This window comes from Campylobacter concisus (assembly GCF_002914195.1).
Taxonomy (GTDB): Bacteria; Campylobacterota; Campylobacteria; order Campylobacterales; family Campylobacteraceae; genus Campylobacter_A; species Campylobacter_A concisus_M.
Genome location: NZ_PPAU01000090.1, coordinates 230,687 through 288,357, shown reverse-complemented (window position 1 = coordinate 288,357; position 57,671 = coordinate 230,687). Strand labels below are relative to the sequence as shown.

General features: G+C 36.6%; 54 protein-coding genes, 5 tRNA genes and 2 pseudogenes (2 of these 61 running past the window's edge). 11 read left to right on the top strand and 50 right to left on the bottom strand.

Annotation, left to right across the window (positions count from 1 at the left end):
• The 15 genes from rpoC to CYP28_RS03590 all read right to left on the bottom strand — a co-directional run.
• Nucleotides 1-3,952: the 5' portion of a DNA-directed RNA polymerase subunit beta' gene (gene rpoC, locus CYP28_RS03660; RefSeq protein WP_021091033.1), read on the bottom strand. 563 nt of this gene lie to the left of the window's left edge; the window shows 3,952 of its 4,515 coding nt (coding positions 1-3,952); the start codon lies at nucleotides 3,950-3,952; its stop codon lies beyond the left edge, outside the window.
• Nucleotides 3,939-8,084: a DNA-directed RNA polymerase subunit beta gene (rpoB, locus tag CYP28_RS03655; protein ID WP_103593120.1), complete on the bottom strand. Its 4,146-nt coding sequence runs from the start codon at nucleotides 8,082-8,084 to the stop codon at nucleotides 3,939-3,941. The genes rpoC and rpoB overlap by 14 nt, the downstream gene beginning before the upstream one ends.
• A gap of 118 nt (nucleotides 8,085-8,202) precedes the next feature.
• A complete protein-coding gene (rplL, locus tag CYP28_RS03650) occupies nucleotides 8,203-8,583 on the bottom strand; it encodes a 50S ribosomal protein L7/L12 (RefSeq protein WP_103593119.1) in 381 nt (126 codons plus the stop codon).
• Between the two features lie 31 nt (nucleotides 8,584-8,614).
• Nucleotides 8,615-9,100, bottom strand: a complete 486-nt coding sequence (gene rplJ / locus CYP28_RS03645; RefSeq protein ID WP_103580600.1) for a 50S ribosomal protein L10 — start codon at nucleotides 9,098-9,100, stop codon at nucleotides 8,615-8,617.
• 105 nt (nucleotides 9,101-9,205) lie between these two features.
• Nucleotides 9,206-9,907: a 50S ribosomal protein L1 gene (gene rplA, locus CYP28_RS03640; RefSeq protein ID WP_103593118.1), complete on the bottom strand. Its 702-nt coding sequence runs from the start codon at nucleotides 9,905-9,907 to the stop codon at nucleotides 9,206-9,208.
• 59 nt (nucleotides 9,908-9,966) lie between these two features.
• Nucleotides 9,967-10,392, bottom strand: coding sequence for a 50S ribosomal protein L11 (rplK, locus tag CYP28_RS03635; RefSeq protein WP_103593117.1), 426 nt, complete (start codon nucleotides 10,390-10,392; stop codon nucleotides 9,967-9,969).
• A gap of 10 nt (nucleotides 10,393-10,402) precedes the next feature.
• Nucleotides 10,403-10,933 (bottom strand): transcription termination/antitermination protein NusG, encoded by a 531-nt coding sequence (nusG, locus tag CYP28_RS03630; protein WP_021090793.1) that lies wholly within the window; start codon nucleotides 10,931-10,933, stop codon nucleotides 10,403-10,405.
• Nucleotides 10,934-10,948: 15 nt separating this feature from the next.
• Nucleotides 10,949-11,128 (bottom strand): preprotein translocase subunit SecE, encoded by a 180-nt coding sequence (gene secE / locus CYP28_RS03625; protein ID WP_035167317.1) that lies wholly within the window; start codon nucleotides 11,126-11,128, stop codon nucleotides 10,949-10,951.
• A 17-nt stretch (nucleotides 11,129-11,145) separates the two neighbouring features.
• Nucleotides 11,146-11,221: transfer RNA gene (locus CYP28_RS03620), tRNA-Trp, on the bottom strand.
• A 13-nt stretch (nucleotides 11,222-11,234) separates the two neighbouring features.
• The gene (rpmG, locus tag CYP28_RS03615; protein WP_035167196.1) at nucleotides 11,235-11,393 is read right to left on the bottom strand and encodes a 50S ribosomal protein L33; all 159 of its coding nucleotides are present in this window, start codon (nucleotides 11,391-11,393) and stop codon (nucleotides 11,235-11,237) included.
• Nucleotides 11,394-11,450: 57 nt separating this feature from the next.
• Entirely contained in the window at nucleotides 11,451-12,650 is a 1,200-nt protein-coding gene (gene tuf, locus CYP28_RS03610) for an elongation factor Tu (protein WP_021090663.1), read from the bottom strand.
• A gap of 73 nt (nucleotides 12,651-12,723) precedes the next feature.
• Nucleotides 12,724-12,798, bottom strand: a tRNA-Thr gene (locus CYP28_RS03605).
• Nucleotides 12,799-12,924: 126 nt separating this feature from the next.
• A tRNA-Gly gene (locus CYP28_RS03600) sits at nucleotides 12,925-13,001 on the bottom strand.
• A gap of 7 nt (nucleotides 13,002-13,008) precedes the next feature.
• A tRNA-Tyr gene (locus tag CYP28_RS03595) sits at nucleotides 13,009-13,093 on the bottom strand.
• A 53-nt stretch (nucleotides 13,094-13,146) separates the two neighbouring features.
• Nucleotides 13,147-13,222: transfer RNA gene (locus tag CYP28_RS03590), tRNA-Thr, on the bottom strand.
• Nucleotides 13,223-13,458: 236 nt separating this feature from the next.
• Here CYP28_RS03590 and CYP28_RS03585 point away from each other — a divergent pair.
• Nucleotides 13,459-13,707, top strand: a complete 249-nt coding sequence (locus CYP28_RS03585) for a hypothetical protein (RefSeq protein ID WP_021090800.1) — start codon at nucleotides 13,459-13,461, stop codon at nucleotides 13,705-13,707.
• Nucleotides 13,708-13,914: 207 nt separating this feature from the next.
• On the opposite strand, the gene CYP28_RS03580 is transcribed toward CYP28_RS03585, so the two are convergent.
• From CYP28_RS03580 to hemB, 11 genes are all read right to left on the bottom strand, one after another.
• Nucleotides 13,915-14,553, bottom strand: a complete 639-nt coding sequence (locus tag CYP28_RS03580; RefSeq protein ID WP_103593116.1) for a response regulator transcription factor — start codon at nucleotides 14,551-14,553, stop codon at nucleotides 13,915-13,917.
• An 18-nt stretch (nucleotides 14,554-14,571) separates the two neighbouring features.
• Nucleotides 14,572-15,063 (bottom strand): DUF5416 family protein, encoded by a 492-nt coding sequence (locus tag CYP28_RS03575; RefSeq protein WP_103593115.1) that lies wholly within the window; start codon nucleotides 15,061-15,063, stop codon nucleotides 14,572-14,574.
• Nucleotides 15,063-16,529 carry an HlyD family type I secretion periplasmic adaptor subunit gene (locus CYP28_RS03570; protein WP_103593114.1) on the bottom strand — a complete coding sequence of 489 codons (1,467 nt, stop codon included), beginning with the start codon at nucleotides 16,527-16,529 and terminating at the stop codon, nucleotides 15,063-15,065. The genes CYP28_RS03575 and CYP28_RS03570 overlap by 1 nt, the downstream gene beginning before the upstream one ends.
• Before the next feature lie 2 nt (nucleotides 16,530-16,531).
• Nucleotides 16,532-18,670 (bottom strand): type I secretion system permease/ATPase, encoded by a 2,139-nt coding sequence (locus tag CYP28_RS03565; RefSeq protein WP_103593113.1) that lies wholly within the window; start codon nucleotides 18,668-18,670, stop codon nucleotides 16,532-16,534.
• Nucleotides 18,671-18,673: 3 nt separating this feature from the next.
• Entirely contained in the window at nucleotides 18,674-20,623 is a 1,950-nt protein-coding gene (locus CYP28_RS03560) for a bifunctional diguanylate cyclase/phosphodiesterase (protein ID WP_103593112.1), read from the bottom strand.
• Nucleotides 20,620-21,276 (bottom strand): transglutaminase-like cysteine peptidase, encoded by a 657-nt coding sequence (locus CYP28_RS03555; RefSeq protein WP_054196396.1) that lies wholly within the window; start codon nucleotides 21,274-21,276, stop codon nucleotides 20,620-20,622. Before CYP28_RS03555 ends, CYP28_RS03560 begins: the two co-directional genes overlap by 4 nt.
• 20 nt (nucleotides 21,277-21,296) lie before the next feature.
• Nucleotides 21,297-22,970, bottom strand: coding sequence for a TolC family outer membrane protein (locus CYP28_RS03550; protein WP_103593111.1), 1,674 nt, complete (start codon nucleotides 22,968-22,970; stop codon nucleotides 21,297-21,299).
• Nucleotides 22,971-23,085: 115 nt separating this feature from the next.
• Nucleotides 23,086-24,447, bottom strand: a complete 1,362-nt coding sequence (gene hemN / locus CYP28_RS03545) for an oxygen-independent coproporphyrinogen III oxidase (protein WP_103593110.1) — start codon at nucleotides 24,445-24,447, stop codon at nucleotides 23,086-23,088.
• The gene (locus CYP28_RS03540; RefSeq protein ID WP_103593109.1) at nucleotides 24,440-24,925 is read right to left on the bottom strand and encodes a DUF2603 domain-containing protein; all 486 of its coding nucleotides are present in this window, start codon (nucleotides 24,923-24,925) and stop codon (nucleotides 24,440-24,442) included. Before CYP28_RS03540 ends, hemN begins: the two co-directional genes overlap by 8 nt.
• Nucleotides 24,922-25,839, bottom strand: coding sequence for an ornithine carbamoyltransferase (gene argF, locus CYP28_RS03535; RefSeq protein WP_103593108.1), 918 nt, complete (start codon nucleotides 25,837-25,839; stop codon nucleotides 24,922-24,924). Before argF ends, CYP28_RS03540 begins: the two co-directional genes overlap by 4 nt.
• Nucleotide 25,840: 1 nt before the next feature.
• Nucleotides 25,841-26,812: a porphobilinogen synthase gene (hemB, locus tag CYP28_RS03530; RefSeq protein WP_103593107.1), complete on the bottom strand. Its 972-nt coding sequence runs from the start codon at nucleotides 26,810-26,812 to the stop codon at nucleotides 25,841-25,843.
• Nucleotides 26,813-26,880: 68 nt separating this feature from the next.
• Here hemB and ribA point away from each other — a divergent pair, with 68 nt between their 5' ends.
• Genes ribA through htpX form a run of 5 tightly spaced genes read left to right on the top strand, consistent with a single transcriptional unit; the run spans nucleotide 26,881 to nucleotide 29,440 of the window.
• Nucleotides 26,881-27,444: a GTP cyclohydrolase II gene (gene ribA, locus CYP28_RS03525; protein WP_012001491.1), complete on the top strand. Its 564-nt coding sequence runs from the start codon at nucleotides 26,881-26,883 to the stop codon at nucleotides 27,442-27,444.
• Complete coding sequence (rsmG, locus tag CYP28_RS03520) at nucleotides 27,444-28,010, top strand: 16S rRNA (guanine(527)-N(7))-methyltransferase RsmG (RefSeq protein WP_103593106.1); 567 nt, start codon at nucleotides 27,444-27,446, stop codon at nucleotides 28,008-28,010. The genes ribA and rsmG overlap by 1 nt, the downstream gene beginning before the upstream one ends.
• Nucleotides 28,007-28,201 carry a hypothetical protein gene (locus CYP28_RS03515; RefSeq protein ID WP_084108385.1) on the top strand — a complete coding sequence of 65 codons (195 nt, stop codon included), beginning with the start codon at nucleotides 28,007-28,009 and terminating at the stop codon, nucleotides 28,199-28,201. Before rsmG ends, CYP28_RS03515 begins: the two co-directional genes overlap by 4 nt.
• Nucleotides 28,198-28,584 (top strand): hypothetical protein, encoded by a 387-nt coding sequence (locus tag CYP28_RS03510; protein WP_103593105.1) that lies wholly within the window; start codon nucleotides 28,198-28,200, stop codon nucleotides 28,582-28,584. The genes CYP28_RS03515 and CYP28_RS03510 overlap by 4 nt, the downstream gene beginning before the upstream one ends.
• On the top strand, nucleotides 28,571-29,440 hold the full coding sequence (gene htpX, locus CYP28_RS03505; protein WP_103593104.1) for a zinc metalloprotease HtpX: 870 nt from the start codon (nucleotides 28,571-28,573) through the stop codon (nucleotides 29,438-29,440). Before CYP28_RS03510 ends, htpX begins: the two co-directional genes overlap by 14 nt.
• A 236-nt stretch (nucleotides 29,441-29,676) precedes the next feature.
• Here the strand turns inward: htpX and CYP28_RS03500 are convergent, their stop codons facing one another.
• From CYP28_RS03500 to CYP28_RS03480, 5 genes are read right to left on the bottom strand one after another with little or no spacing between them, the layout of a single operon-like run.
• The gene (locus CYP28_RS03500; protein WP_103593103.1) at nucleotides 29,677-30,078 is read right to left on the bottom strand and encodes a flagellar protein FlaH; all 402 of its coding nucleotides are present in this window, start codon (nucleotides 30,076-30,078) and stop codon (nucleotides 29,677-29,679) included.
• Nucleotides 30,069-30,500 (bottom strand): peptide deformylase, encoded by a 432-nt coding sequence (locus CYP28_RS03495; protein WP_103593102.1) that lies wholly within the window; start codon nucleotides 30,498-30,500, stop codon nucleotides 30,069-30,071. The genes CYP28_RS03500 and CYP28_RS03495 overlap by 10 nt, the downstream gene beginning before the upstream one ends.
• A 9-nt stretch (nucleotides 30,501-30,509) precedes the next feature.
• A complete protein-coding gene (locus tag CYP28_RS03490) occupies nucleotides 30,510-31,523 on the bottom strand; it encodes an alanine racemase (RefSeq protein ID WP_103593101.1) in 1,014 nt (337 codons plus the stop codon).
• Nucleotides 31,516-31,755: a CmeU family protein gene (cmeU, locus tag CYP28_RS03485; RefSeq protein ID WP_087576821.1), complete on the bottom strand. Its 240-nt coding sequence runs from the start codon at nucleotides 31,753-31,755 to the stop codon at nucleotides 31,516-31,518. The genes CYP28_RS03490 and cmeU overlap by 8 nt, the downstream gene beginning before the upstream one ends.
• A 2-nt stretch (nucleotides 31,756-31,757) precedes the next feature.
• On the bottom strand, nucleotides 31,758-32,723 hold the full coding sequence (locus tag CYP28_RS03480; RefSeq protein WP_103593100.1) for a L,D-transpeptidase family protein: 966 nt from the start codon (nucleotides 32,721-32,723) through the stop codon (nucleotides 31,758-31,760).
• Nucleotides 32,724-32,860: 137 nt separating this feature from the next.
• Here CYP28_RS03480 and CYP28_RS03475 point away from each other — a divergent pair, with 137 nt between their 5' ends.
• The 3 genes from CYP28_RS03475 (at nucleotide 32,861) to CYP28_RS03465 (ending at nucleotide 34,302) form a co-directional block, all read left to right on the top strand.
• Entirely contained in the window at nucleotides 32,861-33,283 is a 423-nt protein-coding gene (locus CYP28_RS03475; protein WP_103593099.1) for a copper chaperone PCu(A)C, read from the top strand.
• 71 nt (nucleotides 33,284-33,354) lie between these two features.
• Nucleotides 33,355-33,750 (top strand): hypothetical protein, encoded by a 396-nt coding sequence (locus CYP28_RS03470; RefSeq protein WP_021090968.1) that lies wholly within the window; start codon nucleotides 33,355-33,357, stop codon nucleotides 33,748-33,750.
• Between the two features lie 9 nt (nucleotides 33,751-33,759).
• Nucleotides 33,760-34,302 carry an SCO family protein gene (locus tag CYP28_RS03465; protein ID WP_054196383.1) on the top strand — a complete coding sequence of 181 codons (543 nt, stop codon included), beginning with the start codon at nucleotides 33,760-33,762 and terminating at the stop codon, nucleotides 34,300-34,302.
• 297 nt (nucleotides 34,303-34,599) lie between these two features.
• Here the strand turns inward: CYP28_RS03465 and CYP28_RS03460 are convergent, their stop codons facing one another.
• From CYP28_RS03460 to CYP28_RS03405, 14 genes and pseudogenes are all read right to left on the bottom strand, one after another.
• Nucleotides 34,600-34,941, bottom strand: coding sequence for a chaperone NapD (locus CYP28_RS03460; RefSeq protein WP_103593098.1), 342 nt, complete (start codon nucleotides 34,939-34,941; stop codon nucleotides 34,600-34,602).
• Nucleotides 34,938-35,873, bottom strand: coding sequence for a WD40 repeat domain-containing protein (locus CYP28_RS03455; protein WP_103593097.1), 936 nt, complete (start codon nucleotides 35,871-35,873; stop codon nucleotides 34,938-34,940). The genes CYP28_RS03460 and CYP28_RS03455 overlap by 4 nt, the downstream gene beginning before the upstream one ends.
• Nucleotides 35,870-36,337, bottom strand: coding sequence for a 4Fe-4S ferredoxin (locus CYP28_RS03450; RefSeq protein ID WP_103593096.1), 468 nt, complete (start codon nucleotides 36,335-36,337; stop codon nucleotides 35,870-35,872). The genes CYP28_RS03455 and CYP28_RS03450 overlap by 4 nt, the downstream gene beginning before the upstream one ends.
• The gene (locus CYP28_RS03445) at nucleotides 36,337-36,864 is read right to left on the bottom strand and encodes a nitrate reductase cytochrome c-type subunit (RefSeq protein ID WP_103593095.1); all 528 of its coding nucleotides are present in this window, start codon (nucleotides 36,862-36,864) and stop codon (nucleotides 36,337-36,339) included. Before CYP28_RS03445 ends, CYP28_RS03450 begins: the two co-directional genes overlap by 1 nt.
• A complete protein-coding gene (gene napH, locus CYP28_RS03440) occupies nucleotides 36,861-37,652 on the bottom strand; it encodes a quinol dehydrogenase ferredoxin subunit NapH (RefSeq protein WP_103593094.1) in 792 nt (263 codons plus the stop codon). The genes CYP28_RS03445 and napH overlap by 4 nt, the downstream gene beginning before the upstream one ends.
• Nucleotides 37,649-38,407 carry a ferredoxin-type protein NapG gene (napG, locus tag CYP28_RS03435; protein ID WP_087586007.1) on the bottom strand — a complete coding sequence of 253 codons (759 nt, stop codon included), beginning with the start codon at nucleotides 38,405-38,407 and terminating at the stop codon, nucleotides 37,649-37,651. Before napG ends, napH begins: the two co-directional genes overlap by 4 nt.
• A 9-nt stretch (nucleotides 38,408-38,416) precedes the next feature.
• A complete protein-coding gene (napA, locus tag CYP28_RS03430) occupies nucleotides 38,417-41,197 on the bottom strand; it encodes a nitrate reductase catalytic subunit NapA (protein WP_103593093.1) in 2,781 nt (926 codons plus the stop codon).
• Nucleotides 41,198-41,737: 540 nt separating this feature from the next.
• Entirely contained in the window at nucleotides 41,738-42,262 is a 525-nt protein-coding gene (locus CYP28_RS10885; RefSeq protein ID WP_159070040.1) for a methyl-accepting chemotaxis protein, read from the bottom strand.
• Between the two features lie 657 nt (nucleotides 42,263-42,919).
• A pseudogene (locus CYP28_RS10880) lies at nucleotides 42,920-43,660 on the bottom strand (cache domain-containing protein); the annotation flags it as partial.
• A gap of 226 nt (nucleotides 43,661-43,886) precedes the next feature.
• On the bottom strand, nucleotides 43,887-44,327 hold the full coding sequence (locus CYP28_RS10875) for a methyl-accepting chemotaxis protein (protein ID WP_374188056.1): 441 nt from the start codon (nucleotides 44,325-44,327) through the stop codon (nucleotides 43,887-43,889).
• A 795-nt stretch (nucleotides 44,328-45,122) separates the two neighbouring features.
• Nucleotides 45,123-45,827, bottom strand: a pseudogene (locus tag CYP28_RS10870) (cache domain-containing protein); the annotation flags it as partial.
• A gap of 235 nt (nucleotides 45,828-46,062) precedes the next feature.
• Entirely contained in the window at nucleotides 46,063-46,485 is a 423-nt protein-coding gene (locus tag CYP28_RS03415) for an EamA family transporter (protein ID WP_103593090.1), read from the bottom strand.
• A 45-nt stretch (nucleotides 46,486-46,530) separates the two neighbouring features.
• A complete protein-coding gene (locus CYP28_RS03410) occupies nucleotides 46,531-47,454 on the bottom strand; it encodes a Dyp-type peroxidase (protein WP_103593089.1) in 924 nt (307 codons plus the stop codon).
• A 20-nt stretch (nucleotides 47,455-47,474) separates the two neighbouring features.
• The gene (locus CYP28_RS03405; protein ID WP_103593088.1) at nucleotides 47,475-48,170 is read right to left on the bottom strand and encodes a DUF4230 domain-containing protein; all 696 of its coding nucleotides are present in this window, start codon (nucleotides 48,168-48,170) and stop codon (nucleotides 47,475-47,477) included.
• Between the two features lie 280 nt (nucleotides 48,171-48,450).
• Here CYP28_RS03405 and CYP28_RS10305 point away from each other — a divergent pair, with 280 nt between their 5' ends.
• Together CYP28_RS10305 and CYP28_RS03400 are read left to right on the top strand one after the other, a co-directional pair.
• Nucleotides 48,451-48,606, top strand: a complete 156-nt coding sequence (locus CYP28_RS10305; protein WP_180997963.1) for a hypothetical protein — start codon at nucleotides 48,451-48,453, stop codon at nucleotides 48,604-48,606.
• Between the two features lie 9 nt (nucleotides 48,607-48,615).
• The gene (locus CYP28_RS03400; protein ID WP_343219158.1) at nucleotides 48,616-51,642 is read left to right on the top strand and encodes a S8 family serine peptidase; all 3,027 of its coding nucleotides are present in this window, start codon (nucleotides 48,616-48,618) and stop codon (nucleotides 51,640-51,642) included.
• 43 nt (nucleotides 51,643-51,685) lie between these two features.
• Here the strand turns inward: CYP28_RS03400 and ilvA are convergent, their stop codons facing one another.
• The 5 genes in view from ilvA to CYP28_RS03375 are tightly spaced (at most 21 nt apart) and all read right to left on the bottom strand, a layout consistent with a single transcriptional unit that may run on beyond the window.
• Nucleotides 51,686-52,897 carry a threonine ammonia-lyase gene (gene ilvA / locus CYP28_RS03395; protein ID WP_103593086.1) on the bottom strand — a complete coding sequence of 404 codons (1,212 nt, stop codon included), beginning with the start codon at nucleotides 52,895-52,897 and terminating at the stop codon, nucleotides 51,686-51,688.
• Between the two features lie 21 nt (nucleotides 52,898-52,918).
• Nucleotides 52,919-54,022 carry a tRNA (uridine(54)-C5)-methyltransferase TrmA gene (gene trmA, locus CYP28_RS03390; protein WP_103593085.1) on the bottom strand — a complete coding sequence of 368 codons (1,104 nt, stop codon included), beginning with the start codon at nucleotides 54,020-54,022 and terminating at the stop codon, nucleotides 52,919-52,921.
• Between the two features lie 2 nt (nucleotides 54,023-54,024).
• Nucleotides 54,025-55,719 (bottom strand): Na+/H+ antiporter NhaC family protein, encoded by a 1,695-nt coding sequence (locus CYP28_RS03385; RefSeq protein ID WP_103593084.1) that lies wholly within the window; start codon nucleotides 55,717-55,719, stop codon nucleotides 54,025-54,027.
• A gap of 9 nt (nucleotides 55,720-55,728) precedes the next feature.
• Nucleotides 55,729-56,475, bottom strand: a complete 747-nt coding sequence (locus CYP28_RS03380) for an SDR family NAD(P)-dependent oxidoreductase (protein WP_103593083.1) — start codon at nucleotides 56,473-56,475, stop codon at nucleotides 55,729-55,731.
• Nucleotides 56,476-56,483: 8 nt separating this feature from the next.
• Nucleotides 56,484-57,671: the 3' portion of an ankyrin repeat domain-containing protein gene (locus tag CYP28_RS03375; protein WP_103593082.1), read on the bottom strand. 24 nt of this gene lie beyond the right edge of the window; 1,188 of the gene's 1,212 nt are visible here — the last part of the coding sequence; its start codon lies off the right edge, out of view; it ends in the stop codon at nucleotides 56,484-56,486.

The following is a 57,671-nucleotide window of genomic DNA, read 5'->3' as shown; positions in this document are numbered from 1 at the left end:
ACTCAGCAGTTGTGCCATCTTCAGCTTGGATGATTATGCGCTCTTTTGAGCGAAGTGGCTTGTCAAATCTAACCACACCATCAATCTCTGCAACGATAGCTGTATTTTTAGGGCGTCTTGCTTCAAATAGCTCACTAACTCTTGGAAGACCGCCGGTAATATCTTTTGACTTAGCAACAGCTTTTGGAGTCTTGGCCAAAATATCAGCTTGAGCTACTTCATCGCCACTTGAGACAAAGATCGCAGTTTTTGGATCAAGCGGATACTTAATTAAATTTCCTTTTTTAGTAGCGATAATAATCGCAGGTTTTACACCGCTTGGCAAATACTCATTGATAACAAGACGTCTTTGTCCAGTCGCTTCATCTGCTTGCTCAGTCGCACTATATCCTGGCTCAATATCCTCAAAACTAACCACACCGGCTTCTTCAGCAATAGTTGGAGTTGAGTATGGATCCCACTCAGCAATAATCAACTTGTCATCTTTTTCAGGCAATGAGACTACTGTCGCTCTCTCAACTGCATCATTATCAGAAACTTGAATGATAGAATTTCTTGGGATATAATGGCGAACCGCCTCACGTCCATCTTTATCAGAAACAACTACAAAGAAACCTTTTTCAGTTACTTTGTGACCTTTTTTGATATCTTTAACCCTATCAAGATAATCACCTTTTAATATGAAAAATTTAACCACACCATTTGCGTCGGCTAAAATTTTACGAGTTACAGGATCTCCGTCTGAAATTTTAAGTTCACTAGCGTATGGGATACGATTTGGGATATTCCAACCCTCTTTTATGATCTCAACGATACTTTCATTCTCTTTTACCTTATCGCCACTTACATAAGGTATATACATCTTTCCTTCGATCTTTCCGCTAACACCAGCTAATTCATTTGGTTTAGCAAGATCATTTCTTCTAATTGTATATTTAACCTCTTCTTTTTTACCTTTTATCACGATATTTACATCTTCGTGGGCATATTCGATCTCTATTTTACCGTCAATCGTTGATTTAATCTTTGGCTCAACAAGCAGCACAGCTGCACTTCTTCTATTTGCAACGATCTTCTTATCACCGTTATCATAAGTATTAAGGTTGTAATATCTAATAAAACCTTCTTTTTGAGCGATTACCTGACGATCTTGTTGCTCAGTAGAAGCCGTACCACCTATGTGGAATGTTCTTAGTGTTAGCTGTGTACCTGGCTCACCGATAGATTGAGCTGAAATGATACCAACTGCTTCGCCTGGTTTTACAAGTTTACCTTCACCCAAATTTAAGCCGTAGCATTTTGCACAAACGCCTTTAGGTGCTTTACACGTAATAGGTGTTCTAATACTCACTGATTTTATACCAGCCTCAGTTATAGCTCTAGCTTTTTCTTCATCAAGTAGTGTGCCTTCGCTAAATAAAATTTCATTAGTTATAGGATCGATCACATCATCTGCTAAAACACGACCCAAGACTCTTTCTTCAAGGCTTTCTATTAGCTCGCCGCTCTCAGTAATATCTGTGATTTCAACACCCTCGTGCGTACCGCAGTCGTGCATTGTTACTTTAACGTTTTGAGCAACGTCGATTAGTTTTCTTGTTAAATAACCAGCGTTTGCTGTTTTTAGCGCTGTATCTGCAAGACCTTTTCTAGCTCCGTGAGTAGAGTTGAAGTACTCCATTATATTTAGACCTTCACGAAAGTTTGAAATGATTGGTGTTTCAATGATCGAACCATCAGGTTTTGCCATAAGACCACGCATACCAGCTAGCTGGCGAATTTGTGCTGCACTACCTCTCGCACCTGAGTCTGCCATCATATAAATTGAGTTAAATCCACCTTTATCGTTTTGGATAAGTTTCATCATCTCGCTTGCAACGCTGTTGTTTGTATCTGTCCAGATATCAATGATCTTGTTGTATCTCTCACTATCTGTTAAAAGACCAGCGCCGTATTGTTTTTGAATTTCGCGAACTTTTTTCTTAGCTTCGTCAATATATTTTTGCTTGCTATCTGGCACGATGATATCAGCAATAGAGATAGAAATTCCCGCTTTTGTCGCATATCTAAAGCCTAAATTTTTAAGCTTATCAAGGAAGTCAGCCGTTACTTCAAGACCACCATTTCTATAAACATAATCAACCAAATTTGCAATATCTTTTTTCTTCATAATCTTATTCCACATATTTTCAGGAACAAAATCAGGAAGTATCGCTCTTAGGATCAAGCGACCAGCCGTTGTGAAGATGATCTTGTTATCAACCATTGTCTTAATTTTAGCGTGAAGACCAAGAGTATTAGCCTCTTCAGCGATCATTACTTCATCAACGCTTGAGAAAATTTTATTTGCGCCTTTTTCATCGTTTCTCTCTAGGCTTAAATAATAAATTCCTAAAACCATATCTTGTGAAGGGACTGTGATAGCCTTACCACTTGCAGGAAGCAAGATATTCATTGAGCTAAGCATCAAAATTTTGCATTCAGCGATAGCTTCCTGCGATAGTGGCACGTGAACAGCCATTTGGTCACCGTCAAAGTCTGCGTTGAACGCCGCACAAACTAGTGGGTGAAGTTGGATAGCCTTGCCCTCGACAAGCACTGGATGAAATGCCTGGATAGAAAGCTTGTGAAGTGTCGGAGCACGGTTTAGCATAACTGGATAGTCTTTAACGACCTCTTCTAGGCACTCCCAAACCTCATTTGTCTTATCTTCTATCATCTTTTTCGCTTGCTTAACAGTTGTTGCATAGCCTTTTTCTTCAAGGCGAGCAAGCAAATGTGGTTTAAATAGCTCTAGAGCCATCTTCTTTGGAAGACCGCACTGATCCATCTTCAGCTTTGGACCAACGACAATAACAGAACGTCCAGAGAAGTCAACACGCTTACCTAGCAAATTCTGGCGGAAACGGCCTTGCTTACCTTTGATGATCTCGCTTAGTGATTTTAGTGGGCGCTTATTTGCGCCTTTTACTGCATTTGCTCTGCGACCATTGTCAAATAGCGCATCAACAGCCTCTTGAAGCATTCTCTTTTCGTTTCTGATAATGATCTCAGGTGCATCAAGCTCAAGTAGACGTTTTAGACGGCTATTTCTGTTTATTACACGGCGATATAGGTCATTTACGTCTGAAACAGCAAATTTACCACCATCAAGGCTGACTAGCGGTCTAAGATCAGGTGGAAGAACTGGTAAATTTGTTATCATCATCCACTCTGGGCGGTTGCCTGAATTTAAAAAGCTCTCGATAACTTTTAGGCGTTTTACGATAGTCTTTTTCTTAGCCTCAGAATTTGTAGACTCCATCTCTTCTTTTAGCTGATTTAAAATTTCCATCAAATCAAGCTCAGCTAGCATATCATAGATGACCTCGCCACCCATTCTAGCTGTAAAACCAGTCTCTTCATATCTTGAAGCTAGGCTTTGATATTGTTCTTCATTTAAAACGTCGTATTTCTCAACTTTTTTAGAATTTTCATTGTCGTAATAAGCCTCGCCAGCATTATCAACAATGTATGCCTCATAGTAAAGTACGCGCTCAAGATCCTTCATCTTAATACCAAGAAGTGCACCAATACGGCTTGGCAAGAAATTTACATACCAAATGTGAGCCACTGGAGTTACAAGCTCAATGTGACCCATGCGAGAGCGGCGAACCTTAGATGTTGTTACTTCAACGCCGCACTTTTCGCACTTTATACCTTTATAACGCATCTTTTTATATTTGCCACAAAGGCACTCGTAGTCACGGATCGGTCCAAAAATTTTCGCACAAAACAAGCCATCACGCTCAGGTTTTAGTGTGCGGTAGTTGATAGTTTCTGGCTTTTTAACCTCGCCATAACTCCAAGATTTTATCTTCTCAGGACTTGCTAAACGAAGTTGAAAAGCTTCAAAATCACGAGGTCTATGCTCTTCTTTTATCTCAACTGGTTTTAAATTAGTTAGTTTCATTTGTCTCATCCTCATCATATACTTCCACGTCAAGAGCTAGTGATTTTAGCTCGTTTGTTAGAACAAAGAACGTCTCAGGGATACCAGTCTCAGGAACGTTTTCACCTCTTGTTAAAGCTTTGTAAGCAGAAAGTCTTCCCTCAACATCGTCTGATTTTACAGTTAGCATCTCTCTTAGTGTATGAGCAGCACCATAAGCCTCAAGTGCCCAAACCTCCATCTCTCCAAACCTTTGACCACCAAATAGTGCCTTACCACCGACAGGTTGTTGTGTAACAAGGCTGTATGGTCCGGTACTTCTTGCGTGAACTTTCTCATCAACCAAGTGATGAAGTTTTAGCATATACATACAACCAACATTAACGCGTTCTCTTATCTTTGAGCCTGTGCGTCCGTCATATAGCTCAGTTTTACCATCGCTATCTATCTTTGCCATCTCAAATAATTTTGCAAATTCGTCAGCCTTAACGCCTTCAAAAATCGGAGTCGCAAATCTTACGCCATTACTCCAATCTTTTGCGTACTCAAGAAGCTTCTCGTCACTCATCTTGCTAAGAGCTTTTTTAGCGTCCATTAGCTTAGCAACGCTTGCTATCTCTATCATCTTAGCTCTTAGCTCTTTTATCCACTCGCCTTTTTTGGTCTCAAAAATTTCATTGATCTGCTCACCTAAGCGATAGCCAACAAGACCAAGGTGGCTCTCTAAAATTTGACCGATGTTCATACGGCTTGGAACACCAAGTGGGTTTAGCACGATATCAACGATCTGACCACTTGGAAGATAAGGCATATCGACTTCTCTTACTATATTTGAAACGATACCTTTGTTTCCGTGACGTCCAGCCATCTTATCGCCAACTTTTAGTTTGCGTTTTGTAGCTATATAAACTTTTACAAGTTTTACAACACCGCTTGGTAAAATATCGTCTTTTTCTAAAATTTCTATCTTAGCGTCGTGCTCTTCTTTAAGCTTTTTCTTCTCATTTTGGAAGTAATTTTTTAGCTCATCGTATTTCTTTTGAATATCTTTTGAAAAGCTTTTAACGATAGCATTTAGAGTAAACCTATTTATATTTTCAAGATCAGCCTTATTGATCTTTGAGCCTTTTTTATACTCTTTTTTATTTACCTCTTGATCGCTTGCTAGTGGATTTTTAGAAAGAAGTGCTGTAACTTTTAGCATCTCTTCGCGATCCAACATAAGTAGTCTATCGTGATGTTCTTTTTCTAAAAGAGTCTTCTCTTCTTCGTAAGCTTTATTTGTTCTGCTATCTTTTTCATAACCTTTTTTGGTGAAAATTTTAACATCAACAACCACGCCTTCCATCGAAGCTGAAGCGTAAAGCGATTTATTTACCACGTGGCCAGCCTTTTCACCAAAGATCGCACGTAATAGTCTCTCTTCTGGAGTTGGCTTAACCTCGCCTTTTGGAGATACTTTACCAACAAGGATCATACCAGGCTTGATCTCTGTACCAATTTTGACAATACCACTCTCATCAAGGTGCATAAGCTCCTCTTCTTTGACGTTTGGTATATCTTTTGTTATCTCCTCAACTCCGTCTTTTAACTCACGAGCCTCGATCTCTTTTTCATAGATATGGACACTTGTAAAAGCATCTTCACGTATCATTTTTTCACTAATGACGATCGCGTCTTCGTAGTTGTAGCCATTCCAAGGCATAAATGCAATTAGTGCGTTTTTACCAATGGCTAGCTCGCCTTTTTCCATACTTGGACCGTCAGCAATTATTTGACCAGCAACGATCTCATCACCTTTTTTAACTATCGGATGTTGAGAAAAAGTCGTATTTTGGTTTGTTCTTAAATTTTTCTCCAAAGAGTAATGATCGATATATGGACCAGCTTCGTCTTCGCCTAAAATGAATATATTTTTATTATCAACCTTTTCAACCACACCACTACGTCTTGCTTTTACGCTTTCCCATGCATCTCTTGCGATAACGCTTTCCATACCTGTTCCAACAATAGGAGCAGTTGAGCGAAGTAGTGGCACTGCCTGACGTTGCATGTTTGAACCCATGAGAGCACGGTTAGCATCATCATGCTCTAGGAATGGAATAAGTGAAGCCGCAACACCAGCTATCATACCAGAACAAAGGTCGATCAAAGTAACATCTTCTCTACGGGCAAGCATCATCTCGCCATCTTTTCTAACCTCAATCAAGTCCTCAACGATGTGTCCATTTTCATCAAGTTTAGTTGATGCTGGAGCTATAACATTGCCCTCTTCTTGAGTTGCGGTTAAATAAACTATCTCATCAGTCACTTTGCCATCTATAACTTTTTTGTAAGGAGCTTCAACAAAGCCAAGATCATTTACTTTTGCATAGGTTGAAAGTGTATTGATAAGACCAATATTTTGACCTTCTGGAGTCTCAACTGGACAAATTCTACCGTAGTGAGTTGGGTGAACGTCGCGCACCTCAAAGCCAGCACGTTCTTTTACCAAACCACCTTCGCCAAGTGCAGATAGACGGCGCTTGTGAGTAACTTCGCTAAGTGGGTTTGTCTGATCCATAAACTGGCTTAGCTGACCACCTGTAAAAAATTCCATAATTGTGGCTGTGATCATTTTTGGGTTAATAAGGTCGTATGGCATAATCTCTTCAGTATTATTGCTTAAGCTTGTAAATTTGTCGCGGATTGCCTTTTGCATCTTTACAAAACCGAGGTGAAGTTCGCTAGCGAGTAGCTCACCAATTGACCTTATACGGCGATTACCAAGGTGATCTCTGTCATCAATGTGACCTTGTCCATTTTTAACTTTTATAAGATATTTTGCAGTTTTTATGATATCTTCGCTTGTTAGTAAAGTAACGTATTCTGGCACATCAAGAGAGAGCTTATGGTTCATTTTCATACGACCAACTTTTGTTAAATCATATCTCTCAGGATTAAATAGCATATCATTTACAAAACTCTTTGCAGCCTCTTTTACAACTGGCTCTCCCGGTCTCATAACCTTATAAATTCTAATAGCTGCAAGATCATTTTCATCATCCACGCCCTCAGTTTGTTTTAAAACCTTAAGCATATCGTTGTCAGCTATAAAAGAATTTATAATTGCATCATCAACACCAGCAGCAGAGTTATTTATAATCTCGATACTTTCATGTTCAGCTAAAATTTTTGCAAGTTTATTCTCGTCAAGAGCAGATAGTGTATCATATAAAATTTCTCCACTCTCTGTATTTATTACAGGGTTTGCCAAGTATCTACCAATAAGTGCTTCAACTGGGTATTCAACAAATTTTACGCCATCTTCAATCAACTTATCAGCTTTTTTCTTAGTTAGACGTTTGCCTGCTTGGTGAAGAATTTCTCCATCTTCGTTTTTTATATCATATTCAACTCTTCCCAAATAATCTTCAGGATTAAAAAGAGTTAAAAATTTGTTATTTTTAATAATTAAATTTTGTATCGGATAAAACAACTTAATAATATCTTGTTTTTTATATCCAAGCGCCCTAAATAATATAGTTACTGGCACTTTTCTGCGTTTATTTATCCTAACATATAAAATATCTTTTGTGTCATATTCAAAGTGTAGCCAAGAGCCACGGTCTGGTATTATTTGAGCTGTATAAATTAATTTATTTGCAACGGTCGCACTCTCTTCTTGTTTAAAAATAACACCTGGACTTCTGTGGAGTTGATTTACAACAACGCGCTCAACACCATTTATAATAAATGAAATTCTATCAGTCATTAGTGGAATTTCACGTATAAAAATTTCTTGTTCTTTTATATCTTTAACACCGACTTTATCACCTGTCTTATCATCTTTCTCATGAACGATAAGACGTATTTTCATCTTTAAATTTACAGAGTATGTAAGACCTCTTTCTATACACTCTCTAATTGTATATTTTGGTTTTCCAATTTCTGAGCCAACATATTCTAAAGTCAAACGATTTTGCGGATCATGTATTGGAAAGATTGATTTAAAAACTTTTTCTATACCGCTTTCTGCTTGATTGTTATTTAAATTTAAAAAATTATCAAAGCTCTTTTTTTGTAGTTGTAGTAGGTTCGGAACGTCTATCTCCTTAACGACATTAGAGAAGTCAACCCTAAGACGATTTCCTGAGTATAAGCTATTTAACATTGCATCTACCTCGTGGTAATTTTGAAAGAAAAGTATAGCCTTTTAAAAAGGCATCTAAAATTTAAAAAAGAGAGGGGCTTTGCCCTCTCTTGAAATATTAAGCTCAAATAATAAAAAATTATTTAAGTTCAACCTTAGCACCAGCTTCTTCAAGCTCTTTTTTAGCTGCCTCAGCCTCATCTTTGCTAACGCCTTCTTTAAGAACAGATGGTGTTCCCTCAACTGCGTCTTTAGCTTCTTTAAGACCAAGACCAGTAAGCGCTCTAACAACTTTAATAACGTTGATTTTCTTATCACCAGAATCAACCAAAACAATGTTAAATTCTGTTTTTTCCTCTGCTACAGCTGCTGCACCACCTGCTGCAACAGCACCACCAGCTACCATTACAGGAGCTGCGCTAACACCAAATTTCTCTTCGAACTCTTTTACAAGTTCACTAAGTTCAAGTACAGAAAGATTAGATATAAACTCTAATACATCTTCTTTAGTAATTGCCATTTTTAATCCTTATTATTTTTTTTAATTTAAATTAAGCTGATTGTTCTTTTTTCTCTTTAAGCGCATTCAAACCAATTGTGAAATTTTGAATTGGCGCATTCCAAACTTGTAAAAGCATCGCAATAAGCTCATCACGGCTAGGCATTTTAGATAGAGCTTTAACTTTATCAACGCTAGCAACTTCGCCATCAATATAAGCTGTTTTTATTTTGAAAAGATCAGCATTAGACTCTTCAAATTTTGCGGCTACTTTAGTTACTGCTAATTGATCTTCGCTCCAAAGATAGATATTTGTATCTTTGAGTTCCATTCCGACTTTATCAGAATTCTTAAGAGCAATATTTGCAAGAGTATTTTTAATAACCTGAACTTTTACATTTTGTTCTTTAGCAGAATTTCTTAAAACTTCAAGTTTCTTTACTGAAAGGCCACGATAGTCACAAACTACAATAGCTTCAGCAGTTTTAAATTCACTCTCTAATTTTGCAACAACCTTAGTTTTTTCGTTACGTGTCACTTTTTCTCCTTTCCGACCGGTAATTTCAAGCAGAGCGGGTCGAATCAATTAAGCCCAATGGCCTCGGCTATCTCCAATCTAAGATATAAATTTTAATTTTTAGTTTTATTTTAAGTCCATAACTTCTTGAGTATCAAGAGCTATAGATGGGCTCATTGTCAAAGACAACGAAGCATTTTTAACATATCTACCCTTTGCAGTTGCAGGCTTATGTTTATTGATCGCTTTAATAAATGTTGAAATATTTTCATTTAATTGCTCTTTAGTAAAATTAACTTTACCAAGCCCTGCATGTATATTTCCTTGTTTATCAACACGGAAATTTACTTGACCACTTTTTGCATTATTAACAGCTTGTGCAACATCCATTGTAACTGTACCAGTTTTTGGATTTGGCATTAATCCTTTTGGTCCTAAAATTCTACCGACCTTACCTACAAGGCCCATTAAATTTGGAGTAGCTATAAGAACATCAAAATTCATTATACCTTTTTGTATATCTTCAACTAAATCATCTGCACCAACAATATCAGCACCAGCTGCTTTAGCCTCATCAGCTTTAGCATCTTTAGCAATAACAGCAACTCTTACAGTTTTACCTGTACCGGCCGGCAAAACGACTGAACCACGAACCATTTGATCAGCATGTCTTGGATCAACATTTAATTTTAATGCAATCTCAACTGTTTCATTAAATTTAGCAGAAGCTAGAGTTTTGACTGTATCAATAGCCTCGCTAAGGTTATAAATTTTATTTTGCTCTACTTTTTTGAGCAATTCTTGAAATCTCTTACTAGTTTTTCCCATAAATTTCTCCGCATATATATTGCTTCCGTCTTTTGCTAATCAACCTGACGGTAAAGGTTTTAGTCTATTACTTCGACACCCATTGATCGAGCTGAACCAGCAATAATCTTGACTGCTTGCTCTTTATCATTTGTATTCAAATCAACAAGTTTTTTCTCAACTATTTCTAAAACTTGAGCTTTTGTTAGTTTGCCTACTTTATTTTTTAAAGGATTATCAGTTCCCTTTGTTATACCTGCAGCCTTTTTAATAAGATCTGTAGCAGGAGGCTGTTTTGTGATAAATGTAAAACTCTTATCAGCATAAACAGTTATAACAACTGGAATATTAAACCCAACCATGTCTTTTGTTCTTTCATTAAAGGCTTTACAAAATTCCATAATATTAACACCTTTTTGTCCAAGAGCTGGACCAACTGGTGGACTAGGATTTGCTTTTGTTGCAGCAATTTGTAATTTTATTTCACCTATAACTTTTTTAGCCATTTCTTGCTCCTTAAATTATCTTCTCAACTTGTGAATACAAAATATCAACAGGGGTACTTCTACCAAAAATAGAAACATTAAGTCTAAGTTTGCCATGTATCATGTCATATTCTTCAACAATACCTGTAAAGTTAGCAAAAGGACCTTCTGTTATACGAACACTCTCACCATCCTCAAAGAATATCTTAGGTTTTGGTGCAGCCCTTTTTTGAACTTTTTCCAAAATAGTATTTATATCTTTTTCAGATAATGGCGTAGGTTTTTTGGCCTCACCAATAAAACGTCCAACTTTTGGTAAAGATTGAATCCTGTGCCAAAGAGCCGTATCAAGATCTAAGCACGCAAAAGCATAACCTGGGTAAAGAGTTCTTTCGTTGATTTTTTGCTTACCATTTTTTATTTCTATTACGTCTTCTGTAGGAACTATAATTTCTTTTAGTTGATCTTCTATTCCATGATCTTTTACTAAATTTTCAATTCCTCTTTTTACTGCCATTTCGCTTCCAGCGTAAGTCTGTATAGCATACCATTTATGTGACATTACTTTTTCCTTATATCATATAACTTTAGATAAAACAAAGGACATAATAACATCAACAAGAGCTAAAAAAAGTGATACAACAGCAACTACGATAAAAACTGCAAAAAAAGCATTTCTAATTTGTTCTTTTGTAGGATAGATAACCTTCATTATTTCCAATTTAGAAAGCCTAATATAATTTATAATTTTTTCCATAATCTTAACCTTAGTCGTGGCAGGGCAAGAGGGATTCGAACCCCCAACCATTGGATTTGGAATCCAGCGCTCTACCGTTGGAGCTATTGCCCTAATAGCTTCTTAATTAACTTTTTAATTTAACTTCTTTGTGAATAGTATGTTTTTTTAATCTCGGGCAATACTTTTTAAGCTCAACTTTGTCTGTAGTAGTTTTACTATTTTTTGTTGTTGTATAATTTATATCACCACTTTCGGAGCATTTTAAACCAATTTTAATTCTCATATAAGTCCTTATCAAGATATCAAAGGGAATATCCTCCCTTTGACAAATTTTTATAAATTAACCAAGTATTTTTGAAACAACACCTGAACCAACGGTTCTACCACCTTCACGGATAGCAAAACGAGTACCTTCCTCAAGTGCTACTGGAGCAATCAATTCAACAGAAATTCTTACATTATCACCTGGCATAACCATCTCTGTTCCTTCTGGAAGCGTAATTGAACCAGTAACATCAGTTGTTCTTACGTAGAATTGTGGTCTATAGTTATTAAAGAAAGGAGTATGGCGACCACCTTCTTCTTTTGTCAAGATGTAGACTTCGCCTTCAAATTTTGTATGAGGGGTAATTGATTTAGGCTTGCAAAGAACCATACCACGCTCAACATCCTCTTTCTTAGTACCACGAAGAAGAACGCCGACATTATCACCAGCTTCGCCTTGATCCATCTCTTTTCTAAACATTTCAACACCAGTAACTGTTGTTGTTTGAGTTGGCTTAATACCAACAATTTCAATTGTGTCACCAACCTTTATAACACCTTTTTCAATTCTACCAGTTACAACTGTACCACGACCTGAAATCGAAAAAACATCTTCGATTGGCATAAGAAGGTCTTTATCTGTTGCACGAACTGGAGTTGGAATATAGCTATCAACTGCATCCATTAATTCCATAATTTTTGCTGACCATTCGCCATCTTGACCAGCTTTTGCCTCTTCAAGAGCTTTAAGTGCTGAACCAGAAACAATAGGTGTATCATCGCCTGGAAAATTATACTCATTAAGTAATTCGCGGATTTCCATTTCAACTAGTTCAAGAAGCTCAGCATCATCAACCATATCAGCTTTGTTCATAAAAACAACAATGTATGGAACACCAACTTGGCGTGATAACAAAATATGCTCTCTAGTTTGTGGCATTGGGCCATCAGCTGCAGAAACAACCAGAATAGCTCCATCCATTTGTGCAGCACCTGTAATCATATTTTTTACATAGTCGGCGTGACCAGGGCAGTCAACGTGAGCATAGTGGCGTTTCTCTGTCTCGTACTCAATATGTGAAGTAGCAATTGTAATACCACGCTCTTTTTCTTCTGGAGCATTATCAATATTATCATAATCTTTTAGCTCAGCAAGTCCTTTGCGTGAAAGAACAGCAGATATTGCAGCTGTTAATGTAGTTTTACCATGATCTACGTGACCAATAGTACCTATGTTTACGTGCGGCTTGTTACGTGAAAATTTTTCTTTAGCCATCTTTTCCTCCGTATGTGATATATGTCTTTTTCTTACCAAATTTGTATAATCATAATAAAATCATATTAACCAGTGGAGCTCATAGCGGGACTTGAACCCGCGACCTCTTCCTTACCAAGGAAGTGCTCTACCTCTGAGCCATATGAGCGAAAAACGCTTGGCAGAGATGATTCCAATTAAATAATACAAACAACTAAAAATTTTGAAAATAAAGCAAGGAATAACTGTGTTTAGTAAAATCTAGATACAGCTCCCAGTTTATTTTCCCAAATTTTGGAGCGGGAAACGGGGCTCGAACCCGCGACCCTCAGCTTGGAAGGCTGATGCTCTAGCCAACTGAGCTACTCCCGCATAACAATGGTGGTGAGACGTGGATTCGAACCACGGAAGACATAGTCAGCAGATTTACAGTCTGCCCTCGTTGGCCGCTTGAGTATCTCACCTTAAACATTAATAAACTATTTTGGTATTTTCTGGTCAAACACTGTTACAAAAATGGAGCTGGTGAACGGACTTGAACCGCCGACCCACTGCTTACAAGGCAGTAGCTCTACCAACTGAGCTACACCAGCACCTGTTTTGTGAAGTGGCAATTATATATCAAAACAAGGTAAAAGTCAAGGAAAATTTAAAAATTTTTCATAAAAATTAAAATCATAAAATACAGCCATTTAAGAATACAAATTTTTATTAGATTTAAATCCATAATACATCATTAAGCATTTATGAAAAATGTATAATTTTTATAGTTTTATTTTTTTTAAAAGCTAAAATTTCTATAATTACAAAAAATATATAAGGATTTAATATGCAATTTTTACCTTGGGCGATAATTTTATTACTAATTTACGTAATTTATTTTCTAATGATACGTTATGAAAAAAGAATATCAACTCTTAGCAAATTAATTGAACAAAATAGTGATGGTATTAAGGAAAATAGGGATTTGATTGGACAAAATAGATCGCTTATTGAAAAAAATAAACACGATATCGAAAAAAATACAAAAGACATCATAACAAATGTTGAAAAAGTAGATATCGATTTGGAAGACTAAAGTTTCTGATTTCTTATCTCGACTATTAACAAATTTGCTAGAATTTTTTATTTAAGATTTTAGCAAATCATTTTTTATTTCAAATTTTATATTTATTGTATTCTTCAGCTAGTAAAAGTTATGTATGTATTTCTTATGGGCGCATGTATAAAAATTTATATTTTTTGAAGAAGGGTTTTAAATTTCTCACAAAAACAAGTCAATATTTTATGCGTCAAGCTGCTTCATTAAAAGCACAAGCCCTATTCTATCCTTTACATTTAGCTTACTATAAATCGAGCTTGTATGTGCTTTGACTGTTCTTAGTGTAATACCTGTTTTTTCTGAAATTTCATTATTTGTTAGACCCTGATAGATTAAATCTGCAATTTCTCTTTCCCTTGAACTAAGCTCAGAGAGGTCAGTCCTTTTATCTGCCTTTTCACTTTCACTATTAATATATGAACCGGTTAGCTCACTAATCATTGCCTGAACGAATTCTTGGTAAAGCCATATATTTCCATTAAAAATAGTTTCAAAAGCATCTTCAAAGTGAGTCTTTCTCATGTGGGAATTTGCATAGCCCTTGATTCCAAGTGTAAGCAGATGCTTGCCTTCGTTTATCGTTGGTCTATTTGAGAGTATGAGTATTTTTATATTTGGTGACTTTTCAATTATATTTTTTATAACATCATCAATATTATCTTTAAAAACATCAATATCAATGCCTATAATATCAACATCATCATTTATATGAGAAAAAAACTCTTTTCTATTATGTATAAATTTCACATCGCTATTGCCAGTAAAATAGCTTCTCCAAATATTGTTTAATGCACTATTTTGTGTAAATAAAATAACTTGCATTACTTTTCCTTGGATTATTTATATGATTCTTTCATAAATTTTTTTACTATTTATAAAGAATTCTATATGACGACTTTCGCCATTTTTGTGTATCTTGTAATCTATTGATGAGAAAAATTTAGTAACCACTGAGGATTTTTCTTCTAAAAAAATAGTCATTTCAAAAAAATCTTGTGATATAGCATATTTATAAGGGGTATTTAAATTTAAAATTCCAGGATCAAAGTCAAATTTATCCAAACTCTGGTCATAGCCTTTTATTAAAATTTTAATGCTTCTTACTATATCATCTTGAATTTTTATATTTTCAAATAGTTTTTTATGTCTACTAGCAACATCTACTAATTGTAGAAAATCTATTTCACAATCACTAAATTTAAATCGTTCAATTTCATCATTAACTATATCGCAGCAATGATCATCTTTTATGAGATAGAAATTTTGTAAATTTTGAAATTTTTCAATCTCATATTCACCAAATTTCTTATCATAAAAAGCGATCTTGCCCATTACCTCTCCGTTAAGGCATTTTGTTTTGCCTTTAAAATAGGCTTTAATAAATAATCAAGTATTGTCTTTTTGCCGGTAATGATATCAGCTGAGACTATCATACCAACTTTTATTCTAAGCGGTTTTTCTTCACTACCAAGATAATTTTTCTCAGTTTCTATCCTGACTAAATAATAGCTCTCGCCAGTTTTTTCATTAGTCTCTGTATCAGCACTAATCTGCGTTACTTTGCCTTTTAAACCACCGTAAATACTAAAATCATAGGCCGTAAATTTAACCATCGTATCAAGCCCAGGTCTCAGAAACGCAACATCAGCTGGTTTTACTTTTACTTCAGCAACCAATTTATCCTCAAGAGGAACGATCTCAGCAATATTTTCACCAGGCTTGATAACTCCTGATACTGTATGAACCATCATCTTGCTGACAATACCATTTACTGGAGATCTTACATATGTTCTTTCTACTCTATCGCTTAGACTGATTTGTGATTCATTTATCCTTGCGATCTCTGCTGAAACTTCATTTAGCTCTTTTTTTGCATTGTTTTTAAAAGCAAGTTTTGCTTCTTCGATCTTATTTTTCGCTTCTTTTATAGTTGATTCAACTCTTGGTACAGCAAGAACGGCGGCATCGAGCTCACCTCTTAGATCGTTTACACGTCTTTGAAGCTGGATGTATTCAACCTCGCTAACAAGACCTTTTTTAAAGATTGGCTCCATAATAGCCTTTTCTTTTAGAACAAGGTTGTAGCTATTTTGAGTTTGAGAAATTTTATTTTTTAGTTCGACTAACTCACTCTGGCGTTGATGAATTTGCTCTGTTAAAATTCCTATCTGTTCATTTAAGTGATCGATATTTGAACTATGCAAACTTAGCTCATATCTTATGGCTTTACTATTGTTCGCATCTCTAACTTCATCGTAGTCAAAATCCTTATCATTTGCCTCAGCATCAAGTCTCATAAATTTTGCTTGAAGTTCATCAAGTCTTAGTTTTGACTCGCCATAACTACTCGTAAAATTTTTATTATCTAGCCTTATTAGAATTTGATCTTTCTTAACTTCATCACCCTCTTTTACAAAAATTTGATCGACTATACCGCCTTCGAGATTTTGTATCGCTTGGTTTTTTCCAGATGGGATGATTTTACCACTGCCTCTTGTGATCTCATCTATTTGTGCCCAGGAAGCCCAAACAAGAAGCCAAAACATAGTTATAGCAACCGTATAGAGTATCTTTTTAGATGTAGATGGAGCTTTAGCCAAAACAGCCTCAGAAAGACTTGACATAAATTTCAAATCATAAGCATCATAATTTTTTGTTTGAAGATTCGACTTTATATCATCTACACTATTTAAAATTTTATTACTAGCTTCCTCTTGTTCTTTTATGTTATTTTCAGAAATTAATCTTTTTTCAGTTTTTAAATTTTCATTTTGTTTATTCTTGATATCTTCTTGCATGATCACTTCCCACTAAGTCTTGCTAAAACTTCATCTCTTGGTCCGTCCAATAAAATTTTGCCATTGTCCATAACTATAAGTCTATCAACAAGATCTAGCATCGACGTCCTATGTGTAACAAGCAGCATCGTTTTATTTGCTGTATTTGTCTTTAAATTTATTTTTAACTTATTTTCAACCGTATTATCAAGAGAATTTGTTGGCTCATCAAGCAAAATAATAGGACTATCCAATAAAAATGCCCTAGCCACAGCTATGCTTTGACGCTGCCCACCACTTATGCCATCGCCTCTTTCAAAGACTGGCATGTCAAATCCAAGCGGATGAGCATTTACATATTCATCAACTCCACTTACTTTAGCTGCTTTTATAATCTGAATATCATCAACATATGGTGCTTTTTGAACAATATTTTCTCTAACCGTTCCTTTAAAAAGCACAACATCTTGTGGAACGTAGCCAATATTTCGCCTAAGATCGGCTGGATCAATTTGATTAATATCAATACCATCTATTAGCACTGAGCCTTCGGTTGGTGAGTAAAGTCCTAAAATGAGCTTTTGTAAAGTAGTTTTTCCAGAGCCATTTTTGCCTATAATGCCAACTTTTTCACCTGGCTGAATAACAAAATTTATCCTATCAAGCGAACCTTTTGTGGTATCTGGATATGTAAAGCTTACATTTTTAAACTCAATCTTTCCATCAAAAGAATTTCTTCTAACAAATTTTTTACCTTCTGGCCTTTCAACAGGCATTTGCATAATCTTACTAAGACTTTGATATGCTGTTTTTGTCTGCTCAAAATTTGCAGCCAGCGAAGCTACCTGCCCCATAGGAGCGATAGCACGAGAGCTAAGCATAACCGCAGCGATAAGACCACCCATTGTAAGATGTGTATCTTGTATCATATAGACGCCAAGAACGATGATGGCAATAGTATTTAATTGCACTAAAAAAGATGTAACAGTCGTTATCGAAGTTGTGATAATTTTTGATTTAATGCTTCTATTTGCTATCTCACCAGTTGCCTCTTCCCAGTTCCATTGTATATGTCCGCTAGCGCCAAGAGTCTTGATAGTCTCAAGACTGCTAAGGCTCTCTATTAAAATTCCATTTTTTATAGCCGAAGCCTCAAATGTACTTTTAATAGCATTTTGAAGTGGATCTTTTATAAAAAATGTATAGCATAAAATAGCTATCATAATAACAATTGGCACAAGTACGATATAGCTTCCTATAAAATAAGTAACTATCAAGAAAATGATCGCAAATGGAAGATCGACAATAGCTGCCAATGAGGCTGATGAGAAGAAATTTCTAACCGTATCAAACTCTTTTAGATTACTAGCGAATGAACCAACAGATTTTGGTTTATTGCTAAATTTCATATCCATAACACGCTCAAATAAAATAGAGCTCATTATGATGTCACTCTTTTTGCCAGCAATCTCAAGAAAATATGATCTTACAAATTTTAAAAAAAGATCTATGCCATAAACTACACTTACGCCAAGTGCTAAGACCCAAAGTGTCTCAACTGCATTATTTGGCACGACACGGTCATATACGTTCATCGTAAAAAGCGGACTAGCAAGAACAAATAAATTTATAATAAAACTTGCAAGAACAACATCAAAATAAATCTTTTTTGAACGTTTTAGAGTTCCCCAAAACCAATGATCATTGCCCGCATCAATTAGCTTTGTTGAGCTAGTATCCTCTGGAACAAACTCGCGCTTTAGATAGTATGCATAGCCTAAATATTCTTCTTTTAATTTACTTATTTCTATCGTGCTAGTACCAGTTGAAAGTTCTGGTGTTATGATATTTGCTGTCTTTTTATCTTTACTAAAAGATTGCAAGATGCAAGCTTTTTTGCCTCTAAGCATTAAAATGCAAGGTAAAACTAAAGGAGAGATTTGTTCAAGATCTTTTCTTACAAGGGTAGAAGCAAAACCAGCACGAGAAGCAGCACGAGAAAATAAAGACCTTGAGCTTTTAAGTGAAAAAAGCTCAATTTCATCGCCATCTTTTACTGGCAAGCCAATAGTTAAAGCATCGGCACTGTATGGATTATTATGAAGCTTGGTAAAAATAACCAAACATTGAAGCAGCTCATCTTTTATCTTATCATTATGCATCTATCATCCAATGTTCTTAATTTCATCTATATAAATTCCTTGCATATTTTTAATGCCAAGATCGATTAACTTTTTCTTCTGCTCTTCGCCTTCAACGCCGATTGCAATCAAAATGATGTCTTTTGAACTTAAAACAACATCAAGTGATTGTTTTGTGTTTACTCCTGACTTATCACTTAAGAAGTCAATCAAGACATTTGACTGAATTTTTACATAATCAGGGTTAAATTCTTTTAGTTTCTCAATACCTTTTGCGTTAAGCTCGAAGTGGTCAAAACCAAATCCAAAGCCAAGTTCTTTTAATTTTTTAGTAAGCTTAACTATACTTTCTATGCTAATATCGTCTTTATTTGGAATTTCTATATAGTTTTTATATTTCGAAATCTGACTTATCTTTTTAAGTGTAGCTTCAAGTTTTGAAAAATTTTCATCTGAATTTAATATCTCTTTTCCCAAATTTATGGCCAAGTTGCCACTTGGTAAGATATTCTCCGGTAAAATTCTGGCTACCCTATTTAAGATATGAAGATCAAGCATCGCACCTAAATTTAGCTCATTTACCATCGGCATGAAATATGAGGCCATACGCCATACACCATCTTTATCAACAAGCCTCAAATAAAGCTCATACTGCTCAAAATTTGAATTAAGATCAATCACTTTTTGAGCTGCGAATTTAAATTCATCCTCTTTTATTGAGTCAAAAATAAGCTCTTTATACTTCTCTTTACCAATCACTAAAGTATTTTGATTTTCATTAAATACCTTATATGTAAAGCTACCAGCAAGTCTTGAGCTAGCCAATGTAACATCAGCTGAAGTAAGAAGTGTCTTAATATCAGAATTTGGTGAATACTCTACTATCGCAGCATTTACTGGATACTCGCTATCATTTAGTGCAAAATTTGCATAAAGCTTTTTAAACTCGTTCATAATTTCATCACATAGAGCCAAAAAATTTGATGAATTTCTACCATACGAAAGTACAATGAAATCATTATCGTTAAGCCTTGCAATAATCGCATTTTTATCATTATGAATTGATTTTTCTTGTAAAATTTGAGCTATTTTCATTACAATGCTTTGCCATTTTTCAAAGCCAAGCGTACTTTTTAAATTTATTAGATCTTTAAAACTAACAAGTAAAGCAACACCACTTGAATATTCTTCACTAGCTAGATACTCACTAAATTTAGTTTGAAAAAATCTTCTGTTATTAGCACCACTCATTGTATCTTTATATAAAAGTTCTTGATACTTACTAAGTGTGGCCGCCTCTCTCTCAAAAATGTCTTTTACCTTGCTAACCATAGAGTTCATAGCTAGAACCATTTTTTTAAGATCGGCTGTAAATGGAATTCTTTTTTGAATGATAAATTTATTATCAAGTATGGCTTCAGCCTGATCTTGGACCTTCATAAGCGGTCTAAAAATAGCTTTTAAAGCGAAATATGCCACCACAAGAGTGACAATTATCATTAGAAGAAGAAAATTAAAAATATTTTTTGAGTTGGTATAAAGCTCATTATAGGCTAGCGCTGTGCTACCTTGAACATAAAGCGTACCAAATTTTGCCCAGCCAGTCATAATCTCGCTATCTGCTATTGGCGCTTCGAACTTGGCTATTTTGTAAAACCATTCAGGAATATCTTTAACAACAGTTTGTTGAGAATTTTCAATAAGAACCTTGCCATCAACATCTTCAAGCTTGATAAGCTTGTATCTACCGCTGTCAAACATAGAATTTATCATTGTTTGAGCCAAGGACATGTCATCTGGATCGATAATAGGCTTTAAAGCAAGTCCAAGCGAATTTGCTGTATGTCTTGCGTTTTCACCAAGCTGGTCATTAATATATCCATTTAGGCTCTTAAAATTTAAGTAGCCAACAGCCATAAAAATCATGATACCAAAAGTTATCACGGCGATCATAATTTGTTTAAATAGCGTCATAAATCCTCTTTTCCTATCCTATCTATTAGTTCCATCCACTTAGGATTTTGTTTTTTATTTCCACCTGGTATTGCTTGACCAAGACCTTCTTGTTTTGCCAAGTATAGCGAATCACCGTTAAAACTATAAACTGGAACAAGGTCTGTTCTTTGAGTTGCGATTTTTATTTTACCATTTATGTTATCTAAAATTAATGGAATAGATTTTGGTGTATCATAGTATGCTAAAACCATATGAGCTTGATTGTATCTTAAGGCTTTAACATATGTAAAGTATAATTTTTGAGTTGGAATTCCTAGCTGCTTTAGTGTAAAATATTTTGCGATAACGTAGTCTTCGCAGTCGCCAGCACCTTTTCCTATAAATTCCATTCTAGTAGCCCAATAATCCTTTTTGTGCCAAAGCTGCATATCATCAACCCATCTAAAAGAGTTAAAAAAGTCATTTACTTTTATTAATTTCTCTTGTTCAGTTGCATCCTGCAATGAAGTCATTAAAGAATTTAGAGCAGAAGCCCTTCTTCTTGCATCTTCTCCATAAATTTTAGCTACCTTTGCTATAGTTGTTGATTTTATAAAATCTCCAATAGCACTTGCTAATAATAAAAAAAGGACGCTTACAATAAGCGTCCAAAAATTTGTCTTGACCCTCATGGTCATTACTTTTTACATTTTTATCTTAAATCGTTTTGAATGCTGCAAGCACCTTGAATGTATCTCTTTGCAAAACCTGGTTCAAAGCTATCTGAGATCATTCCCATATTATCTAACAGTCTGTATCTTGCATAAGATAGTGCTGTCTCAGTTGTAGCGATCTCTTTTAATGCAGAGTTGTATTCATTTTCAGCATCAAGTAAGTTTATAAGATCACGACGACCAATTCTAAATTCATCCTGATAAGCATCAAGCGTAGCTTTAGCATATTCAACGTGTTGATTTAGATATCCTATTTTTTCTTGATTAAGAACATAATTTTGCCATGAAAATTCCAAAGACTCTTTAAGCTCTCTTACAAGATTATCTAAAGTTTGTTGCTCTTGTTGAACAGCAAGTTGGCTTTTTTCTTTATCTAGTTTATCATTACCTTTATTGTAAAGGTTATAGTTTAGTCTTAAAAGTGCGTCAAATGTTTGTTCTTCATAATTGTCATATAAAACATTTGAATGATCATACGCACCAGATACAACAAGATCTAATTTTGGTAAGAAAGGCGCATTTTTCTCTTTTACAACTGATTCTGCCATAGCAATATTTGATTTTTGAACCAAAAGTGACGGATTGCAAAGAATAGCTTTGTTATAAACAGCCTCTTTTGTGCTAGGCAAAGGAAGGCTAAACTCAGGCATTACTAAATTTTTAGCTGCAACTTTTTTTCCATATAATTTCTCAAATGTAGAAAGTGCATCTTCATAGTTATTTTTAGCGGCTGTATAGTTTGATTGAGCTAGAGTATAGCGCGATCCAGCTTGTCTCTCTTCGGAAGCTACGCCATAACCTGATCTTGCTCTATCTTTAATTTGGCTATAAATTTCCTCATGACTCTTTACGTTTTCTTCTTCAATGTCTAAAATTCTTTTAGTTTGAAGAACTTGTAAGTAAGCATTTGTAGCATTTAATGTAAGTCTATCTGCAGCTTGTGCTACTGAATAAGCAGCTGAATCAAGCCTTGCACTTTGAGAATTTATTCTATTTTTATCAGCACCACCATTGTATAGATTTTCAACCAAAGTTAGAGATGTACCAGAAATTCTTCCATCTCCTCTTCTTGTAGAAACTCCATCATCAAGGCGTTTTTTCTCATATCCCACTCTAGCAGCAGCGTCAAGTGTTGGATAATAGGCATTTTTTGCTATTTTTAGATCTTTACCAACTTGTAGATAGTTAAATTCTGTAGCTTTTAAACTTGGGTTTTCATTTAAAATAGTCTTTATAACTTGATCTAAAGTCAAAACTCCATCATCAACTTGTGCTACTGGTTTTACTTCAGTTGATATAGCTTGTTCTATATTAGATTTTTTTGTTGTTTGAGCATCAGCTACAGGTGCTTTTGCTCTCATTAAAGCATCTTTATATCCTGACTCATTTTGAACTTTAGTCAATAATTCATTAGCTTCATTTTCAGAAACTGGAACTGTGTCAACATATAAAAATTTTCGTCCACCAACCTCATAGATACCTGTAGTTAGTCTGCTATCAGAAATTTTGCTATTGACTTTATTAACAGCACTATCAATTCTAGCCTGATTATCATCTTGTGCAAATGAAGCCAGGAAAATCCTATAAGAGACATCTTGAGCAGACAGCAATGTTGCTGCAGCCAAAGCACTAATTGCTAACATCTTTTTCATAACTAAGATCCTTTTACCTTATTTTATTATTAAGTCTATACTTAAATTTTGATACGAATTATACACCAAGAAATATTAAATGCATTTTAAATATCTTATGACAAAAAAATAATTTTTATATAGTTTTAGAAAAACGCCTTAAATTCTCGGGAATTTTCTTTAGATATTCATCAAAACACATTGCAATATTTCGTATTATCAATGTTCCAGTTTCATTTACGCTGATCTTATCTGCTGTAACATTGACAAATTCATTTAAATTTTTAAGCTCCGCAAGCTCTTCCTTAAAGTGTTCAAAGAAATTTATATTAAATTCATCCTCAACTGCCTTGATATTAAGTCCAAAATTACTCATTAGATTCATAATCACATTCTTTCTAAGCAGGTCTTCATCACTTAGATAAATTCCCTTTGCATATGGCAGCTTTCCGCTATCAATTGCTTTTTCGTACTCATCCATATCTTTATGATTTTGTGCGTAGTGTCTTTTGCATTCGCCTATGCTGGTCACTCCAATACCAATCAAGTCAGCGCCACCTTTTGTTGTGTAACCCTGAAAATTTCTATGCAAAGTACCATTTGCCAAAGCACCAAAAAGTTCATCATTTGGCTTTGCAAAATGATCCATTCCGATCATTTTATAGCCATTTTTAGTTAAAAACTCAGCTGTAAATTTCAAAATCTCAAGCTTTACTTCAGGATCTGGCAATGTTGTCTCATCAAATTTACGCATTGATTTTTTTATCCATGGCACATGAGCATAGTTAAAGACTGCAAGCCTGTCAGGATCAAGTGTGAGGGCTAGCTCAAGTGTCTTTTTAAAACTATCTAGACTTTGATACGGTAGGCCATAGATCAGGTCCATATTGATTGATTTTATACCCTTTTGCCTAGCCATTTTTACAGCATTTTGAGTGATCTCATAGGGCTGAATTCTATGAATTTCTTTTTGCACTTTCTCATCAAAGTCCTGCACACCGTAGCTTATGCGGTTAAAGCCATGAGATATGAGCACATCAAGTTGCTCATTTGTCAAAAATCTAGGGTCTATCTCGCAGCTGATCTCAGCCTCTTTTGAGAAATTTTTAAATTTAGCTTTGATAAGTTTGATGATCTCATCAAGTTGTTCGGCATTATAAAATGTTGGTGTGCCGCCACCAAAGTGCATCTGTAAGACCTCAGCGCTAGTATCCAGGTGGCGAGCTAAAATTTCAAGCTCTTTTTCTATATATCTTATATATTTCTCTTTGCGATCCTCTTTGCTCGTGTAAATGACATTACAGCCACAAAAATAACAAGCACTTCTGCAAAATGGCAAGTGTAAATAAAGCGAAAGCGGTCGATTCAAATCACGATTTTCAAGCTCTTTTATATAAGCTTCATAGCTAAATTTATCACTAAACTCTGGTGCTGTCGGATAGCTAGTATATCTTGGCCCTGGCCTTGAATACTTCACATAAGCACTAAAATCAATCATCTGCCCTACTCCTTGCCATTTGAATCACCTCTTTTATGTCTACAAATAAATTTGGGTGCTCTTTTTTGATATTTTTTACCAGTTTGTCAAGATCAATATTAAATTGTCTACTTTTTTTATTGCTTGCGATCTTTTTTATCTCATCCATAGCAACTACCCAAACATCACTAAAATCAACCGGAATGTTTTGCCAGATCGTCTTTTCGAGCCTTAGATCAAAATTTTCTTTTTGCGACTCTTTTAAGGCCTCAATCAAAGCAGAAAGCGATTTTACAGAGATTACTGTGTGTAAATTTTGATTTTCGTCAATGCCAAACCACGGCTCTTTTGAGTCCCAAGAGCCACTTTTTAAATTTAAAATATGCTCATTTGGATTTTTGGTTGAAACTATCTCAAAGATCGTTTTTTCAGGGCTACTCAGCCCAAGGTTACTACCGATCTCATCTATCTCATCATATATATTTTTCTCTTTGCTCATCTTCTTCTCTCATCCAGCCAGACCATCACGCCTTTTTGGGCATGAAGTCTATTTTCCGCCTCGCTAAAAATTTCATCTGCGTGTCTCTCAAAGACTGCCTCGCTCACCTCGTAGCCTCTATAAGCTGGCAAGCAGTGCAAAAATATCGCATCTTTTTTAGCTAAACTCATCAAATTTTCATCCACGCAGTATCCAGCAAAGTCTTTTAGCCTCTTTTCTTTCTCGGCCTCTTGCCCCATCGATACCCAAGTGTCCGTAGTCACTACATCGGCACCATTTACCGCTTCTTTTATATCATTTGTGATAAAAATTTTAGCACCTGAAATTTTTGCGTTTTCATTAGCTATTTTTAAAATTTCAGCATCCACTTCGTAGCCTTTTGGCGTAGCAACTCTTAGCTCAAGGCCAAGTTTGCTTGCTAGTATGAGCCACGAGTGAGTCATGTTGTTGCCGTCCCCTACGTACGCGACCTTCTCGCCTGCGCTAAATTCAAGCATAGTTAGATAGTCTGCCATTAGCTGCACTGGGTGAAATTTATCACTTAGTCCGTTTATCACTGGCACGCTTGAAAATTTAACAAATTCTTCTAGCGTCTCATGCTTATCGACCCTTAGCATAGCCATGTCGCACATCCTGCTTATAACTCTAGCGGTGTCACGTATAGGCTCGCCGCGGCCTATTTGTATATCATTTTTACTTAAAAATAGCGCATATCCGCCAAGCTCATGCATGCCCACATCAAAGCTCACTCTAGTTCTAGTTGAGCTTTTTTCAAATATCATCGCAAGCTTTTGGTCTTTGAGATATGGCTTAAATTCTCTAGCCTTCGCCTCTTTTTTGATCTTGCGGGCTAAATTTATCATCTGCTCGATTTCATCTTTGCTAAAGTCATTTAGCGTCAAAAAGTGCCTCATCTTAGCCCCTTAAAATTTCAGCCGCTTCTTTTGCGTGATAGGTGATGATCAAATTTGCCCCTGCTCTTTTAAAGCCGATCAAAGTCTCCATCATAACGCGCTCGTAGTCGATGATGCCAGCTTTTGCGCCAGCTTTTAGCAGTGCGTACTCGCCACTTACGTTATAGACGCAAAGTGGCAGAAGTGTCAAATTTCTAAGCTCTCTAACGACGTCAAGATAGGCAAGCGCTGGCTTTACCATTAAGATATCAGCGCCTTGCGCCTCGTCCTGCAAGCTCTCGTTGATCGCCTCCAAGCGGTTTGCGCTATCCATTTGGTAGCTCTTTCTATCGCCAAAGCTTGGTGCGCTTTGCGCCACGTCACGAAATGGTCCGTAGTAGGCTGAGGCAAATTTAGTCGAGTATGCCATCACTGGTAAATTCTCAAAGCCATTGCTATCAAGCGTCTCTCTTAGCGTTGCGATGATGCCATCCATCATACCGCTTGGTGCGATCATATCGGCGCCATTTTGAGCGTGTATCAAGGCTTGTTTGGCTGAAATTTCAAGTGTTGCGTCGTTGTCTATCGTGTTATGTACGTGATCGATTATACCGCAGTGGCCGTGGTCTGTGTATTCACAAAAGCAAAGATCAGTGACGACTACTAAATTTGGGAATTTATCTTTTATGGCTCTAAGCGCAGTTGCGATAATGCCGTCATTACTTAGTGCGTCGCTGCCAACGCTATCTTTTAGGCTTGGTATGCCAAATAAAATGATCGATTTTATGCCTAAATTTACTATCTCTTCACACTCTTTTAAAATTTCATCGATACTCATTTGATAAACGCCTGGCATCGAAGCGATCTCGTTTTTAACGCCTTTGCCCTCAACTACAAAGAGTGGATAAATGAAGTCATTTACGCTAAGGCTAGTCTCTCGCACCATGTCTCTCAAAGCTGGATTTATTCTTAATCTTCTAAAACGTTTAAACATATTTTTGCCTTTTCTTTGTTAAAATGCGTGATTTTTAGCTAGTTTAGCACAGTTGGAGTAAATTTAAAATGAAAATAGAAATTTCAAACGCTGCAAATCTACCTTCAAGATTTGGCACTTATAAGGTTCAAGCCTTCAAAGAAGGGGCAAAAGAGCACCTCGTGATCTACAAAGAGCCTCTAAGCGAAGTGGTAAATCTTAGAATTCACTCCGAATGCCTAACTGGCGATGCGATCGGGAGCCTAAAGTGCGACTGCCGCGACCAGCTTGAAGCGAGCCTAAAATATATCGAAGAAAATGGCGGCATGGTCATCTACTTACGTCAAGAAGGCAGAAATATCGGGCTTTTAAACAAGATAAACGCTTATAGCCTCCAAGACAAGGGCTTTGATACGATAGAAGCCAATCACCAGCTAGGTTTTAAGGCCGATGAGAGGACTTATGAAGTGGTTGATTTTATCCTAAATCACTACGGCATAAAAGAGGTAAATTTACTCACAAATAACCCTTTAAAGCTTCACGGACTAAGCTCAGTAAAGATCGTAAAACGCGTGCCTATCGTCATCAAACCAAATAAATTTAACGAAGGCTACTTAAAGGTCAAAAAAGAGCAAATGGGGCACATCTTGTGATGAAAAATGAGCTCTGCTTGCCAGCTGAATTTAACGAAAAAGTAAAGGCTTACGCTCAAATTTTTGCTAAATTTAACAAAGTTCATAGCTTAAGCAACTATAAAGATATAAGCGAGCAGGTGCTTGATAGCATAAAGCCGCTTGAAATTTTTGACCTAAGTGCCAAAACGGCGATCGATGTTGGTAGTGGGGCCGGCTTTCCAGCGATATTTTTAGCGCTTGCGATGCCGCAAACGAAGTGGCACCTTTTTGAGCCGATAGCCAAAAAGTCATCATTTCTAAGCTATGCTAAGATCGAGCTTGGCTTGCAAAATTTAGAAGTTCATAGCCAAAAGATCGAGCTTGCAGATAAATTTATAGCTGATCTCATCACCTCAAGAGCACTTAGCAAGACAAAAGATCTTATAAAAATTTGCGATGGATTTTATGATGAAAATACTAAATTTCTCATCTACAAGGGCTCAAGCGTTATGGATGAAATTTCAGGCATCAACGCGCAAATTTATAATGAAAGAAATAGAAACTACATATATTTTAATCTCAAAAAACATGGAGAAAAACATTGAAATACTTGCTTTTTGTAGCGATTTTGGTTGCGATTTACATCATATTTTTTAAAAATAGAAAAAATAGCGACAAGATAAGCACCAGCAACTTCGAAGAGTGCAGCAAATGCGGTGTCTTTAGCGACATCGATCAAATGGTGCTAAGAGACGGAAAATACATCTGCAAAGAGTGCATAAAGGGTGAGAGATGAAAATTTTAGGCGATGAGCTGATAAAATTTGAGCCATTATATCTTTGCAAAAGCGAAGATGAAATTTCAAACGGCAGGCAAAATCTCTTTAAATTTGATAGAAATTTGATAAAAAGGGCGTTAGAAACTGGAGCAAGCTTTAGCGTTTTTGTGACGAATGCAAATGAAGCCATTATCGCAAACGCGGCTGGAGCAAAATTTATTATCGCAGATATTGACATTGCAAAAGATCTAGCAAAGATAGCTGAGAGTTATCTATTTGACGCACTTATAGCTGTTTTGATAGAGAGTGAAGCAAGCCTTTGCGAGCTTGCGAAATTTGCGATCGATGCTGCGATCTTGCCAAATGCTATAAAAAATAAGGACAAAGATGGAAATTTTTAAAACTGCTTTTTTAATGGTTGCTTTAATGCTGATTTTTATCGCTGTTGGCGGATATATTGGAGGTGAGCATGGCATGATGATCGCCTTTTTGATAGCGGCTGGCACAAATATCTTTTCATATTTTTTTAGTGATACTATAGTGCTTAAAAGATATAACGCTATCCCAGTTGATGAGAGTAACGCTCACGGGCTTTACGAGATCGTGTCTCGCCTCACACAAAAGGCAAATTTGCCTATGCCAAAAATTTACATCATACCAGAAGAGGTACCAAATGCTTTTGCCACAGGCAGAAACCCAAGCCACGCAGCTGTCGCGGTCACCGAGGGACTTTTAAAAATTTTAAATGAAAACGAGATCGAGGGCGTGCTAGCTCACGAGCTAAGCCACGTAAGGCATTACGACATCCTAACTGGTTCAATTGCTGCCATACTAGCTGGTGCTATCGCAATGCTTGCAAATTTTGCTAAGATTGGTGGTATTGCTGGGCAGAGTGGCAGTTCAAGAAGAGGTGGCGGTAATGCCATCGTTATGCTAGCACTTGCTATACTCATGCCAATAGCTGCTACAATCATCCAAATGGCGATCTCAAGGGAGCGCGAGTACAAGGCGGACAAAGGCGCAGCCTATCTAACAGGACACCCAGAGTGGCTTGCAAGTGCTCTAAGAAAGCTTGAGAGCTACTCAAATTCTTACGTTATGCAAAACGCAAGCGAACAAAGTGCTCATATGTTTATCGTAAATCCATTTGGCTCGCTAACTAACAAGCTTGGCGTACTTTTTAGAACGCACCCAAACACTAGCGATAGGATCGCTGAGCTTGAAAGACTTGAGCAAGAAATAAAAAGAGGCATGTAAAAATTTAGTCCTTAGTAAAATTTGGGCTAAATTTCTTCTTTTTACCACCTTTTTGGCTTTAAATATAGATATTTACAAGAAATTTTAAATTTTATGAGCGAGTAATTTCGGATTTGATTTTAGTGGCAAGCTTTTCGAGACTTAAAATCAGTAGCAGATTCTTGTGAGTAAATAAAATTTTAAAATTTGAAAAAGATCAAATTTACAACCAAAAAATCGAAATTTAACCCCAAATTTCACTGCAATTTCTTGCAGTCACGATCTTCTATAGTGTACTCAAAGATCAGCTCACCATTTTCTGAATAAAAAAGCTCATCCAATGTAACACCGATGCTTAGCATATTTAAGATCTCTTTATCTTTGCAAGCAGTTCGCAAATTCTCTTTTTTGATAGCTTCGATAAATTCCAAAAGTTCTTTCTCTTCAAGCCTTTTGATCTCTTGCTTTCTTACGTGTTTGATGGCATATCTATAAATGAGCGTGTTGCCAACATTTAAAATATCATTAAGCGTCAGTGTTGGCGTGCAGATAAATGGGAGCTTTTTTTTGTAGTAAGTTGCGTGATTTTTCGCTGCCATATCTGGCGTAAGAGCCAGGGCAAGCGAGTAAAAAAACAGTAAAAAAATGACTACTCGCAACTACTTTTATCCAAATTTATATCAAAAAAATGCCTACCCTCAAAGCCGTAACTACCACTTAGAGTGATGCCACGATTTAGCACAGCTCTTGCCATACCTGAGTTGCAAAGCGCATCTTTTCCATTTTTATAAAACTCATCTTTTAAAGCTAAAATTTGAGCTTTGTTGTAGCCTTTTATCCTCTTTGTCTTGGTCTCGTTTAAAACAAACTCACCATGTATGTTTAACCCGATGCTACTCACATCTTTTAGTGTGATCATCTCATCAACCCTACTTGGTAAATTTGGCTTTGCGGTTTGGACGATAAAAGCTGGGATCTGCTTAGTGTCAAGCTGATTTAGTATCTGCTCATAAACTTTAAACTCGCTCTCTTGCACACCAAAAGCAAGGCTAGCAAGGGCTAATAAAACAATCTTTTTCACATATTGCCTTTATATAAATTTTCTAGTAATGTTTGGCGAGAGTTTTACTAAAATGTCATAACTTATCGTATCAAAAAAATTTGCCCAAATATTTACATCATCAAAGACACAGACCCACTCGCCGCTATCTTTACAACTAAAGCTATCCATAGAAATTTTGCCCAGTATTGGCTCGTTATTGGCAAGTCTTAGCTCGCCACATCCATTGTATCTTAGCAATCCATCACCATATCCAAGATCATAAGTGGCTACATTTATATCTTCTTTTGCGCTAAATTTAGCACCATATCCAACACCTTGACCACTTTTTAAAATGCGCCTGCTAACTCTTCTTGCCCATAGCGAAAGTACTGGCTTTAATCCCAAACTATCACCAAACTGAGCATATCCATACTGAGCGATGCCAACACGCACCATATCATCATCGATTTTGCTTGCTCTTTCAAGCGCAGCTGAGTTGTGAGAGTGAAAGATCGGTTTTTTTATACCAAACTCATCGCAAAGAGCCAAAATTTTCTCTTTTGCAGCCCTAAAATTTTCCCTTTGCACAAAATAATCAGCATTTAGCTCATCACTTGCACGAAAATGTGTATAAGCTCCAAGAAGCTCTAAATTCCTTCTTGTTAAAATTTCAAAGGCGTAATCAAGCTCGCTTATATCAAGCCCATTTCTATGCATACCAGTGTCAATTGCAAGATTGATTTTTGAGCCATCTTTTATCTTCAAAAGTGCCTCTGTATCATTTATCGCATAGATAAATTTACTACTTTCATTTCCGGTTGGGATATGTGAGAGAATGAGAATATTTTCAAATATGTCAGAAATTTCATCTGCCTCGAACTCGCTTTTTACAGCACAAATTTCTATACCAAATTTTTTAGCTTCATTTGCAATAAGCCTTGCGCCATGGCCATAAGCATTGTCTTTTAATACAACTATTACTTTCTCTTTGCCACCAGCTTTAGCACAAATTTGAGTGAGGTTATGAATATATGAAGCTTTATTCAGACGTATTTCAGACATTAAAATTCACATTAAAAGCAGTATAAACATCCGGTAAAAGTTTTCTTACGTTATAATCAAATGCATAAAATTTAGCGTAAATTTCTTTCAGATCAGCCTCTTTTACTTTGCTAAAATCAAAAACATCAGTGCCATTTTTCTTTGGAACTTGGCGGTCAAGCTCAGCAAAAAAAGCAGCTCTTGCCTCTAAAATTTTTTCGATTTTTTCTTTTACTTCTTGAGATTTTTCCACTTTTACTCCTCTATAAAAATTTTCATATCATCGTTATAAAGCTTCACATAAAGCGTCTTTTGCCCAGCAAATTTATGTGTATCTGAAACATAATCCTCATAAAAACTCACACGAAAAAGCCTATCGTTTTTAAGATTTGGATAAGGCGTGATGAGAAAATTTGAAAAACTAATGCGTTTTTTCTCTTTTTTAGAAAAAATAGCCCGCTTCATACTTTTAAATTTTTCCAAGCTCATACCATCGTATCGCTCAAAGTTTTTATCGTAAAATTTAAGATAGTTTTCAATGTCGCTCTCGCTCCATGTCTTTTTCCAGCCCAAAAGTCCAGAAATGATCACTGCAATATCTTTTGCACTAGCTTCTGGACGCTTATCTTCATAAATAAATGCAAGTGTTTTTTTGTGATCCACTACATCATCAAATTTCATCAAAGTATCATTTTGCATGGCCACGCAGCCTTTTGTTTTTAGCTCATCTGTCCTTTGACCATCAAGTGGATAGCCATGTATCCAAATGCCACCGCCATTTCGCTTTGCAAGTTTGTCAAGCAAATTTGGATACGAAAGCGAAAATGCAAGCGGGCCAAGATATCTATCATTTGGGGTAAATCTACGTGTAAGCTGATACACTCCAACCGGTGTTTTTAGATCGCCTTCAAGAAGCTTATCGCCATTTTTGCCAACTATAACACTTGAGTTAAAAAGCTTTTTTGTAATGCCACCATTATAAGAGATCACTTCAAGCTTCTTTTTAGTTTTATCAACTACACTTAGAAGTATCTCATTGTCATAATATCCATATCTTACATCCTTGCCTTCAAGCTTTTTTAGCCAGTAATCCTTACTTAAAATATTTTTTTCGATGGCGTCAATAACAGCAGCTGAGCCATTTTTTAAGTAAATTTCTTCGTAATTTTGGGCAAAAAGACAAGGCGATAACGCGATGAAGAAAAATATAATTTTTTTCAAGTGAAATATCCCAAAAAGTAAAATTTAGTCCGTAATTATATCCTAAAAAATTTATATTTTTAGATTTTAAAGGTAAATTAAGTAGTTCTAAATGTATAATGTGAAAACCATTATTAATTTTATCACAAAGGAAAAATATGAAGAAATTCGTTTTTGGTGCGATGCTTGCAGCTTCTGCTCTTATGGCGGCTGATATCAGCCTAGAAAATGTTAGAGCTAGAGATACAAAACCTGGCACAAACAATAGTGCAATTTTTATGGATATAAAAAATGCTTCAAATTCTGATGTAAAGCTTATTGGTGCTCATTCAAGCGTTTGCAAAAGTACAGAAATTCATACACACAAAATGAATGATGGTATGATGGCTATGGTTCAAATCGAAGATGCAGTGATCCCAAAAAATGGCGAAACAAAACTAGCTCCTGGCGGTTTACACATTATGCTTATGGATCTAAATAAACCATTAAAAGATGGTGATAAAGTTGATTTAGAGCTAAAATTTAGCAATGGCGAGAGCATAAAGCTTGATAATATTGGAGTAACTAAAAACTTTAAATAATGAAAAAAATCATAATTATTTTTTCATTTATCTTTATTGTTTTAGGTGCTTTTTCTATAGGCTATAAGCTTATGACAACAAGCAAGGAAGATCCGCCTGAATTTGCCGATGTAAACACATCGCTAGATCCTTTAAAATGTGATCTAAACAATAAATCTTGTGAGATGGAATTTAAAGGCGTAAAGCTAAAAATAGATATCTCGCCAAGACCTATTTATGCTATGAGGCCTTTTAGCTTTAAAATAATTAACGGTAAAAATTTAGGGCTAAAAAATCCTAGTCTTGAGATAGACGGCATAAATATGAATATGGGATCGATCAAAGCAAGACTTGAGCCAAGAGGCGATAACTTAACTGCTCAAGTAGTACTAAGTGCTTGTGTTGTCGAGCTTATGAGATATAGATTTAAAGTGCTTGATGACGAAAAAGAAACTGGTTTTTTTGTAGATCTTGATCTAAAATTATAGAAGGTAACGATGAAAAAGGCATTTTGGGGCTTAATAATAATCTTAATTTGTATAGGTGTTGCACTTTTGCTAATAAAGCCAAACAAGTATGATTTTAAGGCACTTTCACAAAATGGTGAAGTAAGTCTTAAAAATTACGACGGAAAGTACAAAGTTATATATTTTGGTTATCTTTTTTGCCCCGATGTCTGCCCTACTGCGCTCTCTTTGATTGGCGATGAGCTAAACAAGCTAAAAAGAGATGACTTTGAGCTACTTTTTATTACGCTTGATCCTGAACGCGATACTCCTGAAAATTTAACTCTAATGGCAAAAAATTTCTACAAAGATGCCGATGGATTAAAACTAAACGCCTTAAAAGAAGTGGCAAAAACCTATGGTGTAAAATTTCAAAAAGTCCGTCTTGAAAACTCAGCCATGGGCTACTCTGTTGCCCACAGCTCTTCAATATATTTAATAGACAAAAAAGGAAATTTTTATAAAGAAATTTCAAATCTAACAAATGAAAACATTGGAGAAAATTTATTAAATTTGATCAAAGATAGACCTTAGGCTAGAAATTTTAGTAAGCCAAAACTAGCCTACTAGAATTCTTTATACAAGCATCATCTCAAGATCTTCTAAACTAAAATTAATTCACTTGTTATGTTTTTGATTTTAATGCTCGCTGAGTGATTTTTTCACCCAAAATCTATTAACCCTTGAACATAAATTTAATCTACAAGCCAAACAAAATTAATTAAATATAAGCAGTACTAGCAATGAATTTATTAAGAAGATCTGTACGAAAACTAGGCTTTTGCACTATAAATTTTAATGATAATGCAAAAGCTAAAAATTTAAGTTTTACTATTTCACTCTATGATGCACGCTGCCGCCATAAGTAATATCCTCAGCCTTTACCTCATCACTTGTTAAAATTTCACTTATCTTGCCATTTTCTTCTAGCTTTTTCCTATTTTCTTCGGCATCTTCTTGATAGCTATAAACCATCGCAACGCTCACTACTCCACTGATAGCCTCTATCTTTTTAAAATTTTTTATCTCATCTTCAATGCTATCTGAGCTAACTACCACTATGATTCTATCGTCTGCGTCAGTTATTATTTCACACTCTTTTAGCTTTTTTATCTCATTTTTTACACTTTCATTTTTATTGTCCGTATAAACTATTAAGCTTGAAATATTCATTTAATTCTCCAAAACAAAATTTTATTCTCATAGGCTGAAGTTACGACTTCATTGTCGCTTATAAAAACTATACTGTTTATCGTACTTTGTCCAGTTTTTAGCATTGCGATATTTTCTAAGCTTTTGCTATCAACTAAATTTACATCGCTCATCTCATCACTCATATAGGCCGCTACTCTACCATCATCGCTAAGGCCGACACCATAGACCAAAAATCCGGTATTTATCTTTTTTAGGCTTCCAGCTGAGAATATACCCACGATCCTATCGGTACCTCCGCTGATCATGACACCATTTTTATAGGAGATGTCGTAGATATTGTCTGTATGAATATCTAAAATTTGATCCATTTTTTTAGCTTTTATATTATAAAAGTAGACCTTCCCGCTCTCACAAGCGATAGCTAGCATGCTTCTGTCTTCATTTATCTCCATATCTGAGAGCATTGCGATTGAAATTTTAAAGCTGTCATAAATTTCGCCACTTTTTAAGTTTAAAAAGTAAATTTCATTGCTGATTGAAGCAAGCGCAACATGCTCATTATCTAAAAACAATGCCTTTTTTATCGCTTGATTATCCATTTTTATGCTTTTCATCTGCCCATTTTCTCTTATATAAAGCACCTTTGTAGCATAGTCACCCTCGCTTAGGATGAGTATCTTGCCGTTTAACTCATCAACGTTTAGAATTTTTGGTCTTTCATGATCACTAACGTAGGTTTTTATATCATCCATCTTAATAATCTCTTCAAATTTAGACTCTTTAGGATCATAAATTTCAACCGTCCCTCCATCAGTCGCGATAAAGAGTTTGCCATTTATTAGCGTTGTGCTTAGCACATTTGCACTAGCCTCTATTTGCTTATATGGAGTGGTGATCTCACTTGCAAAGATAAAATTTAATAGATAAAAAATAAAAAACAAAGCTCTCATAAGGCCTCCATTTGAAGTGAATTTTTAAAGCAAACATCAAAGCACTCGCCGCAACTTACGCAGTTTTGATTAACAATAGGACGAAAAACGCCAAGAAATTCGACTGCTTTAAATTTACAAGCATCAAGGCAGTTGTAGCAGATCGTATCGTTCCATGCTAGACAGCTAGAAACATTGATGCTAACTTTTGCATTTATACTCTTTGGCGAATTTGGGCTTAATGTCTTTTTACCAAGACTCTCACAAGCCTTTGCGCACTCTTCACAAAAGTCACAGCCCAGCTTTTTAACTTTAAAAACTACCCTCTCATTTTCAAAGCTAAGAAGCTCTTTTTCACAAGCATTTGCACAGCTAGCATCGCATCCACCGCAGTCAAACTCACCGCTAAAAAATGGTGGAGTTATAAATTTGGGAGCAGATTTTGCCCCCAAAATTTTACTAAAAAGCTCTCGCCTGCTTTGCATTATTTAACACCATCGTTTAAAACATCTAGCAAGTTTGACTTATGAGTACCGTTTTTATCTCTAAAGTCAGGCTTAAATTTATTACCGACTAGCTGAGTTAAGCCAGTTTGTTGCTCAACGTGGCATGTTGTGCAGTTATATCTTTCATCATCAAGCTTGCCTGCAAGATCTTTTTTGTTTCTTATATCATAAAAGTGAGATGATGGTATCGGTGTTGCTCCACTATCTTTTGCAAACTCTGGCATATGGCAGGTTACGCACATATTCATATCTTTTGTGATAGGTACTAAACCCTCAGTATCGTGTGGGATAAATGGCGGTGCATTTTCAAAAGACCTATCAAATTTCTTTGACATACCAGCTGGCTCTTTTGTGTAGTTTACATCTTTTAATACAACATCTTTATCGTCTAGCAAATCGATATTTCTAAGGCCGATTTGCGAATCACTAATACTTGGATTATTAAAAGTACATGCCGCAAAAAACGCAGCACACAATCCTCCAAGCATCATTATTTTTATTTTCATTTTTCTCTCCTTAAATTTCTAATACTAAATTTCAAAGCCCCATCTCCACAAACATCAATGCACCTGCCACAGCTTATACACTCGCTTGAGCTAACCGAGCGGCTCTCTTTACCGATCATGTCAAGCACTTGCACCTCTGGGCAAATAAGCTTGCATTTCATACATTTTGTGCAAGCCTGGGCATCATGTTTTACTTTAATTAGGGCAAATTTTGAGATGATGGCATAAAAGGCACCAAGTGGACAAACGTGCGAGCAAATACCACGCTTTAATACAAACATATCAAAAGCAATGATCGCAACCGCTATGCCTAAAGCACTAGCTGAGCCGTAAATAATGCCACGCTGAATAATGCCAATATAGCTAACGCTCTCAAATACTGGATAAGATAAAGCAAGGCTTAATATAAGAGCAAGAGCCAGCAAGTAATAACGTAAATTTTTACTCACATTTAAGACCTTTTCGCCCTTAAAACCAAATTTCTCTCTTAGTTTAAAAGCGATATCGGTTAGTAAATTTATTGGGCATATCCACGAACAAAACGCTCTTGGAGCAACCAGTGCGTAAAATGCAAAGATAATGCCAGCTCCAATAATTGCATTTATGCCGGCACTAAAGCTTGCAAGTAAAATTTGAACCAAAGCAAATGGATCGCTTAGTGGAATTTTTCCAAAAAGCAAAGATGAGCTTAAATTTCCGCTAAGTATCTTAACTCCGTAAAAATTTCCTAGGATAAATAGCGCTAGGATAGAAATTTGAGTTATTCGTCTTAAGATTAAAAATTTCATAGCTCGCCACCATTTAGATAATCAGTCGCTTTTTTAATGTCAAGCTTTATTTTGCTGTCTGCGTCGTCTATGCGTCTTTCATCTTCTTTAACCCAGCCTTTGACGTAGTTATCGCCTACTTTGCCAAGTACGGCGTCACGGTTTAGCACAGTAATGGCTGCTTTTTTGGTGATACAGGCTCGCTCACATAAACCACATCCGGTACAGATGTCGCTATCGACTACTGGAAGTAAAAACGCATGCTTTTGCGTCCTTTCGTTGCGGCGATACTCAAGATACAAGGCTTTATCCAAAAGAGGACAAGCCCTGTAACAAGCATCGCACTGTATGCCCCAGTGTGCCACGCAGTTTTTCATATCGACCACCGCAACACCCATTTTGGCCTTATTTATGTCAAGCTTACCTTTTGTGCTTACTAAATTTACGTCCAAAGCTCCAGTCGGACAGGCTGGCACACAAGGGATATTTTCACACATATAGCAAGGAATTTTTCTAGGCTCAAAATAAGGCGTTCCAATACTTATGCCATCCTCTAGCGATGAGAGCTTTAGCGTATCAAATGGACAAGCCTCTACGCAAAGCCCACACCTAATGCAGCTTTGTAAAAATTGCTTCTCTTCTTTTGCACCAGGAGGCCTAAGAAGCATAAGTGGCGAAGCTTTGGCACTAAGCGACCAAACAAAGCCTCCACCAAGAGCCAAAAGCGCTACTTTTGCTCCAAATTTTAAAGCCTCTCGCCTACTTGAAAATCCCATATCGCTCACCTATGCTTTGTAAATTTTAACTGCACACTTTTTATAATCAGTCTCTTTTGAGATCGGGCAAGTAGCGTCAAGACATACTTTGTTTATATATACGTTTTCGTCAAAGAAAGGCACATAAACAAGACCTACTGGCGGCTTATTTCTACCTTTTAGATCTACTCTTGCTTTTACCTTACCACGGCGTGATTCGACCCAAACGATCTCATTTTGCATTACGCCAAGATTTTTAGCGTCATCTTCATGCATGTAGCAAAGCGCCTCTGGAACCGCTCTATAAAGCTCAGGAACACGCATAGTCATCGTACCTGTATGCCAGTGCTCTAGCACACGGCCAGTACATAACCAGAATGGATAATCTTTGCTTGGCATCTCGCATGGATCCATATAAGGGCGGAAGAAAATTTTTGCCTTGTTTGCAAGAGGAGTTTTCTCTTTATTTTGTACACCTTTTAGATCACCTGTTGGAAGTGCTGCATTTTTGTTGCCATAGAATGCAAATTTCTCATTTGGAGCAGCTTTTTTAGCATATGGGTCAAATTTAGTGTTAAATCTCCACTGAGTCTCTTTACCATCAACTACTGGCCATCTAAGACCTCTTACCTTATGGTATGTGTCAAAATCTGCTAGGTCGTGGCCGTGTCCAACGCCAAATTTTCTATACTCTTCCCAAAGATATTTGTGAACGAAAAATCCATATCCTTTAAATTCTTTGCCATCTGAGCCGATCACTTTTCTGCTATCGCCAAATACTTCTGTATTGTCGTAGTTTTCCATGATCGGATCGTTTGCACTAAATTTCTTAGCCTCTTCGTTAGCAAAAAGTACATCAAATAGCGTATCTTCTTCGCTATACCCCATAGCTTTTGCAGCATCGAGCACATTTGGAAGTGTAACTTTGTCATTTACTTTTTTCTCACCCCAAACATCTTTTAGCTTAAAGCGCTTGCTAAATTCCATCATTTGCCAAATATCAGGCATCGCTTCACCAACAGGAAGTACTTGCTGTCTCCAGTGTTGTGTTCTTCTCTCAGCGTTACCGTAAGCACCCCATTTTTCATAGATCATTGCAGTTGGAAGAATAAGGTCGGCTACTTTTGCAGAAATTCCTGGATAAGGATCACTGACAACGATGAAGTTATCCATCTCACGAGCCGCTTTTATCCAGTGGTTTGCGTTTGCAGTATTTTGCCATGGGTTGTTTACTTGAACCCAGATAAATTTAACCTTACCATCTTCAAGATCACGCATCATTTTTACGTAGTGGGAAGCTAGTACACCGCTTAGTGTTCCGGCAGGAAGTTTCCAAATTTTTTCAGTTATCTCTCTATGTTTTGGATTCTCAATAACCATGTCAGCTGGCAAGCGGTGAACAAATGTTCCAACCTCTCTTGCTGTACCACACGCACTTGGTTGACCAGTTAGAGAAAACGCTCCTGAACCTGGAAGTGCTTGTTTGCCGAGCAAGAAGTGAACCATATAAGCTTGCTCATTTACCCATGTACCACGTTGGTGTTGGTTAAAGCCCATAGTCCAAAAACTTACGACTTTGCGGTTTTTCTCTATATAAAGATCAGCAAGTGCTTTTAGTTTTGCTTTAAACTCATTAATGTCTTCGTTAGGATCGCCTTTTGCCACCTTTGCTGTAAAGTCAAGTGTGTAAGGCGCAAGAGCTTTTTTAAACTCTTCAAATGTTATTTGCCAGTGCGCACCAGCTTTTGCAGCATTTTTATTTTCTAGTGTATCACCAGCTTTTAGTCCAAGATAAGAAAGCGTAACGCCCTCAGCCTCGCTTAGTACCTTTGACTTCTCAGTAGCAGCAGTGTCTAGCTCGCTTGGAGCATATTTTTTGTGATGAATGTCTGGGCGCAGACCATATCCGATGTCGGCTGGACCGGTTGTAAATACACAGTGCTTTTTAACAAATTCTTCATCGATCATCTCTGGGTGGTTATAAACTATCTCGCGAGCGATGTAGTTCCAGATAGCAAGGTCAGATGACGGAGCAAAGATGATCTCGATGTCAGCTAAATTTGATGTTCTAGTTGAGTAGGTGCTTAAATTTACAACCTTTACTCTATCAGGATCGCTAAGCTTTCTATCGCTTACGCGCGCCCAAAGGATCGGGTGCATCTCAGCCATATTTGCGCCCCAAGCCACAATAGTATCTGTAAGCTCAATGTCATCAAAACAGCCTGATGGCTCGTCTATACCAAATGTTTGCATGAAACCAACAACTGCACTTGCCATACAGTGTCTTGCGTTTGGATCGATGCTATTGCTTCTAAAGCCGCCTTTTATAAGCTTAACAGCAGCGTAACCTTCTGGAATAGTATATTGGCCAGAACCTAAAACTCCAATACCATGAGGTCCTAGTTCATCATATGCTTTTCTAAACTGAGCCTCCATGACATCAAATGCTTGTTTCCAGCTTACTTGCTTAAATTTGCCTTTTTTGTCAAATTCTCCTTTTTCGTTTACACGTAAAAGCGGATGAGTGATCCTGTCTTCGCCGTACATGATCTTAGCATTAAAATAGCCTTTGATACAGTTTAGACCGCGGTTTACCGGTGCTTCTGGGTCACCTTTTACAGCTACTATCTTGCCCTCTTTGGTTGCAACCATGATGCCACATCCAGTTCCGCAAAATCTACAGGCAGCTTTGTCCCAACGCCAGCCTTTTTCTGCTTCGCTTGCTGCACTTAGCGAGCTTGGCACAGCTATACCAGCACTTGCGCAAGCAGCACTAGCTGCGGCACTCTTTATGAATTCTCGTCGATTCATTCTTTCTCCTTTAAAGATTTAAAACAAATTTAATTGATATTAACCTTGCAAAACTTATTTACAACTGATTGACATTTACAAAAATTTCAAAAAACTTAAGCCAAAAATATAAATATTTTTCTACATAAAAATATTAATTTTCTCACAAAGTACGATTTTAAAAGAAAATACTATTTAATAAAATTTAAAAATTTTAGAGTGGTTATCAAAAAAGCTAAAGAAATCAAAGTAAAATTGTTTTTAAACACTTGAGTAAAAAAGTAACATAAAGTATTATTAAAAAATTTTATTTCCTTACTTAAATAGCAATAATTGCAAGGATAAATTCTAATAATTTTCATTACATTACAGCAAACATAATCTATAAAAATTTAACTAGTAATATCACTATAAAGCTATAAATATTAGATTATTTTTAAAAATTTTATTATATTTATAAAACAAAAAATAATTTTAAGATTAGAGATAAAAGGGGGTTATTTTCATCCTCAGATTTTGAGGATGAAATATTAATGAAATTTTAAATATCAAGCCGCAAGGTTAAAATTTATTCTTTTTAACATCAGCTACTATTGTCTTAGCCATTTCATCGATTTGGGCGGTGATTTCATTTGTTGAACTCACGATATCAACATTTTGCTTTGTAATGCTATCAATCTGGCTTACACTTTGATTTATCATATTTATGCCTTCGCTTTGCTCTCTGATGCTTTCACTCATCTCATTGATACTTTGAGTAAGTATATTTGCGTTAGTTTCGATCTCGCCAAGTGATTTTTGAGTTCGCTCTGCTAGTTTTCTAACTTCATCCGCAACTACAGCAAAACCTCGTCCATGCTCACCAGCACGTGCTGCCTCGATAGCAGCGTTTAGGGCAAGTAAGTTAGTTTGATCTGCAATATCTCTAATAATAACGATGATATTTTTAATCTCTTCAGATTGTTTTATAACATCTACAGTCTTTTGACTAATTGCGCTCATTGAGCTACTCATTTGTTCGATCGCAGCAGCACTTTCTTGGAGAGAATTTGCCTGTGTGCTAGCACCTTGAGTTACTTGCTTCATTGATGCATCTAAATTTTTGGCTTTTTCTTCTAAGAATTGTGCTTGTTTTAAGTTAAACGCAAGCATATTAGCTATCTCTTCGCCAAGCTCATTTGTTACTAGTTCGACATTGCCTTTGGCATCCAAAATTCTTGAAGTAAAATCAGAATTTCTAAAATCATTAAAAGTTTTTTGGATCATATTTAAATCGCTACCGACTCTTTTTTCCAAAACATCTAGCATTTTATTTAAGACATCTTTTAATTCAATTAGTTTTGGATTGGCTGGAACATCTACTATCCTTGCTTTTAGATTTCCATTTTCTATCGCCTTTGCAGTTTCAACAGATTGAGATACCACTCTAGAGTCTTGATCGGCATTGTCAAAAATTTTAGCAATATTATCATTTATTAGTTTGCTCATTACACCAAATTCATCTTTTGTTGCTACCTTTGAAACAACTGGCTCTTTTATCTCAAAATTTAAAAATCTAAAGAAACTAACCAAAGCATCTGTAATAGTTTTAATAGGATTAAGCGATCTTTTTAGCAAGAAATATACGATCAAAGATAAAATAGCTATAAATATAATGGCTAAAATAATCTGAACTTTTAAAATAGGTAAAGTATGCGAGCTAAAGATATTTTGATCCATTGCTGTTATTGCTAGCCAGCCTTTATCATTTATCTCTAGCATATAGGCATAGACATCTTCGCCTTTTGTATTTTTATATGCTATTAATCCATTTTCATCAAATTTCTTTTCATTATATTGTTTTATTAGGCTTTTAGCGATCTCGTGAGGTTTGCCGACTAATTCTTTATTTGGGTGCATTATAACGTTGCCATTTTGATCTGTAACAAAAGCATAGCTGTATTCAGTCTTACTGATTTGCGATATATTATTGCTCAACTCCTCAATAGATGCATCTATACCAGTAACTCCAATATTTTTAATAGGTGCAGCAAAGGTTATAACCATCGCATTTAATGAAGCTGCCATATATGGATCAGTATATATTGGCTTATTCTCGGCTTTAGCTTGTTTATACCATCCTCTAACTCTTGGATCATATCCAGCTTTATTTTGCCCATTTGATCTAAACATAGCCCCATCCTCATATCCAGCGTAAACAAGAGTGATCTCTTTTCCAGATATAGCTTTTGCTTGAGATAAAGCTAAATTTATACCATCTGCATTCATCGAGCCATCACTTTTCTCGCTTATCTTACTAAGAGTCTCAGCCATTTTCTCTATAGCATACTGATTGTTATCAAAAAAGCTATTTAATGTGATTTTCACATCTTTTAAGATTTGCTTTTGAGTTTGTATTACTAGCTCAATGGTTTTATCATGAGCTGTGTTATAGCTAGCTAGAGATATTAGCGAGAATGATATAAATAATGCCAGTATTAGCATTAAAGATATTTTGTTTGCAATTGATCGCATTTACTTTCCTTTTAGAAAAATTTTTAAGATGCGATTATATTTTTTTATATTAAATAGTATTAAATAATATTAATTACAAAATAGTGATGTATACATTAAATAATAATTTTGAATTATTTTTTCATTTTAGGTAGTTAAAATCAGCTAAATAAAATTAGAATTTAGGGGAGGCAAACCCCTAAATTCGGCTCTAAGATTAAAATTTATTCTTTCTAACGTCGGCTACTATCGTCTTAGCCATTTCATCTATTTGGTCAGTAATTTCATTTGTTGTACCAACAATATTAATATTTTGTTTTGTAATACTGTCGATCTGACTTACGCTTTGATTTATCATATTTATGCCTTCGCTTTGCTCTCTGATGCTTTCACTCATCTCGTTAATGCTTTGAGCTAGAACATTTGCGTTAGCTTCGATCTCGCCAAGTGATTTTTGAGTTCGCTCTGCTAGTTTTCTAACCTCGTCGGCGACTACGGCAAAGCCTCGTCCATGCTCACCAGCACGTGCCGCTTCGATAGCCGCATTTAGAGCAAGTAGGTTGGTTTGATCGGCTATATCTCTAATAATAACGATGATGTTTTTAATCTCTTCGCTTTGTCTTGTTACGTCGCTAGCTTTTTGACTAATGGCGTTCATAGAACTGCTCATCTCTTCTATAGCGGCCGCACTTTCTTGGATGGAGTCTGCTTGCTTATGGGCTCCGTCGGTTAGGGTTCTCATAGATTCTGCTAGGATTTTAGCTTTTTCTTCTAGGACCTGAGCTTCTTTTAAATTTTCCCTTAGCATATTGCTTACTGCGTCGCCCGCGCTTTGAAGGCCTACTATCATATCTTTTAGGTCGCTTTCAAGCTCCGGTTTTAGCTCTAATCTAGGAGTATAGTCGTTTTTGTTATAAGAAGCTAAAACTACGGCTATGCCTTTTAAATTTTCGGAAATAGAAGTAAAGAATTTATTTAGCAGATCTTTTAACTGAACCAAAGCCGGGTTATTAGGAACGGAATTGATCTTAGCTCCCATGTGTCCTTTTATCATGAGATTTGCTATACCGTTCATCTCGTCTATTAAGGCGCTATCTTTTTTAACGCCGTTAAGGACTTTTTCTATATTTTCGTTAATAGATTCGCTCATTCTGCCGAATTCGTCTTGCGTAGTTACTACTAGCTTTTCCGGAGCGTTAGGGGTTTCGTAAGTGATAAATTTAAATGCGTCTTCAAGCTTGGTTTGAATAGTTCTAATAGGACTAAGCGATTTTTTAAGAAGAGTAAATACGATAGCCGAAAGTATGACTATAAAAGCTACGGCTAAGATTATTTGAGCTTTTAATAAAGGCAAGGTATTAGACGAAAAAGTATCTGCTCCGATAGCGGCTACGGCTAGCCAGCCTTGGTCGTTTATAGGAAGGACTTTGGCTGTTACGTTTTCGCCTTTATAGTTTGTATAAGGAATAAGTCCATTTTCATCAAATTTTTTAGCTGCAAAAGCCTCAGCAATATATTTGCTAGCAGGAACGGTTTTACCAACATTGTTTGGGTCATTGTGCATTAGCATTACGCCTTCTTTATTTATTAAATAGACGTAACCGTATTTTGTTTTACCCATTTCGAGAATTTTTTTACTTAAAGCATCCATATTTAAATCAAGCCCCAAAACACCATCAAAATTTCCATTTTTATTTACTGGAGCAGCAAAACTAATTACTAAAGCGTTAAACAAGGCAGCTTTATAAGGTTCGGTATAGATAGCACCATTTGCGCTCTTTGCTGCTTTATACCAACCTCTAGTTCTAGGATCGTAGTTATCGGCTGGAGTTGTTCTAGTGCCGTCAGACTGGAAAAAATGTCCATCACTCTCGCGACCATAAAAAATATCAGTAACTAGACGACTAACGCTTTCTTTTTGCATTTTTGTTTTTTCCATGTACGAGTCATCATTATTTGGTGTTTGTGCTATATCTAAAGCATACTTTTTAGCAACTTCTAAATATTCTTCAAAAAAAGAATCCGTAGTAGCTTTGATGTCACTTAGAATCTGATCCTGGGTCTGGCTGACCAACTCTACTACCTTACTTTCCGCTGTATAGTAGCTGACTGCTGAAATAGCAGCAAACGAAATAACTAGCAATGAGATGATAATCATCGCTATCTTTGAAGTTATGGACTTCATCTTTCCTCCTTTAAAAAGTTAAAATCGCTTTAATTTATCGAAAAAGAATTAAAATTAGTATTAAATTTACCCTCTATTTAATGCTTTTTAAAAATTAATAAAGATATCTTGATAATTAAAATTTTTGAATAAATTTTAGATCACAAAATACCATTAAATTAAGATAGCTTTGATTTTTGTTCTTTTGTTAGATATAGAGTATAAATTTTTACTTGAAAATCAATAAAACAACGCCTGAAATAATAAGACAAATGGCTAAAATTTCTTTGTAATTTAGCCTCTCACCAAAAAAGATGACAGCCAAAATAACAGCAAGCACAACGCTAAATTTATCAACCAAAGCCACTTGATAAACATTGCCTACTTGCATTGCTTTAAAATACATGAGCCAAGATAACCCAGTAGCTATGCCACTAAGTATGAGAAAGAGCCAGTTTTTGGGACTTAGAGAGCTTAGTGGCTGCCATTTTTTAGCCACGCTTAGAAGCAAAACGAGCATAAAAATGACAACGATCGTTCTTATAAATGTTGCAAAATCGCTGTCGATGTCCTTTACGCCAAGTTTGGCAAAGAGTGCAGTAAGTGCAGCAAAAACAGCTGAAAGAGCTGCGTAAATAAACCACTCTGGCATTTTTATTTAAAATTTAAAAGGGCAAGTTGCCTCACCCATTTAAATTTAGCCCTCATAATCGCTTAACATATCAACTGTTGGCACAAAATATAGGGCACCAGTTACTGGCGTACTAAAGTCAAGCAGCCTATCTGAGTTGCCCTTTGGCTCGCCGATAAACATCTTTTTAAGCATAAGCTCAACCGTTGAAAACGTACTCGCATAAGCAATGAAATAAGTGCCTGTTTTGCTGCCTTCAGTAAAAGGCATATTGCCACGCACGACCTTTTTATCGTCCCCAACATTTGCAGCAGCTGAATGCGAATTTGTAGGTTTTACATCCTCGCTCATCTCGATATCAAGCTGCTTTGAGCGACCTATAACCTTTTCTTGCTCACTCACGCTTGTGGCGTTCCACTCTTTCATATTATGAAAATATTTTTGCACAAAAACGTAGCTTCCACCCTTAAATTTAGCATCCTCGTTGCCCACTTTTGCAAAATGATCTCTATCCTCACCATCAGGATTTTCAGTGCCATCAACAAAGCCTATGATCGCCCTGCCGTCGTGGTATTTAAAGCCTTGCACCTCGTCTACAAGATCAGCAAATTTATATAACACATCCTTTACACTTTGTGCCATATCAAAACAATCAGCCGCATTTAACGCACGGATATGAATGTGCAAATCACCTTTTGTGCTAACAGCCTCATGTTTGTCGCCCTTGATCGCTTTAAAATTTACAAGCTCTTTTGGCAACTCTTTTGAAATTTCAAGCTTTTTCCAAGCATCATGACCCACACCAAGAACGCAGTTTACATTTTCGCCCGCGCCAAATCTAACCTTTGCAGTTTTATTTAAATTTATAACCAGGGCGCAAAGACTAGCAAAGCCCTCTTTGCACGCCTTTTTATCATCTTTTAAAACCCATGTTTGAAAGACTGTGTTGTCGCCTGGTGTCTGCGTGACTTCTTGTGAATTTACGCTCATTTTTTCTCCTTTTTAAAATTTTATGCAATATTTTCTAAATTTAGTTGCGAGCTTATCTGCTCATCATTATCATCAAAGACAAACTCGACCTTGTTTGCTCCAAAGCTCTTAGCTATCGCTTCAAGCGTATCGCGAGCTGATTTATGAATTTTACTTTGAAGCTGTGAGACAAGGCGAACGCTCATCTTTTTGACTTCGTTTCTAGCTTCTTCTATTAGCCTATTTTTATCTTCTTCTGTAAAAGTGCTACCAAAAAAGCCATTTAGCGAGTCAGGCAGTAAGAATGGTATAAATTTACCGTTTTTCTCATCGTAAAATTTCATGTCAGCGATTGAGAATTTATACTTGCAAGGAGGCATTTTTATCTTGTAGCTAGAGTTTGCGATCTGCGTGATCTCGAGCTTTGGGCTAGTTAGATCGTAGATGAAATTTATCTCAAACTCAAATATCATCGAAAGCTTCTTCTCACTTATTAGCCATCTTAGATACTCTTTGCCAAAATTTCCAAACGCATGATCAGTTTTTGTGACGATCTCTTTGCTATATACTTGAAAAACTGAAAGCTCGCCGATGCTTTTTAGCTGCGAAATTTCAGTGCTGACTGAGAGATTTTCGCTATCATCTTTTACCTTTTTTAACGCCTTATTTGACCTATAAAATGCAAATGCCAAAACAGCTAGTAAGATAGCTAATATCAAATTTGCATATTCGCTCATTCTTTCTCCTTTAAAGCTTGCTATTTTAGCTTAAATTTGTAAAGCAGAGATGAAATTCTACTTTTATTAAAAATTATATTTAAATAATTGTTTTAAAATAAAATCGTAATTAATAATATTTATGTGATACTATTTTAATCATTTTTTCATATCTTATAGTAAAAATAGCGTAAAAGATGGATTATTAAAGTAAATTTTTATCATAAATTTTAATATTTTAATTAATGATTTATTTTAAGGATATTACAATCCATTTAAATTTTATGCATAAGGATAAGATGTGAAAAGATCCATTTTAAACAAAAAATGTATTTTGATAAGCGCAGCTTGTTGTGCTCTTTTGTTTGCAAATTCACTAAATGCTAACGATCAAGAAAGTGGTAAATTTGGCGACATAAGTAGCTGGCAAAGCGCCGAGTATGAAGCATACTGGTGACTAAAGCGTATAAATGCGGCTATCGCGTATGCTCTTGGAGCGACAGGTGAAGGTGTAACGCTTGGCGTTATGGACTCTGGCGCATTACTTAGCCACCCTGAACTTAGTGACGGTAGGATAAGCGCACTAAAAATTTCTGGCAGCTACTACAAAGATGGACAAAAATATCCAGATACTGAGCACGGCAACTCTCCTTTTTTAAAAAAAGGAAGCACTGACAAAAACAGAGCTGACTTTGGCGACTTTAAAAAAGGTGAAAAATTTGAAGCTGATGGCAACTGGATCGCTGGCGTAAATGACTCACACGGTACGCACGTAGCTGGTACAATTGCTGGCTCAAGAGATGGCAAAGGGATGCATGGTGTAGCGTTTGGCTCAAAACTTATAGTAGGAAATACTGGCGGAACCGACGGTATGACATATGGACCAAACCAAGACTACAACTTCTTTTTAGCATCTTATGAGGGACTAGCCAAAGGTGGCGCAAGAGCTATAAATAATAGCTGGGGTTCAAACCGAAAATTTTATAAAGCTTATGAGGGAGCAACTGGATTTGATGGCGGCAATAGCTTAGACATAAAAGACCTTGACGCAGCCTATAAAAGCTACTATCCATTTGTCACAAATGGTAAAAATTTCTTAGATGCCGCTTATGAAGTCGCCAAAAAATACGGCATCATTCAAGTCTTCACTGCCGGAAATAGAAATGGCATGAAAGAGTCATACACAAGAGCAATGCTTCCATATTTTCGTCCAGATGCTGAAAAATACTGGATAAATGTTACTGGAATGGCAGATGGCAATACACAATACTTTAACACCGCAGGACACTCAAAATGGTGGAGTATCGCAGCACCTGGTAAAAGCATAAAATCAAGCACGGTTGATCCTAAAAATGGAGAAGCTGGTTACGATAGCTGGGATGGTACATCAATGGCAGCTCCACACGTCACTGGCGCACTTGGTCTTGTCATGCAAAGATATCCATATATGAGCAACTCTCAAGCAAGAGATGTTTTACTAACTACAGCAAGACAAGTTAGAGATGAGTTTAAAAAGCCAGCCGATACAAGAAGAATTTCTGGTTTTACTGCGCCACTTGGCGTACCTGATGAGCGCTGGGGCTGGGGAGCACTTGATATGTCAAAGGCTATGTTTGGACCAGGACAGCTACTAGGCGTATTTGATGTAAGTCTAGACACAGATGATCTTTACTCAAACAATATCAGTGATGTAGCTATAAAATACAGAAAGACTGAAGATGAGGCAGAGGCAAAAATTTGGGCTAATCGCAAGGCTGAGCTTGAGAAAATGTCAAATTTGACAGCTGAGCAAAGGGCTGAACTTGATATAGGTAACGCTAGAGAAAAAGCGAGAGAACAAAGAGCTAGCGAAGGCTATGAAGGAACTCTTATTAAGAGAGGTCTAGGCACTCTAAAACTAGCAGGCACCAACTCATACACTGGCAAAACCATAATAAAAAGTGGCAAGATCACAGCGCTAAATCAATCACTAAAATCAAGCGAAGTAGTAGTTGAAAATGGCGGTGCACTTGAGATTGTTAAAGAGATGAGTGTTAGGGAGATTGATAGAAATAGATTTTCTCAAAAGCTATCTTTTAAAGATGTAACTAGAAAAAGTACAAGTGACACAGTAAAAGCTACTATAAAAACAGGTGGTAGTTATATCATCTCAAATAATGCAGCAAATTTAAATCTAAATTTTGAGAAGAACTCTATCATAGATATAAGTAAGCCAGATGTAGATGTCATGAAAAGACTATATGATGATGGCTCAAAGGCAAAAACTTATGCTGTAACTGGAAATTTTAGTGGCTACAACGACACCATCTCAAAAAAATACGCATTTTTTGACCTTACTAGAAATTATAGTGACAACAAGCTAGAGCTAACACTCAAAAAATCAAAAAATACAATAACAAGTATAGCAGCTAGCGACGGCCAAAAAAGAGTAGCACAGCTCATAGAGAGCACTGCTAGCAGACCAGCACTCCTTGCTTCGCCGTTTAGAAGTAGACCAGCAGTCATCACGAGCGACCTATATAGGCACTTCATCTACGCTACTCCAAAAGAAGCAAGTGATACGCTAAAAACATTTGCAAATAATGCAAATTTAGCTCAACATAATGCATTTTTACTAGAAAACATCTTGCTCAAAAATGCAATCATCAACCATGAATTTGATCCATTCAGTGCAAAAGCAATCGATGCAAGTGGCATGAAATTTTGGTCAAATACCATGGCTAACGCTATGAAATTTGATGATGTAAAAGCAAACTCACTTACTCAGCTTTTTGGATTTGACGGCAATGTAAATGATGTTTTCACACTTGGTGGCGTGCTTGGTGCTAGCAACGAAAAAGTAAAAGAAGATGGCGAAAATGCTTACAAAACAAAAGGCACAAGCATCGGTATCTACGGAAAAAGCCAAATTTCTAGCACAAAGCTAGACCTTGGCCTCATATACACAAATGCAAAACGCAAAACGCAAAATGGTGCTACAATAGCTAGCTTTTACTCAAATGAGCATGTAAAAAGCAAAGAAAAAGCACTTACTACTTACGCAAATTTGGCACTAACTAGCTTTAACAGTACAAATTTCTCACTAAATCCTTATGTGGGCGCAAGCTATCTACGTATGAAAACTGATAGCACTAGCCAAAATGTAGGAATTTTTAGAATGGACGTTGATGAAAAAGCTAGAAATTTAGGCATATTTAGCTTAGGCTTAAATCCTAGTGTGCCATTTAGCCTTGGTAGTACAAAGATGAAACTTGAAGCAGATGTAGCCTACAATAGACTAGTTGGCGATACGAGACCAAATATCGGCGTAAATATCGCAAATGCTGGATACTTGGAACTTGAAGGAAAAGAGGTGCGCGATCTTGGCACAGCTAGCCTTGGTGTAAAAGCAAATGTTTATAAAAATATAAATTTAGGTCTATCTTACACAGGTGCTTTTGCTAAAGACGTGAAGTCAAACAGTCTAAATGCGAAATTTGAGATACTGTTTTAGTAGAAGTTATGCTCGCTACTTTAAATAGTAGCGAGCCATTAAATTAAAATAGTTGAGTGAAAGAAAAACCGTTTTTAGTAAGAACTTCTTTGATCTTTTCTTGATGTTCAAGACCCTTTGTCTCAAGCGTGATCGTAATGCTTGCATCGCCGTAGTCAAGCTTGGTAGAGAAGCGGTCGTAGTCGATTTTCACGATGTTTGCGTTTGCTGATTTTAGGCTATCAGTTAGACTCATGAGAGCTCCTGGCTTATCCACAAGCGTTATTTGTAGTGTCATCTTGCGGTGAGACTTGATAAGACCCTTTTCAATGATAATAGAAAGCACCTGTACGTCGATATTTCCGCCACTTAGTACTACGCCTATCTTTGCGCCTTTTTTAAATTTGATCTTATCATGCATAAGTGCTGCCACGCCAGCTGCGCCAGCTCCCTCAACTACGATCTTTTGAGTCTCTAGCAAAAACAAAATCGCAGTCGCGATCTCCTCGTCATCGACTTGTACAAACTCATCCACGCACTCTACAATATTTGCCAGTGTGATCTCGCTCGCATCACGCACAGCGATACCGTCAGCTATGGTGCGGACCGATTTTGAGTTTATGCTCTTTTTAGCGCCGTAGCTGTTAAACATAGCTGGAGCACCCTTTGCACCAACGCAGATTACTTTTGTCTTTGGATTGACCTGCTTTATACAACTAGCCACACCACTAGCTAATCCTCCGCCACCAACTGGGACGATGACTATATCAAGGTCGCTTATCTCATCAAGCATCTCAAGCCCCACAGTGCCCTGCCCCGCCATGACGTACTCGTCGTTAAATGGATGAACAAAGGTCATACCCTTATCTTTGGCGTAATTAACCGCAAAAGCGTACGCCTCATCGAAATTATCACCTTTTAAAATAACCTCTGCGCCAAGGTCTTTCGTACCAGCAACCTTTAGAAGCGGGGTTGATTCTGGCATAATGATGCAAGCGTGTACGCCAAATTCTTTTGCGCTTATAGCTACACCTTGAGCGTGGTTGCCAGCACTTGCAGCCACGACACCACGCCTTCTCTCCTCATCACTTAGGCTAGCTATTTTATTGTAAGCGCCTCTTATTTTATAAGCTCCGGTTCGTTGTAAATTTTCCTCTTTTAGATAGATGCTTGCTCCCAAATTTTTACTAAGTTTTGCACTCAGAGCAAATGGAGTTTTATTTACGAAATGACCGATCGTGATCTTTGCTTGGATAATTTTATTTAGTGAAACCATTTTTATTTTTCCTTTTTTAAATTATTCTTTTGCCCTTAGTAGCACGCCACACTCGATGTGATGAGTATTTGCAAACTGATCAAAAATGGCAAATTTTATCACTTTATGGCTTTTACAAAGCTCATTTAAATTTTCTTTTAGAGTCTCTGGATTGCACGAGATATAGATGATATTTTTAAAATTTTTGATGAAATTTATGACACTTTCGCTTAGTCCTGCACGAGGCGGATCAACAAGGACGTGAGAGAAGTTAAAATTGCTTAAATTTATATTCTTGAGCCTATTAAATTCCCTAACGCCAGCAAATGCACTCATAAGCTCATCAGCGTCCATACGCAAAAATTTGATATTTTCTGCCCCATTTAGCTCGCAGTTTTTAAGGGCATTTGCGATCGAGCTCTTTGAAATTTCAGTGGCAAGGACATTTTTAAATTTAAACGAAAGCGGAATGGTAAAATTTCCATGTCCGCAGTAGAGCTCAAGAAGGTCAGCACCGCCTTGTACGCACTCTTTTGCCCAAGCTATCATCTTTTCATTTACGGCTCTATTTGGCTGGATAAAGGCATTTTCAGATAGGCTAAATTTATAAATTTCACCACCAACATCTAGCTCATCGATCAAATTTAGCTCACCACTTAGTAGCTTTTGCCCACGCGATCTAGCAAGTATGGTGACGTCAAGCTTGCTAGCTAGAATTTTCATAGCCGCTTCAAACTCGCCATCAAGCCTTTTATGGTAAAGAAGTGTGACCAAAATACCGCTTTTACAAGAGATAAATTCTACGCCAAAAAGCTTTGCGCGCAGTATTTCGTTCTCTTGCAAGTTATAAAGCAAGCTTGGCATGAGATCTGAAATTTGCTCGCAGACCTTTGGACAATCATCTATAAAGACTTTTTTGCCCTTTTCGCTTGCATACATCGTATAGCAAAGCTTGCTGCCTTCGTGCCAGATACCAAACTCAGCTCTTGTGCGGTAGTGTTTTGGTGTTGAGCTAAAAACATCAAACTCACCATCATAAAACTCTGAAAAATTTTGTTTTACAAGGTCAGTTTTAAATAAAATTTGCTCATTATAAGGAGTAAAAAGAGTGCAAGAGCCGCACTCTTTTAAATAATTGCAATCCAAATTTATGCTTCTACTTTCTTTCCAACAAATCTAACTAGCGCCCAAATCGCTAAAAATCCGCAAGGAAGCGCGATCCAAACGCTAAGACCAAGTGCAACCGGCAAGTAACCAACTAGCACACAAACCGCACAAACGCTAAGCGCATAGACCATTTGAGTCGATACGTGATCGATATGATTACATCCTGCACCCATTGATGAAAGGATCGTAGTATCCGATATCGGTGAGCAGTGATCGCCAAAGATCGCACCTGTAAGCACGCCTGAAATATTTACGATCATATAAGCGTGCATTGCATCGCCCTCTAGGCCGTAGTTTTTGCCGACAGCATAAGCTAGTGGGATAGCAAGAGGCATTAAAATACCCATTGTGCCATAGCTTGTTCCAGTTGAGAAGCTGATAAACGAACCAAGGATAAAAACAGCCACTGGCAATATAAATTTAGGTGTTGAAGAGCTTAATAAATCAACCAAATATCTTGATGTGCCAAGCTCTTTTATAACAGCACTAAGACTCCACGCAAGAAGCAAAATCACAACTGTAATTATCATAGTTTTCCAGCCTTTTACCCATGTGCTGATAGCCTCTTTTACGTCAAAAATTTTACGCCAAACGCCCATTGTGATAGCTACGATACTAGCAAGTAGTGCTGCTTGAAATAGCGATGTAGCTGAGTCTGCTGCACCAAAAGTATCTTTAAAAGTAGAAAATGAAAGTGGATTAGCAAGTGCATTTTTAAGAGTATCGCCCTCAAGTGCAGCAAGACCACTAAAGTAAAAACTAGTAAATGCGCCAATGACCAGCACAAGAAGTGGCACAACAGCATTTGCAGCACTTAATTTTACGCCCTCTTTTGGCTCAAGTGTTTTATCTTCAAGATCTTGGATTTGAGTTTTACCTGAGTGAAGCTCGCCTCTTCTAGCACGTCTTTCAGCTAATAGCATTGGTCCGTATTCACGTTGCATCAAGGCGGTACAAACTATGAAAAATAGTATAAAAAGGTTATAAAATCTATATGGAATTGTCTCGATAAATATAGAATAAGCGTTAATACCAGTCTCTCCAACTAGCTCATAGCCCTTTTCAATGAGTGAAACCTCAAGGCCAACCCATGTCGAGATGATAGCAATACCAGCGATCGGTGCTGCAGTAGCATCGATGATAAAAGCTAGTTTTTCGCGACTTATTTTAAATTTATCACTTATTGGTCTCATAATTGGACCTACTATTAGAGCATTTGCATAGTCATCAAAAAATACAAAAATTCCCATCAGCCACGTTGAAATTTGAGCTGAAATGCCGCTTTTTGCCTTTTTGCTAAGCCAAAGAGCAACCGCCTTTGTGCCACCCATCTTTGTAATGAGTGCGACCACACCACCGATACAAAGCACTTGAAGTAAAATTCCTGAATCAGTCTTATCAGCCATTGATTCAACGACTCTTGAAACGATGCCAGTAAAGCCTTTTACGATACCCATAAAGATGTTTTCATTGATGATATTTATGAGAAACGTTCCGCTAAAAACACCTATAAATAGCGATAAGATGACGTCTTTTGTGATAAAAGCAAGTGCTATTGCCACAACAGGCGGTATAAGCGTGAATACGCCATAAATTTCAGCATTTCTCTTTGCCACTTCTGGATCGACACCAAAAAGCGCAACGCTAAAAAAAAGTAATAATAAAATTTGTCTCACAAGAACTCCTTAAAATTTTTCTATCGCAAGCCCAGCCCAAGTCTGCGTATTTGCCATGACTTCGACTCTATTTATATTGACACTTCCAGGCATATTTAGACAATTTACCAAAATCGTCGCGATATCCTCAGATGTGATGAAATTTGTATTTTCATAAAGGCTATCTGCCTTTGCCTTATCTCCCCTAAACCTAACCTCGCTAAATTCAGTCTTACAAAGCCCTGGCTCAATGTTTGTCACCCTGATATTTGTACCGACTAGATCGTTTCTTAAATTTAAACTAAACTGCTTTACAAAGGCCTTTGTGGCACCATAAACGTTACTTCCAGGATATGGCCATGAGCCAGCTGTCGAGCCAATATTAAAGATATAGCCCTTTTCTTGCTTGTAAAGTAGTGGCAAAACCGCCTTTGTCGAGTAGATAAGACCCTTGACGTTGGTGTCTATCATCGCCTCAAAGTCCTCTACCTTCGCATCTATCGTCTTTTCGAGTCCAAGCGCCATGCCAGCGTTATTTACAAGCACTTCGATGTCTTTAAAATTTTCAGGCAAGCTATCAACCGCTTTAAAAACAGCCTCTTTATCGCGTATGTCAGCTACGATGATATGCGTATCGCCAAGCTCTGTTGCAAGCTTCTTTAGCCTATCTTCTCGCCTTGCAAGAGCGACTATCTTGTAGCCCTCTTTTGAGAGTCTTCTGGCGATCGCCTCGCCAAATCCAGATGTTGCACCAGTTACAAAAGCTGTCTTTTTCATGATTTTTCCTAATTGAAATTTGGCTTTAAACCCAAATTTTCTAAAAATTTGATCGTCTTTTCATTTTGTTCTTTCATGGCATAGTCAAGCGCATTAAATCCAGCGTCATCAGTGGCATTAATATCAGCACCATTATCCATCAAAAGCTTTAAAATTTCTGGCGTTGCATGAGCTGCTGCATGCATAAAAACGCTTCTATTTGTATGCTCTAGACCGCATGTATCTTCAATTTGCGTCATACCCAAATTTATCATATTCATCTTGGTATTTTCATCTATGTAGCTCTCGTTGGCATTGGCACCATTTTTTAGCAAAAGCTCACAAAGCGCTCTGTCATCAAACTGTACAGCATAAAAAAGCACACTTTTTCCAAAAAAATTTTTGTGATTTACATCGGCTTTGTTTGCAAGTAAAATTTTTACGTTTTCTATATTTTTTAAAGCAAAAAATAGCGGCGTCTCATCGCCCAAATTCACATCGGCCCCACGCCTTATGATCTCTTTTATCATGTCGCTACTTTTTTCGTTTAAAAGTGCGATATTAAGTAAATTTGTAAGCTCAGCGGTACTGAAATTTTTTGAGTAAAGTAATTTTGCCAACTCATCGGAATTTATCCTTTGAGCCATTATATTTTGCTCAGGTGTTAAAATTTTAGCTTTATTTATATTTTTGCCAACACTAAATGTCAAAAACTCATTTACTACGCTGGTTGCATAGTAGGCTGCACTTGCAGTATCAAGTCCCAGGCTTTCATAAAATTTTACAAGCGGAGTTTGAGCATTTTTGTAAGCTTCGATAAATTTTTTATATTTTAAAAAATTAAACAAGCTCTCGTTTGCCCAGTATCTAAGATACTCCATTCTAGCGTCTTTTTTACTCTCAGCAACCTCTGGCTCTGCAAGCTCTTTTGCGTAAAATTCAGGCGCAAATGACGCTTTTAGCAAAAGCCATCTAAGCTTGTTTAAATTTTCTTTATAAACTCTATCACCAACGCAGCTTTGAGACTCACTTCTTACAGCCACGCTCGCATCAAAAAGCTCTTTCACCTCTTTTAAATTTAAAAGCGAACCATCACAGTAAAATAGCCCCTCATTCGCATAAGCAAGATCGTTTGGAGTAGTTTTAAAGCTCTCTTTTTTGGAAAGATCACTGCACTCTAAAGCGTGTAAATTTATAAAAGAACAAATGCTAAAAAA

Bases quoted from the DNA above. Each gene is read 5' to 3' on its own strand.
- hemB (WP_103593107.1), bottom strand. From the start codon at position 26,812: ATGTTTAAACGTTTTAGAAGATTAAGAATAAATCCAGCTTTGAGAGAC.
- rplK (WP_103593117.1), bottom strand. From the start codon at position 10,392: ATGGCTAAAAAAGTTATAGGTGAAATAAAATTACAAATTGCTGCAACA.
- CYP28_RS03465 (WP_054196383.1), top strand. From the start codon at position 33,760: ATGAAAAAGGCATTTTGGGGCTTAATAATAATCTTAATTTGTATAGGT.
- CYP28_RS03405 (WP_103593088.1), bottom strand. From the start codon at position 48,170: ATGAGCGAATATGCAAATTTGATATTAGCTATCTTACTAGCTGTTTTG.
- napG (WP_087586007.1), bottom strand. From the start codon at position 38,407: ATGGGATTTTCAAGTAGGCGAGAGGCTTTAAAATTTGGAGCAAAAGTA.
- secE (WP_035167317.1), bottom strand. From the start codon at position 11,128: ATGGAAAAAATTATAAATTATATTAGGCTTTCTAAATTGGAAATAATG.
- nusG (WP_021090793.1), bottom strand. From the start codon at position 10,933: ATGTCACATAAATGGTATGCTATACAGACTTACGCTGGAAGCGAAATG.
- rpmG (WP_035167196.1), bottom strand. From the start codon at position 11,393: ATGAGAATTAAAATTGGTTTAAAATGCTCCGAAAGTGGTGATATAAAT.
- CYP28_RS03415 (WP_103593090.1), bottom strand. From the start codon at position 46,485: ATGCCAGAGTGGTTTATTTACGCAGCTCTTTCAGCTGTTTTTGCTGCA.
- CYP28_RS03580 (WP_103593116.1), bottom strand. From the start codon at position 14,553: ATGCAAGTTATTTTATTTACACAAAATAGTGCATTAAACAATATTTGG.
- rpoB (WP_103593120.1), bottom strand. From the start codon at position 8,084: ATGTTAAATAGCTTATACTCAGGAAATCGTCTTAGGGTTGACTTCTCT.
- rsmG (WP_103593106.1), top strand. From the start codon at position 27,444: ATGAAAAATGAGCTCTGCTTGCCAGCTGAATTTAACGAAAAAGTAAAG.
- htpX (WP_103593104.1), top strand. From the start codon at position 28,571: ATGGAAATTTTTAAAACTGCTTTTTTAATGGTTGCTTTAATGCTGATT.
- CYP28_RS03490 (WP_103593101.1), bottom strand. From the start codon at position 31,523: ATGTCTGAAATACGTCTGAATAAAGCTTCATATATTCATAACCTCACT.
- CYP28_RS10885 (WP_159070040.1), bottom strand. From the start codon at position 42,262: ATGAAGCAAGTAACTCAAGGTGCTAGCACACAGGCAAATTCTCTCCAA.
- CYP28_RS03570 (WP_103593114.1), bottom strand. From the start codon at position 16,529: ATGCAAGAAGATATCAAGAATAAACAAAATGAAAATTTAAAAACTGAA.
- napH (WP_103593094.1), bottom strand. From the start codon at position 37,652: ATGAAATTTTTAATCTTAAGACGAATAACTCAAATTTCTATCCTAGCG.
- ribA (WP_012001491.1), top strand. From the start codon at position 26,881: ATGAAAATAGAAATTTCAAACGCTGCAAATCTACCTTCAAGATTTGGC.
- CYP28_RS03550 (WP_103593111.1), bottom strand. From the start codon at position 22,970: ATGAAAAAGATGTTAGCAATTAGTGCTTTGGCTGCAGCAACATTGCTG.
- CYP28_RS03555 (WP_054196396.1), bottom strand. From the start codon at position 21,276: ATGAGGGTCAAGACAAATTTTTGGACGCTTATTGTAAGCGTCCTTTTT.
- argF (WP_103593108.1), bottom strand. From the start codon at position 25,839: ATGAGGCACTTTTTGACGCTAAATGACTTTAGCAAAGATGAAATCGAG.
- CYP28_RS03380 (WP_103593083.1), bottom strand. From the start codon at position 56,475: ATGAAAAAGACAGCTTTTGTAACTGGTGCAACATCTGGATTTGGCGAG.
- CYP28_RS03540 (WP_103593109.1), bottom strand. From the start codon at position 24,925: ATGAGCAAAGAGAAAAATATATATGATGAGATAGATGAGATCGGTAGT.
- CYP28_RS03445 (WP_103593095.1), bottom strand. From the start codon at position 36,864: ATGAAAATAAAAATAATGATGCTTGGAGGATTGTGTGCTGCGTTTTTT.
- CYP28_RS03585 (WP_021090800.1), top strand. From the start codon at position 13,459: ATGCAATTTTTACCTTGGGCGATAATTTTATTACTAATTTACGTAATT.
- CYP28_RS03450 (WP_103593096.1), bottom strand. From the start codon at position 36,337: ATGCAAAGCAGGCGAGAGCTTTTTAGTAAAATTTTGGGGGCAAAATCT.
- CYP28_RS03575 (WP_103593115.1), bottom strand. From the start codon at position 15,063: ATGGGCAAGATCGCTTTTTATGATAAGAAATTTGGTGAATATGAGATT.
- CYP28_RS03565 (WP_103593113.1), bottom strand. From the start codon at position 18,670: ATGCATAATGATAAGATAAAAGATGAGCTGCTTCAATGTTTGGTTATT.
- CYP28_RS10875 (WP_374188056.1), bottom strand. From the start codon at position 44,327: ATGAACGCCATTAGTCAAAAAGCTAGCGACGTAACAAGACAAAGCGAA.
- CYP28_RS03410 (WP_103593089.1), bottom strand. From the start codon at position 47,454: ATGAGCGTAAATTCACAAGAAGTCACGCAGACACCAGGCGACAACACA.
- CYP28_RS03560 (WP_103593112.1), bottom strand. From the start codon at position 20,623: ATGACGCTATTTAAACAAATTATGATCGCCGTGATAACTTTTGGTATC.
- hemN (WP_103593110.1), bottom strand. From the start codon at position 24,447: ATGATTGATTTTAGTGCTTATGTGAAGTATTCAAGGCCAGGGCCAAGA.
- CYP28_RS03470 (WP_021090968.1), top strand. From the start codon at position 33,355: ATGACAACAAGCAAGGAAGATCCGCCTGAATTTGCCGATGTAAACACA.
- rplA (WP_103593118.1), bottom strand. From the start codon at position 9,907: ATGGGAAAAACTAGTAAGAGATTTCAAGAATTGCTCAAAAAAGTAGAG.
- rplL (WP_103593119.1), bottom strand. From the start codon at position 8,583: ATGGCAATTACTAAAGAAGATGTATTAGAGTTTATATCTAATCTTTCT.
- ilvA (WP_103593086.1), bottom strand. From the start codon at position 52,897: ATGGTTTCACTAAATAAAATTATCCAAGCAAAGATCACGATCGGTCAT.
- CYP28_RS03510 (WP_103593105.1), top strand. From the start codon at position 28,198: ATGAAAATTTTAGGCGATGAGCTGATAAAATTTGAGCCATTATATCTT.
- tuf (WP_021090663.1), bottom strand. From the start codon at position 12,650: ATGGCTAAAGAAAAATTTTCACGTAACAAGCCGCACGTAAACATAGGT.
- CYP28_RS03455 (WP_103593097.1), bottom strand. From the start codon at position 35,873: ATGAGAGCTTTGTTTTTTATTTTTTATCTATTAAATTTTATCTTTGCA.
- CYP28_RS03460 (WP_103593098.1), bottom strand. From the start codon at position 34,941: ATGAATATTTCAAGCTTAATAGTTTATACGGACAATAAAAATGAAAGT.
- CYP28_RS03475 (WP_103593099.1), top strand. From the start codon at position 32,861: ATGAAGAAATTCGTTTTTGGTGCGATGCTTGCAGCTTCTGCTCTTATG.
- napA (WP_103593093.1), bottom strand. From the start codon at position 41,197: ATGAATCGACGAGAATTCATAAAGAGTGCCGCAGCTAGTGCTGCTTGC.